Origin of the sequence: Cupriavidus sp. SIMBA_020 (assembly GCF_046535395.1) — a bacterium.
Taxonomy (GTDB): Bacteria; Pseudomonadota; Gammaproteobacteria; order Burkholderiales; family Burkholderiaceae; genus Cupriavidus; species Cupriavidus campinensis.
The window spans coordinates 1-57,029 of the sequence record NZ_JAWRWU010000022.1 but is presented as its reverse complement, the minus strand read 5'-3'; the positions used below and the strand labels follow the sequence as shown (position 1 = coordinate 57,029).

The 57,029-nt window shown below is 66.2% G+C and carries 48 protein-coding genes, 2 tRNA genes and 2 pseudogenes (1 of these 52 running past the window's edge); 31 read left to right on the top strand and 21 right to left on the bottom strand.

Annotation, left to right across the window (positions count from 1 at the left end):
- On the top strand, window positions 1–1,681 hold the 3' portion of the coding sequence (gene dnaG / locus SB751_RS27045) for a DNA primase (protein WP_144199696.1). It extends 161 nt beyond the left edge of the window; only the last 1,681 of its 1,842 coding nucleotides appear in the window; its start codon lies off the left edge, out of view; the stop codon is at window positions 1,679–1,681.
- Window positions 1,682–1,842: 161 nt separating this feature from the next.
- On the opposite strand, the gene SB751_RS27040 is transcribed toward dnaG, so the two are convergent.
- A complete protein-coding gene (locus SB751_RS27040; RefSeq protein ID WP_246119004.1) occupies window positions 1,843–2,175 on the bottom strand; it encodes a hypothetical protein in 333 nt (110 codons plus the stop codon).
- A gap of 22 nt (window positions 2,176–2,197) precedes the next feature.
- Between SB751_RS27040 and rpoD the strand changes: the two genes are divergently transcribed.
- From rpoD to SB751_RS27025, 3 genes are all read left to right on the top strand, one after another.
- Window positions 2,198–4,477, top strand: coding sequence for an RNA polymerase sigma factor RpoD (gene rpoD / locus SB751_RS27035; protein ID WP_144199694.1), 2,280 nt, complete (start codon window positions 2,198–2,200; stop codon window positions 4,475–4,477).
- 9 nt (window positions 4,478–4,486) lie between these two features.
- Window positions 4,487–4,565 (top strand) — tRNA-Ile (locus tag SB751_RS27030).
- Window positions 4,566–4,868: 303 nt separating this feature from the next.
- Window positions 4,869–5,477 carry a glutathione S-transferase family protein gene (locus SB751_RS27025; RefSeq protein ID WP_144199692.1) on the top strand — a complete coding sequence of 203 codons (609 nt, stop codon included), beginning with the start codon at window positions 4,869–4,871 and terminating at the stop codon, window positions 5,475–5,477.
- Window positions 5,478–5,660: 183 nt separating this feature from the next.
- On the opposite strand, the gene SB751_RS27020 is transcribed toward SB751_RS27025, so the two are convergent.
- On the bottom strand, window positions 5,661–6,470 hold the full coding sequence (locus SB751_RS27020) for an IclR family transcriptional regulator C-terminal domain-containing protein (protein ID WP_144199690.1): 810 nt from the start codon (window positions 6,468–6,470) through the stop codon (window positions 5,661–5,663).
- 162 nt (window positions 6,471–6,632) lie between these two features.
- Here SB751_RS27020 and SB751_RS27015 point away from each other — a divergent pair, with 162 nt between their 5' ends.
- Together SB751_RS27015 and SB751_RS27010 are read left to right on the top strand one after the other, a co-directional pair.
- Complete coding sequence (locus SB751_RS27015) at window positions 6,633–8,276, top strand: acyl CoA:acetate/3-ketoacid CoA transferase (RefSeq protein ID WP_410748739.1); 1,644 nt, start codon at window positions 6,633–6,635, stop codon at window positions 8,274–8,276.
- Window positions 8,277–8,350: 74 nt separating this feature from the next.
- A complete protein-coding gene (locus SB751_RS27010) occupies window positions 8,351–9,349 on the top strand; it encodes a Bug family tripartite tricarboxylate transporter substrate binding protein (protein WP_250024693.1) in 999 nt (332 codons plus the stop codon).
- A gap of 167 nt (window positions 9,350–9,516) precedes the next feature.
- On the opposite strand, the pseudogene SB751_RS27005 reads toward SB751_RS27010, so the two are convergent.
- Window positions 9,517–11,131 (bottom strand): annotated as a pseudogene (locus tag SB751_RS27005) (alkaline phosphatase D family protein).
- Window positions 11,132–11,391: 260 nt separating this feature from the next.
- Between SB751_RS27005 and SB751_RS27000 the strand changes: the two are divergent.
- Window positions 11,392–12,906, top strand: coding sequence for a DEAD/DEAH box helicase (locus tag SB751_RS27000; protein WP_144199681.1), 1,515 nt, complete (start codon window positions 11,392–11,394; stop codon window positions 12,904–12,906).
- A 70-nt stretch (window positions 12,907–12,976) separates the two neighbouring features.
- On the opposite strand, the gene gluQRS is transcribed toward SB751_RS27000, so the two are convergent.
- Both gluQRS and SB751_RS26990 read right to left on the bottom strand, forming a co-directional pair.
- On the bottom strand, window positions 12,977–13,846 hold the full coding sequence (gluQRS, locus tag SB751_RS26995; protein ID WP_144199679.1) for a tRNA glutamyl-Q(34) synthetase GluQRS: 870 nt from the start codon (window positions 13,844–13,846) through the stop codon (window positions 12,977–12,979).
- Window positions 13,847–13,857: 11 nt separating this feature from the next.
- Entirely contained in the window at window positions 13,858–14,784 is a 927-nt protein-coding gene (locus tag SB751_RS26990) for a LysR family transcriptional regulator (RefSeq protein ID WP_144199677.1), read from the bottom strand.
- Between the two features lie 155 nt (window positions 14,785–14,939).
- Between SB751_RS26990 and SB751_RS26985 the strand changes: the two genes are divergently transcribed.
- Complete coding sequence (locus SB751_RS26985) at window positions 14,940–15,638, top strand: pirin family protein (protein WP_211943404.1); 699 nt, start codon at window positions 14,940–14,942, stop codon at window positions 15,636–15,638.
- Between the two features lie 192 nt (window positions 15,639–15,830).
- Window positions 15,831–16,811 (top strand): CobD/CbiB family protein, encoded by a 981-nt coding sequence (locus SB751_RS26980; RefSeq protein WP_144199673.1) that lies wholly within the window; start codon window positions 15,831–15,833, stop codon window positions 16,809–16,811.
- A gap of 60 nt (window positions 16,812–16,871) precedes the next feature.
- On the opposite strand, the gene SB751_RS26975 is transcribed toward SB751_RS26980, so the two are convergent.
- Genes SB751_RS26975 through SB751_RS26965 form a run of 3 tightly spaced genes read right to left on the bottom strand, consistent with a single transcriptional unit; the run spans window position 16,872 to window position 19,413 of the window.
- Entirely contained in the window at window positions 16,872–17,177 is a 306-nt protein-coding gene (locus tag SB751_RS26975; RefSeq protein WP_144199671.1) for a putative signal transducing protein, read from the bottom strand.
- A 23-nt stretch (window positions 17,178–17,200) separates the two neighbouring features.
- Window positions 17,201–18,166 carry a ribosome small subunit-dependent GTPase A gene (rsgA, locus tag SB751_RS26970; RefSeq protein ID WP_144199669.1) on the bottom strand — a complete coding sequence of 322 codons (966 nt, stop codon included), beginning with the start codon at window positions 18,164–18,166 and terminating at the stop codon, window positions 17,201–17,203.
- The gene (locus SB751_RS26965; protein ID WP_313819133.1) at window positions 18,163–19,413 is read right to left on the bottom strand and encodes a M48 family metallopeptidase; all 1,251 of its coding nucleotides are present in this window, start codon (window positions 19,411–19,413) and stop codon (window positions 18,163–18,165) included. Before SB751_RS26965 ends, rsgA begins: the two co-directional genes overlap by 4 nt.
- A gap of 167 nt (window positions 19,414–19,580) precedes the next feature.
- Here SB751_RS26965 and orn point away from each other — a divergent pair, with 167 nt between their 5' ends.
- A complete protein-coding gene (gene orn / locus SB751_RS26960) occupies window positions 19,581–20,225 on the top strand; it encodes an oligoribonuclease (protein WP_144199665.1) in 645 nt (214 codons plus the stop codon).
- Between the two features lie 78 nt (window positions 20,226–20,303).
- Window positions 20,304–21,185: an AEC family transporter gene (locus SB751_RS26955; RefSeq protein WP_144199663.1), complete on the top strand. Its 882-nt coding sequence runs from the start codon at window positions 20,304–20,306 to the stop codon at window positions 21,183–21,185.
- Window positions 21,186–21,205: 20 nt separating this feature from the next.
- On the opposite strand, the gene mog is transcribed toward SB751_RS26955, so the two are convergent.
- Window positions 21,206–21,853, bottom strand: coding sequence for a molybdopterin adenylyltransferase (gene mog / locus SB751_RS26950; protein WP_144199661.1), 648 nt, complete (start codon window positions 21,851–21,853; stop codon window positions 21,206–21,208).
- Window positions 21,850–22,467, bottom strand: a complete 618-nt coding sequence (gene yjgA, locus SB751_RS26945) for a ribosome biogenesis factor YjgA (protein WP_280527759.1) — start codon at window positions 22,465–22,467, stop codon at window positions 21,850–21,852. Before yjgA ends, mog begins: the two co-directional genes overlap by 4 nt.
- A 69-nt stretch (window positions 22,468–22,536) precedes the next feature.
- On the opposite strand from yjgA, the gene pmbA reads away from it, so the two are divergent.
- On the top strand, window positions 22,537–23,904 hold the full coding sequence (pmbA, locus tag SB751_RS26940) for a metalloprotease PmbA (protein ID WP_144199657.1): 1,368 nt from the start codon (window positions 22,537–22,539) through the stop codon (window positions 23,902–23,904).
- 72 nt (window positions 23,905–23,976) lie between these two features.
- Here the strand turns inward: pmbA and SB751_RS26935 are convergent, their stop codons facing one another.
- From SB751_RS26935 to SB751_RS26925, 3 genes are all read right to left on the bottom strand, one after another.
- Window positions 23,977–24,477, bottom strand: a complete 501-nt coding sequence (locus tag SB751_RS26935; RefSeq protein ID WP_144199655.1) for a dihydrofolate reductase — start codon at window positions 24,475–24,477, stop codon at window positions 23,977–23,979.
- A complete protein-coding gene (locus SB751_RS26930; RefSeq protein ID WP_410748738.1) occupies window positions 24,474–25,268 on the bottom strand; it encodes a thymidylate synthase in 795 nt (264 codons plus the stop codon). The genes SB751_RS26935 and SB751_RS26930 overlap by 4 nt, the downstream gene beginning before the upstream one ends.
- A 154-nt stretch (window positions 25,269–25,422) precedes the next feature.
- Window positions 25,423–26,127 carry a TerC family protein gene (locus SB751_RS26925; protein ID WP_144199651.1) on the bottom strand — a complete coding sequence of 235 codons (705 nt, stop codon included), beginning with the start codon at window positions 26,125–26,127 and terminating at the stop codon, window positions 25,423–25,425.
- 563 nt (window positions 26,128–26,690) lie between these two features.
- Between SB751_RS26925 and egtD the strand changes: the two genes are divergently transcribed.
- Both egtD and SB751_RS26915 read left to right on the top strand, forming a co-directional pair.
- Entirely contained in the window at window positions 26,691–27,770 is a 1,080-nt protein-coding gene (egtD, locus tag SB751_RS26920) for an L-histidine N(alpha)-methyltransferase (RefSeq protein ID WP_410748737.1), read from the top strand.
- A gap of 142 nt (window positions 27,771–27,912) precedes the next feature.
- Complete coding sequence (locus tag SB751_RS26915) at window positions 27,913–29,169, top strand: SUMF1/EgtB/PvdO family nonheme iron enzyme (RefSeq protein ID WP_144199647.1); 1,257 nt, start codon at window positions 27,913–27,915, stop codon at window positions 29,167–29,169.
- A gap of 97 nt (window positions 29,170–29,266) precedes the next feature.
- Here the strand turns inward: SB751_RS26915 and SB751_RS26910 are convergent, their stop codons facing one another.
- The 4 genes from SB751_RS26910 to SB751_RS26895 form a co-directional block, all read right to left on the bottom strand.
- On the bottom strand, window positions 29,267–31,183 hold the full coding sequence (locus SB751_RS26910; protein ID WP_211943406.1) for a DEAD/DEAH box helicase: 1,917 nt from the start codon (window positions 31,181–31,183) through the stop codon (window positions 29,267–29,269).
- A gap of 843 nt (window positions 31,184–32,026) precedes the next feature.
- Window positions 32,027–32,254: a hypothetical protein gene (locus SB751_RS26905; protein WP_144199643.1), complete on the bottom strand. Its 228-nt coding sequence runs from the start codon at window positions 32,252–32,254 to the stop codon at window positions 32,027–32,029.
- 133 nt (window positions 32,255–32,387) lie between these two features.
- Window positions 32,388–32,660: a hypothetical protein gene (locus SB751_RS26900; protein WP_092290299.1), complete on the bottom strand. Its 273-nt coding sequence runs from the start codon at window positions 32,658–32,660 to the stop codon at window positions 32,388–32,390.
- A gap of 30 nt (window positions 32,661–32,690) precedes the next feature.
- Window positions 32,691–32,969, bottom strand: coding sequence for a hypothetical protein (locus SB751_RS26895; protein ID WP_144199641.1), 279 nt, complete (start codon window positions 32,967–32,969; stop codon window positions 32,691–32,693).
- A 369-nt stretch (window positions 32,970–33,338) separates the two neighbouring features.
- Between SB751_RS26895 and SB751_RS26890 the strand changes: the two genes are divergently transcribed.
- A complete protein-coding gene (locus SB751_RS26890; RefSeq protein ID WP_250024688.1) occupies window positions 33,339–35,471 on the top strand; it encodes a serine/threonine protein kinase in 2,133 nt (710 codons plus the stop codon).
- A 24-nt stretch (window positions 35,472–35,495) separates the two neighbouring features.
- On the opposite strand, the gene SB751_RS26885 is transcribed toward SB751_RS26890, so the two are convergent.
- Complete coding sequence (locus tag SB751_RS26885; RefSeq protein WP_409558943.1) at window positions 35,496–36,665, bottom strand: formylglycine-generating enzyme family protein; 1,170 nt, start codon at window positions 36,663–36,665, stop codon at window positions 35,496–35,498.
- 384 nt (window positions 36,666–37,049) lie between these two features.
- Between SB751_RS26885 and SB751_RS26880 the strand changes: the two genes are divergently transcribed.
- The 9 genes from SB751_RS26880 to SB751_RS26840 all read left to right on the top strand — a co-directional run bounded on the left by SB751_RS26880 (window position 37,050) and on the right by SB751_RS26840 (window position 49,637).
- Complete coding sequence (locus tag SB751_RS26880; protein WP_144199635.1) at window positions 37,050–37,490, top strand: DUF4399 domain-containing protein; 441 nt, start codon at window positions 37,050–37,052, stop codon at window positions 37,488–37,490.
- A 40-nt stretch (window positions 37,491–37,530) separates the two neighbouring features.
- Window positions 37,531–38,034, top strand: a complete 504-nt coding sequence (locus SB751_RS26875; protein WP_144199633.1) for a DUF4399 domain-containing protein — start codon at window positions 37,531–37,533, stop codon at window positions 38,032–38,034.
- 301 nt (window positions 38,035–38,335) lie between these two features.
- A complete protein-coding gene (locus SB751_RS26870; protein WP_144199631.1) occupies window positions 38,336–38,605 on the top strand; it encodes a hypothetical protein in 270 nt (89 codons plus the stop codon).
- A 196-nt stretch (window positions 38,606–38,801) separates the two neighbouring features.
- Complete coding sequence (locus SB751_RS26865) at window positions 38,802–40,277, top strand: efflux transporter outer membrane subunit (protein WP_144199629.1); 1,476 nt, start codon at window positions 38,802–38,804, stop codon at window positions 40,275–40,277.
- Between the two features lie 198 nt (window positions 40,278–40,475).
- Window positions 40,476–43,070, top strand: a complete 2,595-nt coding sequence (locus SB751_RS26860) for an FHA domain-containing protein (protein WP_410748736.1) — start codon at window positions 40,476–40,478, stop codon at window positions 43,068–43,070.
- Complete coding sequence (locus SB751_RS26855) at window positions 43,067–44,449, top strand: HlyD family efflux transporter periplasmic adaptor subunit (protein WP_144199625.1); 1,383 nt, start codon at window positions 43,067–43,069, stop codon at window positions 44,447–44,449. The genes SB751_RS26860 and SB751_RS26855 overlap by 4 nt, the downstream gene beginning before the upstream one ends.
- A 31-nt stretch (window positions 44,450–44,480) precedes the next feature.
- Window positions 44,481–45,233, top strand: coding sequence for a peptidylprolyl isomerase (locus tag SB751_RS26850; RefSeq protein ID WP_149135512.1), 753 nt, complete (start codon window positions 44,481–44,483; stop codon window positions 45,231–45,233).
- Window positions 45,214–48,324 carry a peptidase domain-containing ABC transporter gene (locus tag SB751_RS26845; RefSeq protein WP_410748735.1) on the top strand — a complete coding sequence of 1,037 codons (3,111 nt, stop codon included), beginning with the start codon at window positions 45,214–45,216 and terminating at the stop codon, window positions 48,322–48,324. Before SB751_RS26850 ends, SB751_RS26845 begins: the two co-directional genes overlap by 20 nt.
- Window positions 48,321–49,637 (top strand): sigma-54 interaction domain-containing protein, encoded by a 1,317-nt coding sequence (locus tag SB751_RS26840; protein WP_144199618.1) that lies wholly within the window; start codon window positions 48,321–48,323, stop codon window positions 49,635–49,637. Before SB751_RS26845 ends, SB751_RS26840 begins: the two co-directional genes overlap by 4 nt.
- 9 nt (window positions 49,638–49,646) lie before the next feature.
- On the opposite strand, the gene SB751_RS26835 is transcribed toward SB751_RS26840, so the two are convergent.
- Entirely contained in the window at window positions 49,647–50,426 is a 780-nt protein-coding gene (locus SB751_RS26835; RefSeq protein ID WP_144199616.1) for a PP2C family protein-serine/threonine phosphatase, read from the bottom strand.
- A gap of 103 nt (window positions 50,427–50,529) precedes the next feature.
- Window positions 50,530–50,820: a hypothetical protein gene (locus SB751_RS26830; RefSeq protein WP_144199614.1), complete on the bottom strand. Its 291-nt coding sequence runs from the start codon at window positions 50,818–50,820 to the stop codon at window positions 50,530–50,532.
- A gap of 408 nt (window positions 50,821–51,228) precedes the next feature.
- Here SB751_RS26830 and SB751_RS26825 point away from each other — a divergent pair, with 408 nt between their 5' ends.
- The 4 genes from SB751_RS26825 to SB751_RS26810 all read left to right on the top strand — a co-directional run bounded on the left by SB751_RS26825 (window position 51,229) and on the right by SB751_RS26810 (window position 54,050).
- A complete protein-coding gene (locus tag SB751_RS26825) occupies window positions 51,229–51,690 on the top strand; it encodes a lecithin retinol acyltransferase family protein (RefSeq protein ID WP_144199612.1) in 462 nt (153 codons plus the stop codon).
- 257 nt (window positions 51,691–51,947) lie between these two features.
- Window positions 51,948–52,022: transfer RNA gene (locus tag SB751_RS26820), tRNA-Arg, on the top strand.
- 166 nt (window positions 52,023–52,188) lie between these two features.
- A complete protein-coding gene (locus tag SB751_RS26815; RefSeq protein WP_410748734.1) occupies window positions 52,189–53,412 on the top strand; it encodes a tyrosine-type recombinase/integrase in 1,224 nt (407 codons plus the stop codon).
- Entirely contained in the window at window positions 53,409–54,050 is a 642-nt protein-coding gene (locus SB751_RS26810; protein ID WP_410748733.1) for a hypothetical protein, read from the top strand. Before SB751_RS26815 ends, SB751_RS26810 begins: the two co-directional genes overlap by 4 nt.
- 992 nt (window positions 54,051–55,042) lie before the next feature.
- On the opposite strand, the pseudogene SB751_RS26805 reads toward SB751_RS26810, so the two are convergent.
- Window positions 55,043–55,186: pseudogene (locus SB751_RS26805) on the bottom strand (Arc family DNA-binding protein); the annotation flags it as partial.
- Between the two features lie 61 nt (window positions 55,187–55,247).
- Here SB751_RS26805 and SB751_RS26800 point away from each other — a divergent pair.
- The 3 genes from SB751_RS26800 (at window position 55,248) to SB751_RS26790 (ending at window position 56,915) form a co-directional block, all read left to right on the top strand.
- A complete protein-coding gene (locus tag SB751_RS26800) occupies window positions 55,248–55,469 on the top strand; it encodes a TraY domain-containing protein (protein WP_410748732.1) in 222 nt (73 codons plus the stop codon).
- A 77-nt stretch (window positions 55,470–55,546) separates the two neighbouring features.
- Window positions 55,547–55,954 carry a hypothetical protein gene (locus tag SB751_RS26795; RefSeq protein WP_410748731.1) on the top strand — a complete coding sequence of 136 codons (408 nt, stop codon included), beginning with the start codon at window positions 55,547–55,549 and terminating at the stop codon, window positions 55,952–55,954.
- A 163-nt stretch (window positions 55,955–56,117) separates the two neighbouring features.
- The gene (locus tag SB751_RS26790; protein ID WP_410748730.1) at window positions 56,118–56,915 is read left to right on the top strand and encodes a phage antirepressor KilAC domain-containing protein; all 798 of its coding nucleotides are present in this window, start codon (window positions 56,118–56,120) and stop codon (window positions 56,913–56,915) included.
- The last annotated feature ends 114 nt before the right edge of the window (window positions 56,916–57,029 follow it).

Here is a 57,029-nt window from a genome sequence, read left to right as displayed (position 1 = left end):
GTTCTATCACTGCTTCGGCTGCGGCGCCCATGGTTCTGCCATCGGCTTCCTGATGGAATACTCTGGTCAGTCCTACCCTGACGCGGTGCGTGAGCTGGCGCAGTCCGTGGGGGTGACGGTGCCGGAGGAGCGTGACCGCCTGCCGCCGGCGCAGCGTGCCGAGCAGCAGGCCAAGTCCGTGGCGTTGTCCGACGCCATGACGCGCGCCACCGAGTTCTATCGCAAGCAGCTGCGCGGTGCGCCGCAGGCTATCCAGTACCTCAAGGGGCGCGGCCTGACCGGCGAGATCGCGGCAAACTTCGGCCTGGGCTATGCGCCGGACGACTGGCAGGGCCTGGAAGCCGTCTTTGGCAGCTATCGGGACGACAACGTGGCTGCCCCACTGGTGGAAGGCGGGTTGCTGATCGAGTCGAGCGATAAGCGGGACGCTGACGGCAAGCCGCGCCGCTATGACCGATTCCGCGACCGCATCATGTTCCCGATCCGCAACACTAAGGGGAATGTGATTGGCTTCGGTGGCCGGGTGATGGGCCAGGGCGAGCCAAAATACCTGAACTCTCCTGAAACGCCGCTCTTCAGCAAGGGAACGGAGCTGTACGGCCTGTTCGAAGCCCGGCACGCCATCCGCGAAAATGGCTACGTGTTGGTGGTGGAAGGCTATATGGACGTGGTGGCGCTGGCCCAGCTTGGCTTTGCCAATGCCGTGGCCACGCTCGGCACCGCGTGCACGACTGTGCACGTGCAGAAGCTGTTGCGCCAGACCGACGCCGTGGTGTTCTCGTTCGATGGCGATTCAGCGGGCCGCCGCGCGGCAAGACGGGCGTTGGAGGCATGTTTGCCGCACGTTGCCGACAACAAGACGATACGTTTCCTGTTTTTGCCAGCAGAACATGATCCGGACAGCTATGTGCGGGAAGAGGGCACGGACGCCTTTGCCCGCCAGGTGCAAACCGCGATGCCGCTGTCGCGCTTCCTGCTCCAGGTAGTCACCGAGGAACAGGACCTGCGCCAGCCCGAAGGCCGCGCCCGCGCCCAGTACGAGGCCAAGCCGCTGCTCCAGTCGATGCCGGCTGGCGGATTGCGACTACAGATCGTGCGCGAACTTGCCGATGCTACCGGTACGACACCTGCCGAGATCGAGGCCGTGTGTGGGTTGGGCAGCGATTCGTCGCGGGTGGGGCGTTTCGCCCAGCCGCGGCCACGCGCGCGCCGTCAGGCGCCCACCGGGCTGGAGCAGCGCGTGATTCAGTTGCTGATGAGCTATCCGTCACTCGCCAGCCGTCTCGATGCCGATACACGGGCGCTGCTGCTGGATAGCACAAGGCCAGAAGCCGAAGTGCTCGCTCACTTGGTGGAGGCTTGCGATGGCCTCCAGGGGGCGGTGAACTTCGCGGCTTTCAGCGAGCACCTGGCGCAAACGCCTTATGCCGAGGTCTACGCCGGGGCCCGGACGGCGGTGCTCAAGGAAGAAATCGAAGAGGAGCCGGCGACCATGGAATTCGACGGCGCCATCCACAAATTATTGGCAGAACCCTTGCAACGCGAGCTGGAAGTGCTTCAAAAGGCAGTTTCGGCCGGCGGGGCCAGCGAGGCGGACAAGACCCGCATGGTCTGGCTGGTGGCCGAGGTGCAGCGCCGCCGTCAGCTCGGCTTGCGGCCCGCCACGACCGATGGGGCCTGAGCCGGCAAGGGTTGGACAGGATGCGGCGGAAAGGTGAAATGGGGGCTTGAGTGCACAACGGTGGGTGCCCAGACGGGGATATCTGGCGCTTGTCCGGTGCTTAAGCCTTGATTTTTCAGGTGAAAACCTTACCTGAGTGGAAGCCGGGTGTTGGCAACGTGCTACAATGCCCGGTTTGGATTGCGAAATCTCTCTCCAGTACTGGCGAAAGTGAGCGTGCCAATGGCAAAGGCCAAAGCAACCGAAAGGGTAGCCGATAAGGCGCCCTCCAAAGCTCCCCAATCAGGGAGCGGCAAGGCGTCCGTGAAAACAACGGCGGCGAAGACTTCGACCGCGACAGTCAGGACGACAACAGCCCGGTCTGCGCCAGCAAAGCCCGCGCACGGTGCAACTGCACCGGCAGGGACCACTTCCGCCAGGAATCGCACATCCGAAAAGACAAAGCCCTCGACTTCGGCACGCGAGAGCGGCGAGAGCGCCAATACGAGCGGCAAGCATCATGCCGCTTCTGCACCCGTGAAAGGCAAGAGTATCACCGTGGCGAAACAGCAGAATACCGAAGTCGAGAGCAAGCGTGCGGCAACGACGGCCAGCACCCGGAACGGAGCCGCCAAGACTGGCGCTGCCGCCGTGGCGCCCAAGGCCCGTGCCGCGACTCCCGCACCCGTTGCATCCGAGCGTCCCGCTGCCCCGGCCGTCAAGCCGGAGCCCAAGAAGCGTGGCCGCAAGCCCAAGGCCGAGATGCAGCAAGACGACAGCACCCCAGAAGACGTGACTGAAGAGTTTTACGAAAACGACGCGCCAGCGGCCGCCGCACCCGCCGCTGCGCCCAAGACCGAAAAGCAGAAGGCCAAGGACCGCAAGGCCAAGGAAAAGGCGCTGCTCAAGGAGTTCGCCTCGACCCAGCAGGGCACCGAGGAGGAACTCGAGGTCCGCCGCCAGAAGCTCAAGGCGCTGATCAAGCTCGGCAAGTCGCGCGGCTACCTGACCTACGCGGAAATCAACGATCACCTGCCGGACGACATGGTCGATTCGGAAACGATCGACACGCTGGTCGCCACGCTGAACGACATCGGCATCGCCGTCTACGAGCAGGCGCCGGACGCCGAAACGCTGCTGCTCAACGACAACGCGCCGTCCGCCACGAGCGAGGAAGAGGCTGAGGAAGAGGCGGAAGCCGCACTTTCTACCGTCGATTCCGAATTCGGCCGCACCACCGACCCGGTCCGCATGTACATGCGCGAAATGGGCACGGTGGAGCTGCTGACGCGCGAGGGTGAAATCGAGATCGCCAAGCGGATCGAAGCCGGCCTGAAGGACATGGTCATGGCCATCTCGGCCTGCCCGGTCACGATTTCCGAGATCCTGGCGCACGCCGAGCGCGTGGCGAACGACGAGATCAAGATCGACGAGTTCGTCGATGGCCTGATCGATCCGAACGCCGACGAAGTGGCGGAAGCCCCGGCTGCGGCCGCGGCGGCAGCCGATGAGGAAGATGTCGAGGCCGACGAGGAAAGCGATGGCGACGAGGAAGACGAGGACGACAGCGCTGCTGGCGGCGCGGCTTCCGCACGCCAGCTGGAAGAACTGAAGCAGAACGCGCTGGAGAAATTCCGCGTGATCGCCGAGCAGTTCGACAAGATGCGCCGTGCCTTCGAGAAGGAAGGCTACAAGTCCAAGCCGTACGTGAAGGCTCAGGAAGCGATCCAGGCCGAACTGATGGGCATCCGCTTCACCGCGCGTAACGTGGAGCGCCTGTGCGACACGCTGCGCGGCCAGGTGGACGAGGTGCGCAAGCTCGAGCGGGCGATCCTGAACATCGTCGTGGACAAGTGCGGCATGCCGCGCTCGGACTTCGTCGCCCGCTTCCCGGGCAACGAGACGAACCTGGACTGGATCGAGACCGTGGTGGCCGACAGCAAGGGCTACAGCACGATCGTCGAGCGTAACGTGCCGGCCGTGCACGAACTGCAGCAGAAGCTGATCGACCTGCAGGCGCGCGTGGTGCTGCCGCTGAAGGAGCTGAAGGACGTCAACCGCAAGATGTCCGAGGGCGAGAAGCGCGCCCGCGAGGCCAAGCGCGAGATGACCGAGGCCAACCTGCGTCTGGTGATCTCGATCGCCAAGAAGTACACGAACCGTGGCCTGCAGTTCCTGGATCTGATCCAGGAGGGCAACATCGGCCTGATGAAGGCGGTGGACAAGTTCGAATATCGTCGCGGCTACAAGTTCTCCACGTACGCCACGTGGTGGATCCGCCAGGCCATCACGCGTTCGATCGCGGACCAGGCGCGCACGATCCGGATTCCGGTGCACATGATCGAAACGATCAACAAGATGAACCGGATTTCGCGTCAGATCCTGCAGGAAACGGGCAACGAGCCCGATCCGGCAACGCTGGCCGAAAAGATGGAGATGCCGGAGGACAAGATCCGCAAGATCATGAAGATCGCGAAGGAGCCGATCTCCATGGAAACGCCGATCGGTGACGACGACGACTCGCATCTGGGCGACTTCATCGAAGACACGAACACGCTGGCGCCGGCCGAGGCCGCGCTGCATGGTTCGATGCGCGACGTGGTGAAGGACGTGCTGGACAGCCTGACGCCGCGCGAGGCCAAGGTGCTGCGGATGCGTTTCGGCATCGAAATGAGCACGGACCACACGCTCGAAGAAGTGGGCAAGCAGTTCGACGTGACGCGTGAACGGATTCGCCAGATCGAGGCCAAGGCACTGCGCAAGCTGCGCCACCCGAGCCGCTCCGACAAGCTGAAGAGCTTCCTGGAAGGCAACTAAGCCCTCCAAGGGCCTCTAGCTCATGCCTGGTTAGAGCAGCGGACTCATAATCCGTTGGTGCCGTGTTCGACTCACGGGAGGCCCACCAACTTACGTGGTAGTAAAAAGGGGTTACGGTTATGCCGTAACCCCTTTTTTTTGTACGTCTTAGCCCACGACCGCTGGCAGCCGGAACGATGCCACCGTCGTTGAACATGGCGCAGCTTGGTTGGTGTCGATGACGCCTTTAACGGTCGCCAACCTGATCCGCTGAAGTCCCGATTGACGATGTCGACAAAGGTCGACAGGAATTCAGTGGCGTCCTACAAAACCGTTGGCATCCGCACATGCCCAACGCATCATATGGGGATAGCCATCTCCCTATTGATGTCCTTCCTCGGAGCGCAGAAACATGAGACTGATCGGCATGCTCGATTCCCCCTACGTGCGGCGCGCGGCCATCTCGCTGGCGTTGCTCGACATGCCGTTCCGGCATGAATCGGTATCGGTGTTCAGCACTTTCGAGCAGTTCCGCGCGATCAATCCCGTGGTCAAGGCGCCCTCGCTGGTCTGCGACGACGGCATCGTGCTGATGGATTCCTCGCTGATCATCGACTACGCGGAAGCCGTGGCGGGGCGCAGTCTCATGCCGTCTGAGCTTGGCGCGCGCCAGCGGGCGCTGCGCATCATCGGCCTGGCGCTGGCCGCATGCGAAAAGGCCGTGCAGGATGTCTACGAACACAACCTGCGCCCAGCCGAGAAGCAGCATCAGCCCTGGCTGGACCGCGTGGACGGGCAACTCGCCCGCGCCTATGCGCTGCTGGAACAGGAAATTGCGACGCGCGCCGTGCCGGCCGATGCCAGCACGCTGACTCAGGCAGACGTGACAACCGCCGTGGTCTGGACCTTCACGCAGGCGCTGCTGCCGGGCAAGGTGGCGCCAGCGCAACATCCGTCGCTCGCGGCATTCACCGCCGCGGTAGAGCAATTCGACGTTTTCCGCAATTGGCCACACGCCTGAAGGCGCACCCGTCCGGAGGTGCGATACCCCACTAATTTCCCCACAAATGGGTGATGTCGGCGGAGGGGCCTTCGCGCAAGATAGTCCCGGGGCAACAGGATCCTTGCCCCGCTACCACTTCAGCCCCGCGACCTCCCCGGCCTGCGGGGCTCTTTCATTCTGGGGCCTGCTTTCGGAGTCTTCCTACCGCGCGCGCAGGATCGCTTCGATCTTCTCCGCCGCCGCGCGCAGTGGGGGCAGGTAGTGCGATTCCAGATAGGCCTGGTTGCGGCTGCCCAGCACCATGCTGAGCCCCAGGCCGGCCACGGTCTTGCCGGTCTGGTCGCGCAGCGGCACGGAAATCCCGGCGAAGCCATCGACGAGTTCGCTGACCAGTGTGCAGAAGCCATCGGCTCGAACTTGTTCGAGCTTGCGCGCCAGCGCCGCCCGCGAGTCGATCGTGAACGGCGTCAGCTTGCGCAGTTCGGCGGCATCCAGATAGGTCACCAGCGCGGCGTCGTCCAGCCCCGCCAGCAGCACGCGGCCCAGCGAGTGGGCATACGCGGGCATGCGGCGGCCGATGGCCATGTCCACGCGCAGCATCTGGCTCGGCTCTTCGCGCGCCACCAGCACCACCGAGTCGCGGTCGAACATGCCGATCGAGCAGCTTTCGCCCACCTCGGCGCAGAGCGCCTGGAGATAGGGGCGGGCCAGCTGTGGCAGGTTCATCGAGGCAAAGTAGGCATAGCCGAGGTCCATCACCTTGGGCGTCAGCGCAAAGTAACGGCCGTCCTGCGCCAGGTAGCCGTTGTGCTCGAGCGTCAGCAGCAGCCGGCGCGCAGCGGCGCGGGTGACGTCGAGGTGCTCGGCCACTTCCTGCATAGTCAGCCGCTCCACGCCGCTCGCATACAGGCGCAGCAGCGCCAGCCCCTTGGTGAGCGAGTCGAGCAGCTCGTCCTTCTTCGGGGCGTCGTGGGGGACGTCGTTGGCGGCGGTGGCGTCGGAGCGCGTCATGCGAGGGTGGAAAAGGGGGATAAAGGGAAAGTAGGGGTTTGTCGGGATGCGGCGCAGACTTGCGTCCGGGCGTCCGATCCGTATGATAGGCGTTTTGCGAACATTTGTTCGGGAATCGTGGCTCGGTAGAAACCACGACACAAGAAGACCCAGGAGACAGCAATGAAGGTGATCACCACCCGGCAGGCGGCCGAGCTTGTCCAGAGCGGCTGGACCGTGGCCAGCGCAGGCTTCGTGGGCGCTGGGCATGCCGAGGGCGTGACCGAGGCGCTGGAGTCGCGCTTCCTGCAGGACGGCCTGCCGCGAGACCTGACGCTGGTCTATTCGGCCGGCCAGGGCGACCGCGGCGCGCGTGGGGTGAATCACTTCGGCAATGCCGGCATGACCCGGGCCATCGTCGGCGGCCACTGGCGCTCGGCCACGCGGCTGGCCACGCTCGCCATGAACGAGGACTGCGAGGGCTTCAACCTGCCACAGGGCGTGCTGACCCACCTGTACCGCGCCATCGCCGGCGGCAAGCCGGGTGTCATGACGAAGATCGGCCTCCATACGTTTGTCGATCCCCGCACGGCGCAGGACGCCCGCTACCACGGCGGCGCCATCAACCAGCGCGCGCGCGACGCCATCGCGGCAGGCCGCGCCAACTGGGTCGAGGCCGTGGATTTCCGGGGCGACGAATACCTCTTCTATCCGAGTTTTCCGATTGACTGCGCGCTGATCCGCTGCACCGCCTCGGACACGCGCGGCAACCTGAGCACGCACCGCGAGGCGTTCCACCACGAGTTGCTGGCGATGGCGCAGGCCGCGCACAACTCGGGCGGCATCGTGATCGCGCAGGTGGAGTCCATCGTCGACTATCACGAGAACCTCCAGGCGATTCACGTGCCGGGCATCCTTGTCGATTACGTGGTGGTCAGCGAGGAGCCGGCGCACCATCAGATGACGTTCGCCGAGACCTATAACGCGGCTTACGTCACGCCGTGGCGCGGGGAAGCTGCTGCCGCAGCCGAAGCGGCCCGTGAGGCCGAGGCGCTGCCAGCCACCGCCGCGCCGCTCGACGCCCGCACCATCGTCCAGCGCCGCGCCGCCATGGAGATCGCGCGCCGCCAGCCGCGCGTAGTCAACCTCGGCGTGGGCATGCCCGCCGCCGTGGGCGCGCTGGCGCACCAGGCCGGGCTCGGCGGCTTCACGCTGACCGTGGAGGCGGGCCCCATCGGTGGCACGCCGGCGGATGGCCTGAGCTTCGGCGCCTCCGCCTACCCCGAGGCCGTGGTGGATCAGCCGGCCCAGTTCGATTTCTACGAGGGCGGCGGCATCGACCTGGCCATCCTCGGTCTGGCCGAACTCGACGGCCACGGCAACGTCAACGTGAGCAAGTTTGGCGAAGGCGAGGGCGCGCTGATCGCGGGCGTGGGCGGCTTCATCAACATCACCCAGAGCGCCCGCGCGCTGGTCTTCATGGGCACGCTGACGGCGGGCGGGCTGGAAATTCGCGCCGAGGACGATCAACTACGCATCGTGCGCGAAGGCCGCGTCAAGAAGATCGTGCCCGAGGTCTCGCACCTGAGCTTCAACGGCCCGTACGTGGCGTCGCTCGGCGTGCCGGTGCTGTACGTGACCGAGCGCGCGGTCTTCGAGATGCGCGCCGATGCGCATGGCGAAGCACGCCTGACGCTGGTGGAGATCGCCCCGGGCATGGACCTGCAGCGCGACGTGCTCGACCAGTGCGCCACCCCCGTGGCCGTGGCCGACGACCTGCGCCAGATGGACCCGCGCCTGTTCCGCCCCGGCGTGATGACGCTCTGAATCTCGCGCGGTATCTATTAGTTAGTCAGTCGAAGAAGCAGGCCGGCCATGACCGGCCCATTGGAGGAAACACCGTGCATTACCAACGTCGTCGTTTTACGATTTCCGCGCTCACGCTGTCCGTCGCGGCCACGCTGCCGCTGGCCGCCGCGCCCGCGCTGGCCCAGCAGGGCTACCCGGACAAGCCGATCCGGCTCGTCGTGCCGTTCCCGGCCGGCGGCCCGACCGACACCGCTGCGCGCATCATCGGCCAGAAAATGGGCGAGAACCTGAAGCAGACCGTGGTGATCGACAACCGCCCCGGCGCCTCGGGCACCATCGGCGCTGAAGCCGTGGCCAAGTCCGCGCCCGATGGTTACACGCTGCTGATGCTGGCCACGCCGACGCTGCTGGCCCCGCATTTGATCCCGCGCAAGAGCTACGACCTGTTCAAGGACCTGGCGCCCGTGGGTGCGGCCTATGAGCTGCCGATCGTGATGGTGGTCAATCCGCAGTCGATGCCCGATGTGACGGACCTCCAGCAGTACATCGCCAAGGTCAAGGCCAAGCCGGGCGAAACCAACTACACCAGCGCCGGCAACGGCAGCTTCGGCCATCTGTCGACGGAACTGCTGAAGAACCTCGGCCATTTCGACGTCCAGCACGTGCCGTACAAGGGCAGCGCCCCGGCGATTTCCGATCTGCTGGCCGGCCAGGTGCCGATGATGTTCGCGGACATGATCGCCGCGCTGCCGCACATCAAGGCCGGCAAGCTGCGGCCGATCGCGGTGGGGTCGGCCAAGCGCGTGAGCTTCACGCCCGATGTGAAGACCGTAGCGGAGCAGGGCTTCCCGGGCTTCGATGCGTCGTCGTGGGGCGGGCTGCTGGTGCCGGCCGGCACGCCGAAGGAGATCGTCGCCAAGTTGTCTGCCGAACTGAAGGCTGCGCTGGCCGATCCGACCGTCCAGCAGAAGATGCTGGGCGCCGGCACGGTGGCGTCCTATATGCCGCCCGATCAGCTCGCCACGCGCATGCGCAACGACTATGCGAAGTGGGGCAAGGTCATCAAGGACAACAACATCAAGAGCGACTGAGGCTGGCTGACGATTCAGACAGCCGTTTGGCGGTTCCTCGCCTATACCGGAGCGGAGCGGGGCGGGGGATAGGGCGGACCTTTGCCGATCAACATGTCGTACTTCGTTGATATTCCGGCCCTATCCTCCAACCCCTCTCCCTCCGGGATCGGGGAGCCACCAGCCGCTCAGCCCTGCGCCTGCAAGGTCTGCGCGTACTGCGACACGCCGTTCAGGTCGCGCAGGTCCACGGTCAGCGCGCGCGAGGCCGGATCGATGTTGATCTCGCCGAAAAACTGGAAACCGGCCAGCGGCGACAGGTTCTGCGCGGGCGGCGCCTTCTGGAACACCACGCGCGGCCCGAAGGTGTTGTCGAGCGGATTGGGGCCGAAGCTGCCCGCGTTGAGCGGCCCCGCCACGAACTCCCAGAACGGATCGAAATCCTGGTAGACCGCCCGCTCGGGCGCGTAATGGTGCGCGGCGCAGTAGTGCACGTCGGCGGTGATCCACACCACGTTCTTCAGCCCGGCCTGGCGCATCCGCGTCAGCAGCCGCGCGGTTTCCAGTTCGCGGCCCAGCGCCGGGCCGTCGCCATTGGCAATGGCTTCCCAGCGCGCGCGGCCCTGTGCATCCTTGCCATCGGGCACGCGGAGGCCGATCGGCATGTCCGCCGCAATCACCTTCCATGTGGCGCGCGACGCCACCAGCTCCGCCATCAGCCACTCCAACTGCGTGTTGCCGAGGAAGGGCGTGTCCGCGCCTTCCACGGTTTCGCGGTTGTAGCCGTTCGGGCCGCGGAAGCTGCGCATGTCGAGCACGAACACATCGAGCAGCGGGCCCTGGGCGATGCGGCGATGCACGCGCTCGTCCAGCCCCTGGCGGTGCCAGCGCATCGGTGCGTTTTCGAGGAAGGCGCGCCGGCCGCGTGCCACCAGCACGCTGACGTCCTTCTCGGTGTAGCGCGCATCGCCGGACAGATCCTTCGACGCGGACCAGTTGTTGGTCACCTCGTGGTCATCCCACTGCCAGATCTGCGGCACCTGCCGGGCGAAGGCGCGCACGTTCTCATCGAGCATGTTGTAGCGATGGCGGCCTCGGAATTCCTTCAGGGTCTCGGCCACCTTGCTGACTTCCTCGGTGACGACGTTCTTCCAGATCCGGCCGTCCTCCGCCTTCTGCTCGGCCCGGATGGGGCTGTCGGCGTAGATCGTGTCGCCGCTGTGGATGAAGAAGTCCGGGTTGCGCTGGCGCATGGCGTCGTAGATGCGCATGCCACCCAGTTCCGGGTTGATGCCCCAGCCCTGGCCGACCGTATCGCCGGACCAGACGAAGCGCACCGGGCGGTCGGCGGCCAGCGAGGGCGTGCGGAAGCTGCCGTCCAGCCACGGGCCCAGGCCGCGCCGCTCGCCCGGATTCTCGAACGCCACCCGCACGAAGTACGGCTGGCCCGGCATCAGGCCGGTCAGCATGCGTGCGGGCGGTGAGATCGGTCTCGGCGCTGGCCAGCGGGCCGGAGAGGCGGGCGGCGTTGCGGAACGACGGATCGGTGCCGTATTCGATGGCCATCCGCGCCGGGCGGTCGGCGCGGGCCCAGACCACGAGGCCGTCATCCGAAGGATCGCCCAGCTGGAGGCCAGCCGGCGCACCGGGCCGGGCCGAGGACACCACGGCCGGCGCTGCGATCAATGTGCCGCTAAAGGTACTCAGACCGACGCCGAGACCCAGAAAGCGGCTTGACGTGCGCAGGAAGCGCCGGCGGGCCAGATCGGTCGGAGAAGGCACAAGTTGTGGCGTATTCGGCATGGATGGGTCTGGAATCGGGGTCCGGTGGGCCGCTGCCGGCACATCGTCGGGCCAGTATCGTCGCCGCGCCATGTGACACGGCGTTGACATGACATCTGGCGATACTCACGAAGCACCGGGCACTGATGGTAGAATCCAAGTCTTTGATTTTCTGGGCAATTGCCGATCGTGACCCAACGCCCCGCGTTGGCGCAGCCCGGCGTGCCTTTCTCGAGACGCGTGTCAGTTGGCGCGGGCCTCGCCCGCCAGACACCGAAACCATGACGATGACGACCACCCCAGACCAGACCCCAGCCGCAGAGCAAACGTTCGAAAGCTTCGGGCTGGATTCGCGCATCCTGCGCGCCTTGACCGAACAGGGCTACACCACGCCGACGCCGATCCAGGCGCAGGCCATTCCGGTGGTCCTCCTCGGCAAGGACGTGATGGGCGCCGCGCAGACCGGTACCGGCAAGACGGCAGGCTTCGCGCTGCCGATCATCCAGCGCCTGCTGCCGATGTCGAACGCGAGTGCCTCGCCCGCGCGCCACCCGGTGCGTGCGCTGATGCTGACGCCGACGCGCGAACTGGCCGACCAGGTCTACGACAACGTGGCGCGCTACGCCAAGCATACCGACCTGCGCAGCACGGTGGTGTTCGGCGGCGTGGACATGAACCCGCAGACCGATGCGCTGCGCCGTGGCGTGGAAATCCTCGTCGCCACGCCGGGCCGCCTGCTGGACCACGTGCAGCAGAAGTCGGTGAACCTGTCACAGGTGCAGATGCTGGTGCTGGACGAAGCCGACCGCATGCTCGACATGGGCTTCCTGCCGGACCTGCAGCGCATCATCAACCTGCTGCCGGCACAGCGCCAGACGCTACTGTTCTCGGCCACGTTCTCGCCGGAAATCAAGCGGCTGGCCTCGAGCTACCTGAAGCAGCCGGTGACGATCGAAGTGGCACGCAGCAACTCGACCAACGAGAACGTGCGCCAGATGGCCTACCGCGTGGAAGACGGCCACAAGCAGGCCGCCGTGGTGCACCTGCTCAAGCAGCGCGCGTCGGAAACCGATTCGCGCCAGTGCATCGTGTTCGTCAACAGCAAGATCGGCTGCTCGCGCCTGGCGCGTCACCTGGAGCGCGAGGGCATCAACGCCGCCGCCATTCACGGCGACAAGACCCAGACCGAGCGCATGCAGACGCTGGAAGGCTTCAAGACCGGCACGATCGACGCCCTGGTGGCCACCGACGTGGCTGCCCGTGGCCTGGACATCCCGGCCATGCCGTGCGTGATCAACTTCGACCTGCCGTACAGCGCGGAAGACTATGTGCACCGCATCGGCCGCACGGGCCGGGCTGGCGCCAGCGGCGATGCGCTGTCGATCTACGTGCCGGGCGGCGATGACCGCCTGCTGGCCGATATCGAGAAGCTGATCAAGCGCAGCATTCCGCGCGGGGAGTTGAATGGCTTCGACCCGACCGGCGAGCGCGCGCGCAGCGAGGAATCGGACCGTCGCCGCCAGCGTGGCGATGTGCGCCGCGCCCGTGACAACGGTGGCGAAGCGGCGGCGGAGGCGGAAGCCGCGCCGGGTCGTCGTCGTCGCACCGAAAGCGGTGGCCGTCAGGCGTTCCGTCCGTCGGACGATCCGTTCTTCTCGCGCCCCTACGAGCCGTCGAACCATCACGCCAACGCGCAGCCGGCCGACGAGCAGTTGGCCGCCGCGCTGAGCCGTGGCCGCCCGGCGCCGAAGCGCCCCGTGGCAGCGCTGCTGGGCGGCGCGCCGCGCAAGTCGTAACAGACGGCTCGGGCAACAAAAAAATGGCACCTTCGGGTGCCATTTTTGTTTGGTCTGGCGGAAAGCCTGGTCAGCGCTGCATCGCCGCCCACTGCGCGGTTGCCGCCGCCAGCCAGGCCGGCACGCTGGTCTCGCCATTGGCGATGCCGAGGTGCGCCCCGGCCATGCGCAGCGCATCCAGCGGGGCGGCCGTGTCGATGGCCTGCGCGCCGCTCTGCTTGCTCAGCTTCTCGCCATCGGCGTTCACCACCACGGGCACGTGCAGGTAGGACGGCGTGGGCAGGCCCAGCAGGTGTTGCAGGTGGATCTGGCGCGGCGTGGAGTCGAGCAGATCGGACCCGCGCACGATATGGGTGATGCCCTGCGCGGCGTCATCCACCACCACGGCGAGCTGATAGGCCCACAGGCCGTCCGCGCGGCGCAGGACGAAGTCGCCGAGTTCCGTTTCCAGGTCCTGGCACTGGCGGCCCTGCCAGCGGTCGTCGAAGCAGATCGTCGCGGCCGGGCCGTCCGGCACGCGCACCCGCCACGCGCGCGGCAGCTTGCCGTGCAGGCCGTTGCGGCAAGTGCCGGGGTAGCCGAGCGTCTGGTGGCGTTCGCGCACGTGGACCAGCGAGTCGGCAATTTCCTTGCGTGAGCAGCCGCAGGGGTAGAGCTGGCCGCTGGCGTCGAGGCGGCGCAGCGCATCGGCGTAGCGGGACTCGCGGCGGCTCTGCCACTCCGGCGCCTCGTCGGGGCGCAGCCCGAGCCGTTCCAGGGTCTGCAGGATGTCGAAATCGGCGCCTTTCACACAGCGCGGATAGTCGATGTCCTCGATGCGGACCAGCCAGTCACCGCCATGGGCGCGGGCGTCGAGCCAGCTGGCCAGCGCCGTGACCAGCGAGCCCAGGTGCAACGGGCCGGTGGGCGAGGGCGCAAAGCGCCCGCGATAGCGGGGCATCGGCAATTCCCTCAGGCCGGCTGGCTGGCTAGCGGCTGCTGCATCAGTGCCTGCGCAAGGCGGGGGTCTTCAAGCTTGCTGGTCCACCATTGCAGCGCCTTGCCGCGCGAGCTGGTGCGCCATGCCACCTTGAAATTGCCCGGCGCGCGCACTTCCACGGTCTCGCGGGCCAGCAGCACGCCGCTCTCGATATGGGGCGCAGCCATCGGGGCCGGCAGCCAGCCGCAGCCCAGGCCACGGATCTGCGCCTCCAGCTTGTCGCGCATGGTTGGCACCACCAGGACGTCCTGCCCTGCCAGCACGCCGTGCGTACGCGCCGGCAGGTTGCGCGAGGTATCGCCTACCGCCACGATGCGGTGCTTGGCGATCTGCATCGTCGTCAGCGGCCCTTCCTCGGTGGCCAGCGGATGGTGCGAGGCCACCGCGAACACGAACGGCACCGACCCGAGCGGCCGCACCTGGAAACCCTGCGTGCTGGGCGCCTCATAGGCCCCGCCAATGACCAGATCGACCCGATTGCTGACCAGCGCATCCCAGGCGCCGCCTAGCACTTCCTTCGAAAAGCGCAGCCGCGTGGCGGTGTTCTCGGCATAGAAATCCTGGATCACCGGCAGCAGCGCGCGAAAGTTGACGAGGTCGTCCAGGGCGATGCTGAGGTTGGCTTCCCAGCCCGTGGCGAGGCGCTTGACGCGCCGCGCGAGGTCATCGGCGGCATGGAGCAGGTGGCGGCCTTCGTCCAGCAGGGCGCGGCCGGCCGGGGTCAGCTCGGCGCGGTGACGGCGGCGGTCGAACAGCAGGACGTCCAGATCCTCCTCCAGCTTGCGGACCACATAGGTCAGTGCGGAGGGCACCTTGCCCATTTCGTGGGCGGCAGCGGCAAAGCTGCCCTTGCGCTCGATGGCGTCCAGGACTTCGAGGGATTCGAGGGAGAGGGGCATGTTCAGAAAATCTGAATGAATTCTTCTAACCGGGTGCCCGCCAATATACGCCGACTCCCCTAAACTGCCTAGCATCGAAACGCCGCTGACCCAAGCCAGTCCGATAGTGACAGGCGATTTTGGGAATCTCGGAGGCCACAAGGAGGGCCATCAAAATGATTGAAATCCGTAAGTCAGACGAACGCGGTTATGCGGACCATGGCTGGCTCAAGTCTTATCACAGCTTCTCCTTCGCAGATTACTACGACCCGCGCCATGTTCAGTTCGGGCCGCTGCGTGTGATCAATGAGGATCGCGTGGCGCCGGGCATGGGCTTTGGCACGCACGGCCACCGGGACATGGAAATCATCAGCTATGTGCTTGATGGTGAACTTGCGCACAAGGACAGCATCGGCAATGGCAGCGTGATCCGTCCGGGCGATGTGCAGCGGATGAGCGCCGGTACCGGCGTGCGGCACTCGGAATACAACCATGCCGCGCACGACACCACGCACTTCCTGCAGATCTGGATCATCCCCGCCCAGAACGGCATCGAGCCGGGCTACGAGGAACGCAATTTCCCGGCCGAGGAAAAGCGCGGCAAGCTGCGCCTCGTCGTCAGCCCGGATGGTGCTGAAGGCTCGGTGGTGATCCATCAGGACGCGCGGCTCTACGCCGGGTTGTTCGATGGGGACGAGGCCGCCACGCTGGCCATCGCCCCGGGTCGCCGTGCCTATGTACATGTGGCGCGTGGTGCGATCTCGGTCAACGGGCAGGTGCTCGGGGCCGGCGATGCCGCGAAGCTCGAAGCGGTCGAGGCCATCACGCTGGCCCAAGGCAGTGGGGCCGAAGTGCTGGTCTTCGACCTGCCCTGAACGCGACATTAGTCCGTAGCCATCCGCCCGCCGGTGCCCCCGGCGGGCGTTTTCCATCTGGCCTTTAACACCTGCTTACAGGTCTTTCCCATTGACGGTGCGGCGTGACGCTATGCTATCGTCTGGCTATACCGCAATGCGACCGGACCGGCACTTCGCCGTCGCGCCAACGTCCGTCGCCACCGTCACGCGATGACCTTTGTTTCCATTCTTCTGGCGCTGATCGCCGAACAGTTCCGAGCCTTGGGCCGGAATAACCCCATTTACGACATCGTGCGCGTATTGGGCGAGCGGGCCGAACACGCCTTCGACACGGGCCGCCCACGCGACGCCGCGCTGGCCTGGCTGACCGTGGTGCTGCCGCTCACGGTAGCCGCCGTGCTGGTTCACTACCTGCTGGCGTCGATCAGCGTGGCGCTGACGCTGGCCTGGAACGTCCTGCTGCTGTATCTGACCCTGGGCTTCCGCCAGTTCAGCCATTTCTTCACCGATATCCACGAGGCGCTGAACCGCGACGACCCGCACACCGCGCGCACGCTGCTGCACGAGTGGACCGGGCTGGATACCGTCGACATGCCGGTCAGCGAGATCGTGCGTCACACGCTGGAGGCGGCCATCATCGCTGTCCATCGTCATGTATTTGGGGTGTTCTTCTGGTTCCTGGTGCCGATTGGCCCGGGCGGCGTCGTGCTGTACCGCACCGCCGAGTTCCTGAGCCGGCAGTGGAACCTGCCGTCGAACGAGCGCAGCCCGGCACTGGGGCGCTTTGCCTCGCAGGCGTTCTATGTGCTGGACTGGGTGCCTTCGCGCCTGACGGCGATCGGGTTTGCCATCGTCGGCAATTTCGAGGATGCCGTGTACGCGTGGCGCAACCACGCGCGCAAATGGAATGATGCGATCAACGGCATCCTGCTCGCCAGCGGCGGCGGGGCGCTTGGCGTGCGGCTTGGCGCGCCGCTGGCCGAGGACGACTCCAGCGTGATGCTGCGCACGAGCCTGGCTGGCGTGGACTACGCGCCGGGCATGGAAGACACCGCCGAGCCGGTGCCGCCCGAGTACGGCGCCGACCCCGGCGTGCGCACGCTGCAGTCGGCGGTGGGACTGGTCTGGCGCGCGGTCATCCTGTGGATGCTGCTGCTGGCGATGGTGTCGCTGGCGCTCTGGGTGGGCTGACCCCGCCGGCTTCCCCCAACAAAAAACGCCACGACCGTGGCGTTTTTTCATTCCCCTTGCTCAATCCCGATGGGCCCCGCAGCGCCAGCACGATGCGAACTGCGCCTCGTGCCATTCCGCGCAGCCCGCGCATTGCCAGCGTGGCCCCGGCGGCGGGTTGGCGGCGGCGTTGAGCACCGCCCAGGCGTCGGCTTCGGCCGCATCGTCGAGAATCCACACCTGCGGCGCGCTCTCCTGGAACGGGATGTCCCCGGCCGCACCGCCCAGCCATGTGTTGCGGACCTCGGCGCGAATGCCCGCCGCCCGCAGCACGTTCTCGCAGTGCGCGGCATGAACCAGCGATGTGGACCGCAATAGCAGCTTCATCAGGCTATTCCACTATTCCACGGTTACCACGGCTTCTGCTGCCGGGACTCGTGCAGCAGCTGCGTGTAGAGCTGATGGCGGCGCTCGGAGATCTCACCGCCGTCGATGGCCGACAGCACGCCGCAGCCGGGCTCGTTGATGTGATGGCAGTTATAGAACCGGCATTCGGTCAGCTTGGGCCGGAACTCGCGGAACGCGCGCTCCAGCATGCCTTCGCTGAGGTGGTGGAGGCCGAATTCCTGGAAGCCCGGGGAGTCGATCAGGTAGCCGGGTCGGCCCTCGACCGTGCCCCAGTCCGCCGGCAGGTGATAGAGCCGGGTGAACGTGGTGGTGTGCTTGCCGGAATCGAGCTTGGCCGAGATTTCGCGCGTCTGCGCCTCCACGCCCGGGATCAGCAGGTTCAGCAGCGACGATTTGCCCATGCCAGACTGGCCGATCAGGATGCTCGACACCCCGGCTGTGCGCGGCTGGAGTGCGGCCAACGCCTCTTCCGGGCGACCGTGGACGGATAGCTCCAGCGTGTCGTAGCCCAGGTCCTGATAGAGCTTCAGGCGACGCCGCGCATCGTCGAGCCGCGCGGTCAGGTCGGTCTTGTTCAGGATGACGAGGGGACGAATCTCCAGCGCCTCCGCCGACACCAGCGCGCGGCCAAGCAGATCCTCGGAAAAGCTCGGCTCCGTGGCCAGCACGATGACCACCTGGTCGATATTGGCGGCCAGCAGCTTGGATTTGAACTGGTCCGAGCGATGCAGCAGGTTCTTGCGCGGCGAGACGGCGGTGATCACGCACTGGTCCGCCGCCGCCATGTCCACGGCCACGTGGTCGCCCACGGCGCAATCGCTCTTCTTGCCGCGCGGGAAGGCATGGAGCCGCGATCCGTCGCCCAGCTCCACCACATAGTGGCGGCCATGGGCGGCGATGATCAGTGCGGTCTGGGAGGCTTCGCCGGTGCCCTTGCCGGCGTTGTGATGGCGCGCGTGACGGTTCATGCGTGCGCCAGCAGGCGGTCGATCCGCTGCGCCGCGGGCGGGTGCGAATAGTAGAACGCGCTATAGATGGGGTCGGGCGTCAGCGTGGATGCGTTGTCCTTGTACAGCTTGACCAGCGCGGAGACCAGGTGGCCGGCATCGGTCTGATGGGCGGCGAACTCGTCAGCCTCGAACTCGTGCTTGCGCGACGACTGGCTGGCCAGCGGCCCCAGCACGAAGGTGAACACTGGCAGCGTCAGGAAGAACAGCACCAGCGCCAGGGCGTGGTTGCTGGTGCCGAAGTTCGGCAGCACGCCCAGCCCCGTGTAGAACCACGCCCGTGTGGACAGCCAGCCCAGCAGCGCCAGGAACACCAGCGAGAGCGCAAAGGTGACCGCGATCATCTTGGCCACGTGGCGGCGCTTGAAGTGCCCCAGCTCGTGCGCCAGCACGGCTTCCACTTCCTCGCTGTCCAGGCGGGAGAGCAGCGTGTCGAAGAAGACGATGCGCTTGGCCGCGCCGAAGCCGGTGAAGTAGGCGTTGCCGTGCGCGCTGCGCTTGCTGCCATCCATCACGAACAGGCCCTTGCTGGCGAAGCCGCACTTGCGCAGCAGCGCCTCGATGCGCTGGCGCAGGCCCTCGTCGGCCAGCGGTTCGAACTTGTTGAAGAGCGGGGCGATGAAGGTGGGCACGATCACCTGGAGCAGCAGGCTGAAGGCCATCCACAGCAGCCAGGTCCAGACCCACCAGTAGGTGCCGGCGCGCTCCATCAGCCACAGCACGGCCAGCAGCAGCGGCAGGCCCAGCACGCAGGCAACCAGCGTCATCTTGGCGAGGTCGAGCAGCCACAGGCCGAAGGTCATCTTGTTGAAGCCGAAGCGCTGCTCGATGCCGAACTGGCCATATAGCGAAAACGGCAGGTCCACCAGGCCGCCGATCAGCGCCACGCTGGCAATCAGCGCCACGCCGTACAGGTAGCCGCCGCCGTCGAACACGCCGAGCCAGAAGTGATTCAGCGCATGCAGCCCGCCCAGCATGGTGAAGCCGATCAGCACGGCGGCGCCGGCCAGCACCTCAAGCATCGACAGGCGCGTGCGGGCGATGGTGTAGTCAGCGGCCTTCTGGTGGGCGGAGAGCGTGATGGTGTCGGCGAAGCGGGCCGGCACGGCGCCGCGATGGCGGCCCACATGGCGCACCTGGCGCGCGGCCAGCCAGAGCTTGGTCAGCACCATGACGACCAGCGCGGCCAGGAAAATCAACGTGAACATCGGCAAGGCCATAGTAGTTTCGCGAAAGTCGCTCGGTGAGACTGCCGACCGGCGGCGAGGGTGCGCAACCGGGCAATTGTGGCGGATATGCGAGAATTATAAATTGTTCGCGCCGGGCGCCTGTCCGGCCGGTTTTCTTCCTGTCCCCAATATCGAGCCGTACCCAGATGACAAGCCCAGCCGCCACCTCCGTCAAAAGTGAAAACAACCTCATCTGGTTGGATATGGAAATGACCGGCCTGCAGCCGGATTCCGACCGGATTATCGAGGTTGCCGTGGTGGTGACCGACTCCGAACTCAATATCCTGGCCGAAGGCCCGGTGCTGGTGATCCATCAGGCCGACGCCGTGCTCGACGGCATGGACAACTGGAACAAGGGCACGCACGGCCGCTCGGGCCTGATCGACAAGGTCAAGGCGTCCACGCTCACCGAGGCCCAGGCCGAAGCCGAGTTGCTGGCCTTCCTGAAGCGCTGGGTGCCGGCTGGCAAGTCGCCGATGTGCGGCAATTCGATCTGCCAGGACCGTCGCTTCATGGCCCGCTACATGCCGAAGCTGGAATCGTTCTTCCACTACCGGAACCTCGATGTCTCCACGCTGAAGGAACTCTGCAAGCGCTGGGAGCCGGCCATCCACAAGGGTTTTGCCAAGCGCCAGCTGCACACGGCGCTGGCCGATATCCTCGAGTCGGTGGAGGAGCTGCGCTACTACCGCACGCACTTTATCAAGGCGTCCACGCCGGCCCCCACGGACACCCCGGCGACGCCCGCTGCTCCGGCGGCCCCTGCCGCCCCTGCCGCCCCTGCCGCCTAAGGCAAAACAAGAACCCAGCGGGCCGGTCCGTCCTTCCGCCTGGCGGGAGGGGCCCCCGGCCACGCCGCCCCCTCCGCCATGTTCACCCGTATCGTTTCGATCATCACGCCGGTCATCCTGATCATCCTGGTCGGATGGCTCTACGGCCGGCGCGCCCACCCCGACATGACCGGCATCAACCGCGCCACGCTCGACGTGATCGCGCCGCTGCTGGTGGTCTCGGCCTTCGTCAGCAAGGATTTCGTGCTGGCGGACCAGTTGTCGCTGCTCGGTTGCGCGGTGGCGGTGGTGATCGGCTCCGGCATCCTGGCGTGGATCGTGGCCCGGCTGATCAAGGCCGATCCGCGTACCTTCGTGCCGCCGATGATGTTCAACAATAGCGGCAACATGGGTTTGCCGCTGTCGGTCTTCGCGTTTGGCCCGGCCGGGCTGGCGCCGGCGGTGGCGCTGTTCGCGGCGTCGAACCTGATGCACTTCACGCTGGGGCTCAAGATCGTCAACCGGCATGCCTCGCTGACGCAGATCGCCCGTAACCCGATGGTGCTGGCGACCGTGGCCGGGGTGGCGCTGTCGCTGGCGCGGCCGTGGTTCACGCTGCCGGAGCCGGTCTTCGAGTCGATCAAGCTGCTGGGCGATGCCACCGTGCCGCTGATGCTGTTCGCGCTCGGCGTGCGGATGAAGGACGTCAGCCTGCGGAACTGGGGGATGGGCTTGCTCGGCGCGGCGGTATGCCCGCTGGCGGGCATTGCGGTGGCGCTGCCGCTGGCGCTGTGGGTGCCGCTGACGGACCTCCAGCGCGGGCTGCTGTTTGTCTTCGCGGCCCTGCCGCCAGCGGTGCTCAATTTCCTGGTGGCCGACCATTTCCGGCAGGAGCCGGATCAGGTGGCCTCCATCGTGCTGCTGGGCAACATCGCGGCCGTGGTGTTCGTGCCCATCGGGCTCTACCTCGGCCTGAAGTAGCCCTCCCTCTATATATCTAGTCAGGACTTCGCGCGGATGGCGTGCTTCGGGCGCCACGCCTTGACCACGGCTTCGTCGGTCTCCACGTAGGGGCCGCCGATCAGGTCGATGCAGTACGGCACCGCCGCGAACACGCCCTGGACCACGGACTTGCCGTCGGCATCGCGCAGACCCTCCAGCGTCTCCCGGATGGCGCGCGGCTGGCCCGGCAGGTTGATGATCAGCGCGGCACGGCTCGGCGTCTCGCGGATCACCGCCACCTGGCGCGACAGGATCGCCGTCGGCACAAAATGCAGGCTGACCTGCCGCATCTGCTCCCCAAATCCCGGCATTTCCTTGGTACCGACCGCCAGAGTTGCCTCCGGCGTCACATCACGCCGGGCCGGACCGGTGCCGCCCGTGGTCAGCACGAGGTCGCAGCCGGCCACGTCCACCAGATCGACCAGCGTGCGCGAGATCAGCGCCTGCTCGTCCGGAATCAGCCGTTCCACGCCTTGCCACGGTGACGTGAGGGTGCGGCCGAACCAGTCGCGCAGGGCCGGGATGCCCTCGTCCTGGTAGGTGCCGGACGACGCCCGGTCAGAAATCGACACGAAACCGACGATCAGTTCGTCCGGATGCTTGCGCAATACGGGGGAACCGAGGGGGGTGGTCAGGGGAGGGGTCATGCCTCGGGCTCCTGTGCGGGCGGGGTGGTGGCGTCGGCTGCGGCGCCCGTGGCGGCATCCTTGTCTTCCAGCGCGGTCTTCACGGCCTGGAACAGCTCGCGGAAGTACTTGGGCGGCTTGCCCATTTCGCGTTCCTTGCGGGCATTGCGGATGATGTTGCGCACGGCCTGCACGTCCACGCTGGGGTGCTCGCCAAGGAACTTGGTCAGCATCGCGTCGTCGGCCAGCAGCAGCTCGCGCCAGCGTTCGATCAGGTGCAGCCGGGCCGTCTCGGCCTTGCTGGTGCCCTTGAAGCCTTCCAGCGCGGCGCGGATGGCGTCGACTTCGTCGTCGTCCAGCCCGCGCATGACCTTGCCGACGAACTGCATCTGGCGGCGCTTGCCTTCGTGGCTGTTGATCTTGCGCGCGGCGTGGATGGCATCGGCCAGCGACTCGGGCATCGGCACGCGCGCCAGGCGGTCCTTGGCCAGGGCTTCGAGCTCGACGCCCAGGTCTTGCAGCGCGGTCATGTCGCGCTTGCGCTGCGACTTGCTCTTGGGCAGGTCGTCGTCCGGCTCGGGGGCAAAGCCGCCGGGGAAACGGGAATTGGAGGGGCTACGGGTATTTCGCGTCATAGCCGGCATTTTATCTTGCTATGATTCCCGTTTGGACTTTTGATCACGCTTGCCCACATGGACCACCGCATGGACCAGATTGCCGACAAAACCTCGCATTTCACCTATTCCCAGGACCAGCTCAAGGCCATGGCGGCCGATGTGCTGCGCGTGGCACGCGAGCTTGGGGCGACCGACGCCGCCACCGAGATCTCGGAGGGCAGCGGCCTGTCGGTGACGGTGCGCAAGGGCCAGGTGGAGACGATCGAGCAGAACCGCGACAAGGTGGTTGGCGTGACGGTGATGATCGGCCAGCGGCGCGGCAACGCCAGCACGTCCGATTTCTCGCCGGCGGCGCTGCGCGCCACGGCCGAGGCCGCCTACAACATCGCCCGCTTCACTGCCGAGGACGACTGCGCCGGGCTGGCCGAGGAAGACCTGCTCGAGAAGAACCCGCAGGACCTGGACCTGTTCCATCCGTGGACGGTGGACGCCGAGGGCGCCATCGACATCGCCCGTCGCGCCGAAGCGGCCGCGTTCGCGGTCTCGCCGAAAATCCGCAACAGCGACGGCGCGAGCGTTTCCGCGCAGCATTCGCAATTCGTGCTGGCCACCTCGCGCGGTTTCTCGGGCGGCTACCCGTATTCCCGCCATTTCATCTCGTGCGCGCCCATCGCCGGCTCGGGTGGGGGCATGCAGCGCGACGACTGGTATTCGTCCAAGCGCTCCCCGCTGACGCTGGCCGCGCCCGAGGACATCGGCCGCTACGCCGCCGAGCGCGCGCTGGCCCGCCTGAACGCCCGCAAGCTGACCACGCGCAAGTGCCCGGTGCTGTTTGAGGCGCCGCTGGCCGCCGGCCTGCTCGGCGCGTTCGTCCAGGCCGTGTCCGGTGGCGCGCTGTATCGTAAATCGACGTTTTTGTACGACACGCTCGGCAAGGCCGTGTTCGGCCCGGACATCCAGATCCATGAAAGGCCGCACGTGCCGGGCGCGATGGGCAGCGCCCCGTTCGACGAGGAAGGCGTGCGCACGCGCGAGCGCGACGTGGTGCGCGATGGCGTGGTGGAAGGCTATTTCCTCTCCACCTACTCGGCGCGCAAGCTGGGCATGAAGACCACCGGCAACGCCGGCGGCTCGCACAACCTGACGCTGACCAGCACCCAGACCCAGCCGGGCGACGACTTCGCCGGCATGCTCAAGAAGATGGGTACCGGCCTGCTGGTGACGGAGCTGATGGGGCAGGGCGTGAACTACGTGACGGGCGATTACTCGCGCGGCGCGTCGGGCTACTGGGTGGAAAACGGCGTAATCCAGTATCCGGTGGAAGAAATCACGATTGCCGGCAGCATGGTCGAGATGTTCAAGCAGATCGTGGCCATCGGTTCGGATGCGCTGGTGCGCGGCACCAAGGAAACCGGCTCGATCCTGATCGAACAGATGACGATCGCCGGGAACTGACAGGCTGGGGCGCCATCGCCCAATGAAAAACGGCAGGGTTTGAACCCTGCCGTTTTTTTATGCCGCCTCGGCTTACTCTTCGCCGGAAGGTGGCCGCTCGTATGTCACGAACGCGTAGTCGAACTGGTTGGCCTCGGAATGATGCGTCTCGCGGGCCAGTTCGATCCAGCGGGTGCGGTCCACGGCCGGGAAGAAGGCGTCGCCCGGCACATCGGCGTCGATCTCGGTGACGATCAGCCGGTCCGCGCTGGGCAGCGCCTCGGCGTAGAGCTGCGCGCCGCCAATCAGGAAGACCTGCTCCACGCCCACGCAGAGCCGCTGGGCGTCTTCGAGCGATGCCACCACCTCGGCGCCTTCCAGCTTCAGGTCCCGGTTGCGGCTCACCACGATATTACGGCGCCCCGGCAGCGGCCGGCCGATGGAATCCCACGTCTTGCGGCCCATGACGACCGGCGCGCCCATCGTCGTGCGCTTGAAATGCTGGAGGTCTTCCGGCAGGCGCCACGGCAGCGTGTTGTCACGGCCGATGGTGCCGTTGCGCGCCCGGGCGACGATCAGGGTCAGCAGCGTCATACGGCCACCGGCGCCTTGATCGCGGGGTGCGATTCGTAACCCACCAGCGCGAAATCCTCGTACTTGTAGTCGAAGATGCTGTCCGGCTTGCGCAGGATCTGGAGCGTCGGCAGCGTCATCGGCGCGCGCGCGAGCTGGGTTTCCACCTGCTCGAAATGATTGTTATAGATATGGCAGTCGCCGCCGGTCCAGACGAAGTCGCCCACGGCCAGGCCGGCCTGCTGCGCGATCATGTGCGTCAGCAGCGCGTAGCTGGCGATGTTGAACGGCACGCCGAGGAAAATGTCGGCGCTGCGCTGGTAGAGCTGGCAGGACAGCTTGCCATCGGCCACGTAGAACTGGAAGAACGCGTGGCAGGGCGGCAGCTTCATCTGCGGGATTTCGCCCACGTTCCAGGCCGAGACGATCAGGCGGCGCGAGTCCGGGTTGTTGCGGATCTGCTGCATCAGGTCGGCAATCTGGTCCACGTGGCGGCCGTCCGGTGTCGGCCAGGCGCGCCACTGGTAGCCGTAGATCGGGCCGAGTTCGCCATTCTGGTCAGCCCACTCGTCCCAGATCGACACGCCGTGTTCCTTCAGGTAGGCGATGTTGGTCGAGCCCTGGAGGAACCACAGCAGTTCGTGGATGATGGACTTCAGGTGCAGCTTCTTGGTGGTGACCACCGGGAAGCCCTCGTTCAGGTCGAAGCGCATCTGGTAGCCGAACACCGAACGGGTGCCCGTGCCGGTGCGGTCGGCCTTGTCGGTGCCATGCTCGTAAACATGGCGCATGAAGTCGAGATACTGTTTCATCGGCTTGGAAGCGAGGGCGGGGAGAAAGTGATGTCGGCGCCTTGGGGCGCCAAGCGGGGATTTTACCCGCAATCCGAAAAGCAGAAGACCGCCCGGAGGCGGTCTTCTGCTGCGCCGCGGCAGGGGGCTGCCGCGGGCCGGGGTCTGACTGATGTCAGTGGCTTTCGGCCGGAGTCGTGCGCACGCGACGCTTCTGCGTCAGGTAGCCCGCGCCGAGCACGCCGCCGATGATCAGCACATAGAGGCCAAGCTGCACGACCGAATGCGTCTCGAAGAACGTCTTGATCAGCGGCTCCTTGACGATCATGTGCACGGCCGTGAAGGCCAGCACGCCGGCGCCCACGTAGATGATGACCGGGAAGCGCGACATCAGCTTCAGCACCAGCGTCGAGCCCCAGACCACGATCGGGATGCTGATCAGCAGGCCCAGCACCACCAGCAGGAAGCTGCCGTGCGCGGCGCCGGCCACAGCCAGCACGTTGTCCACGCCCATCACCGCATCCGCGATGATGATGGTCTTCATCGCACCCATCAGCGTGGTCGCGCCGCCGCCGTGCTCGTCGCCATCTTCCTCGGCGGCCAGCAGCTTGTAGGCAATCCAGACCAGCGCCAGGCCACCTACCAGCATCAGGCCAGGGATCTTGAGCAGCCAGACCACGCCGATGGTCATGGCCGAACGGACCACCACGGCGCCGACGGTACCCCAGACAATGGCCTTCTTCTGCAGATGCGGCGGCAGGTTGCGCGCCGCCAGGGCGATCACGATGGCATTGTCCCCGGCCAGCACCAGGTCAATGACGACGATGGACAGCAGCGCCGTCAGGAACTGCATCGTGAACAAATCGGTAAACCACTCCATGAACTCTCCTCGGGTACGAACGAATAGCTGCAGGCCAATTTGGCCCGCAAGGGTTTTTGTTCACCTGAGATCACGGAGCATGGGAGTTGAAAACGCCTTTGCAACGTGAAACCAGGTTGCAAAGGTCTTGCTCGACACACAGGCGCGGAATGCGCGCCAGGGTCAGCACAACCGGAGACGGGTCGCGTCTCGGAATGACGATTGTGCTAAGGGCAATGGCCCCCAAGCTACTCCCCTTTGAAGGGGCGCGTCCGCAGATTCTGCGCAGCGGTCGCGCTGGGCGGGATTATAAGCGAAATGCGAGAAAAAATGTTGCGCAGCCTACATGCCATTTGAATGTATCTAACATGAGGCGTTTGGGTGGAGATGTAGACATTGTCAGCGGATGTAAGTCGATGCAAAGCATCCTGCACGCATATCGATATGCACCTATCCTATTGGGATCGGCTTCGGCCGGTGCGCGCCGGACTGCACAGGCGCGGACTCCGAAGGCGGTCGCCTGGCGCCAGCCATTGCGGTTTTGAGGGATTCACGTAGTGCCCCATCGACAACAAGGAAGCGTCATGCCGGCTGTTACGACACCACTGAACCCAACCCGACCTCTCTCCAAAGCCAATCACAACCACCACGCCCCCACCTTCGCCCCCGAGCCGTCCCCGGCCATCGTCAATGGCCATGGCCATGCCGCGGCGCTCCAGCCCGAATTCGTCCAGCAGTACCACGAGGACAGCGGCGCACTGCGCGCCGAGATCGTCGCTGGCCTGACCCGGCATCCGGCCAGCATCAGTCCGAAGTTCTTCTACGATGTGCTCGGTTCCCGGTTGTTCGAGGCGATTACCGACCTCCCCGAGTACTACCCCACGCGCACCGAGGCATCGATCTTTGCCAGCGCGGCGCCCGCCATTGCGGCGCGCGCCGGCAGCGGCTGCGTGCTGATCGACCTGGGCGCCGGCAACTGCGAAAAGGCCGCGCGGCTGTTCCCCAGCCTCCAGCCGTCGCAGTACGTGGCGCTCGATATTTCCGTGGAGTTCCTGCGCGGCACGCTGACCGGCCTGCAACAGCAGAATCCGCAGATTCCGATGCTGGGGCTGGGCGCGGACCTCTGCGGCCCGCTCGACCTGCCCAGCGGCGTCCGGCGTGGCCGGCGGCTGTTCTTCTACCCGGGCTCCAGCATCGGCAACTTCGCCCCGATCGAGGCGCTCGCGCTGCTCCAGCGCCTGCGTGCGGCGGCCGGGCGCGGCGACGGCGTGCTGATCGGCGTGGATCTGTTCAAGGATTCTGCGACGCTGGTGTCGGCCTATGACGATGCCCTGGGCGTGACCGCCGCGTTCAACCGCAACGTGCTGCGCAACCTGAACCGTATCGTCGGCAGCGACTTCGCGCTCGATGACTGGCGCCATGCGGCCAGCTTCGACGCCCGGTCCTCGCGCGTGCAGATGCATCTGCAAGCCACGCGCGACGTGACCGTGCGCTGGGCCGATGGAGAGCGGCGCTTCGCGGCCGGGGAGCAGATCCATACGGAGGATTCCTATAAGTATCGTCCGGAGGACTTCTCGATCCTGCTCGAGTCGGCCGGCTTCACCGATCCGGTTTGCTGGACTGATCCGAACGGCTGGTTCGCGGTGTTCCACGCGCGCGGCTGACCGTCGCGGCGGCGGTTGCCGAAGAAGCCGCAGACCAAGCAGGGGATTGAATGCCCGGGGAGGGGCCATCGACGCGCCAGTGTCATAATGCGCGCAGCCGGTGGCCCCGGCATCCCTTTCACCTTCTGTCACGGATCTGTCGATGAGCGGCTTCTCCATGCTTCCCGATCTTCACTTCACTGGCGGCAAGGCGACGTGGGCTGACGCGCGCCGGCTGCCGCGCGAAGGGCTGGCGCAGGCGCTGGTGGAGTCGCGCAACCGCACGCTGGCGTGGCTGGCGGCGTTCGGCCAGACCCGCAAGGGTTGGATGGTCACGCGTCAATACGACTGCAATCCGCCATTGTGGACACTCGGTCACATTGCCTGGCATGCCGAATGGTGGTGCCTGCGTGGCGTGCGCCACCTCGAGCGGGGTGGGGTGCGGCTGCCGGTGGCTAGCGAGCCGTCGCTGCTCGATGGCGCCGACGAATGGTTCGACCCGGACCGCATCGGCCCGGACGAGCGCTGGGAAATCGTGCTGCCCGATGTCGCGCGCGTGAAGCAGTACGCCACGCAGGTACTGGACGGCCTGCTGCGCCGCATCGCGCTGCTGCCCGACGACGAAGATGCCACGCTCTATCCGTTTCGCCGGGCGCTGTTCCATGAGGATGCGCAGGGCGAGACCATCGCCGCGCTGCTCCAGGCGCTGGGCATGGCGCCGGCCGAGCCGGCTGCCGTGGGCCCGTCGATCTCGGTCTCGCATAACGGCACGCTGCACTTCCCGGGCGGCCGCTTCACGCAGGGCTGGCATGACGCGGACGGCCTCGCACTCCCAGACGAGCTGCCGGCCCAGCAGACCTATGTGCCTGCATTCGACATGGACGCCGCGCTGGTCACCAATGCGCAATTCCTGGAATTTGTCGAAGACCACGGCTACGAGCACCCTTCGTGGTGGTCGGCGGCGGGGCGGCAGTGGCTGATGACGCAGGAACGCTCGGCGCCGCGTTACTGGTCGCGCCACGCGGTGACGCGGGCGTGGATGGTGTCGCGCTTCGGCGCGGAGCGCACGCTCAACCCCGACGAACCAGTGCGTCACGTCACGCTGTTCGAGGCGCAGGCGTGGTGCGTCTGGGCCGGCCGGCGTCTGCCGCAGGAAGTGGAGTGGGAGCTGGCGGCCACGCAGAATCGCGGCCTGCAATGGGGGGCGCTGCGCGAGTGGACGGCCACGCCCTACGAGCCCTACGCGGGCTTCGTGGCGCAGCCGGCCGATCTGGAACTGGTGGGCCGCTTCGGCACGCACCAGGCCGTGCGCGGCGTCTCGTTCGCGAGCCCGGCGCGCCAGCGCCATACCCGGGCGCGCATGGCGCTGCTGCCCGAGGACGACGTCTCGTTCGTCGGCTTCCGGTCCTGCGCGGTCTAGGCCCCGACGTCGATTTCATCGCACGCAGGCAATAAAAAACGGCACCCTGGGGTGCCGTTCTTCATGGATCGCAGCGACCGGTCATCCGGTCACCCGATCAACGCTCGTAACGCGAGCGGCTGTTGCCGTTGCTGTTGCCGCTGCGCTGGCCGCCGAAGCCGCCACGATCGCCGAAGCTGCGGTTGCCGTCGCGCTGGCCGCCTTCGCGATTGCCGCCGAAGCCGCCACGGTTGCCGCCTTCGCGGTTGCCGAAGCCTTCACGGTTACCGAAGCCGCGCTGCTCGCCACCGAACGAGCGCTCGCCGCCGAAGCTGCGTTGCTGCTCGCCGCCGAACGGACGCTGTTGCGGCTGGCCACGGTCGCCGAAGCCACGGTTGCCGTCGCGCGGGGCAGCGCCTTCGCGGTTGCCAAAGCCTTCACGGTTGCCGAAGCCGCCGCGATCGCCAAAGCCACGGCTCTCGCCGCCGCCGAACTTGCGGTCGCCGAAGCTGCGCTCGCCGCCGGTGCCGCCATTGCCACGGTAGCCGCCGCCGCTGCCGCTGTTGCCGCCGCGATAACCGCCGCCGGTGCCACCGTTACCACGGTAGCCGCCGCCGCTGCCGCCCGGCTTGCCGCCGAAGTTCGAACGCGGCTTGGGTTGGCGACGCGGCTCGAGGCCTTCGATCACCGACGCGTCGATGCGGTGGTTGGTGAAGCGCTCGATGCGCTTCCACTGGAACATGTCGCCATGGTTCACGAGGTTGATCGCGATACCCGAGCGACCCGCACGGCCGGTACGGCCGATACGGTGCACGTAGTCTTCCGCCTGCTTGGGCAGGTCGAAGTTCACCACGTGGGTGATGTCGGGTACGTCGATGCCGCGCGCGGCCACGTCGGTCGCCACCAGCACGCGGATGTTGCCGCGGCGCAGGGCGGTCAGCGTGCGGTTACGCGCACCCTGGGTCATGTCGCCGTGCAGCGCGCCAGCCGAGAAGCCGGTATCCGAAAGCCGTTCGGCCAGCGAGTCGGCATCGCGCTTGGTCGCCGTGAAGACGATGGCTTGCTTGAGCGAGGTATCGCGCAGCAGGTGATCCAGCAGGCGCTCCTTGTGCGACATGTCGTCGGTGAAGTGCAGGCGCTGCTCGATGTTGCTCTGGTCGGCGCGCACGGCAGCGATCTCGATGCGCTGCGGGTCGCGCAGCTGGCGCGAGGCCAGTTGGGCGATGCGGGCGTCGAGCGTGGCCGAGAACATCAGCGTCTGGCGCGTGGCCGGCGTGGCCGCGACGATGGCGTCGATGTCATCGGCAAAGCCCATGTCCAGCATGCGGTCGGCTTCGTCGAACACGAGCATGTCGAGTGCGGACAGGTCGATCCGGCCGGCGTCGATGTGATCGAGCAGGCGGCCCGGCGTGGCCACGAGGATGTCCGGCATCTTCGACAGCATGGCCAGCTGCTTCGGGTAGGGCATGCCGCCCAGGATGCTGGCGCAGACGATGCGGCGCAGATGGCGGCCGTACTTGGCGGCGGCCTCGGTCACCTGCAGGGCCAGTTCACGCGTCGGCGTGAGCACCAGCAGCGACGGCTGGGCCGGCGACGGACGGGGGCGCTTGCCCTTCATGCGCTTGACGGGTTCGTCGCTGCGCGGACGGTTCGTCGGGGCCGGCTTCTCGCTGATGCGCTGGATAGCGGGCAGCATGAACGCGGCGGTCTTGCCCGAGCCGGTCTGGCTCGAGACCAGCAGGTCACGGCCGGCCAGGAACTGGGGAATGGCCTGCGCCTGCACCGGCGTCGGCGTGAGGTAGTTCAGTTCGGAGAGGGCGCGCAGGATGGCGGCGTCCAGGCCGAGCTTGGCAAAGCCGTTGTCGGCGATGTCGATGGCCGGGGCTGCCTGGGCGGGTGCTGCGGACGCCTCCGGAGCGTCACCGGCGGTCAGCATGGCGTCGAGCTTGTCGAGCGGGCTGATGTCGGCGGGCGTGGCGGATGCGTCGGTGGCGGAGGCAAAAGATTGCTCCGCACGGAAATCGTGCTGGGTCATGTCGTGCTTATTAAATATGCATGGCACCCCCGCGGTCATGCGCAAAGGGGTGGGCGCAGTGCAAAGTCTTAAAAAAGGCTTCGGCGCCAATCGGTAGGCCGTTCGACAGACTCAGCTGGCAACACGGCGGCAGGCAGGGCGGGCGGCTGGTTCTAAATAAACCGGCTACTAATCCCTGGCAGGCAAACAGCGCAGGCAAACAGGCTGTTCATCAGGATCGGAGACGAGGCGACGTCTGGTGAGCGGTGCGTTCTGGCCAACACCTGTCACGGAACATCTGGAGGACAGAGGCGGGGTGCAGAGCTTGGGAGGTAGCGGGTACGCCATGGCCGGATTGCCGGGCGTGTTGCGAAACTCACAGTGCGAAACTCACGGCGCGGAGTATAGCAGAACAATTAAATTTTTGTTGCAGTGCGAAACGTAACGAGATGTGTCGCGCACATCGGCATCGTCGCAATCCTCCTGCGCCACTTGCGAATGCTTCTCGCTTGAAAGCGGGGGCGTCCTGCCTATACTCAGAGCGCGAGCAATCCATGCCCGCATGGGGCGGACACCCATCGTTCCCGATGACTCGCCTTCGGCAAGGTTAGCTTGCCGCTCGCCCCCGGCATTGCGGTCATTGATGCCACTGCCAGGTTTTCTTCGACTATCCGGGTGGTCCGGATGGACGTCCGCGTCATGGGCGGAACCATGGGAAAACATGCTTGGCACAGGAATGACCGGAATTCGCCGGCGACGTTGACCCAGGTGGTCCGGGCCCGTCCGCAACCAAAGCCCGCCAGTTGTCTGGCGGGCTTTTCTTTGCTGCGACGGTACTGCTTTGTTTGCCGGGGCGTATCGCGCCTATTTGCGCGGCAGCTTGCCGGTCACCCGTTCCTGCCCTGCATGCTGTCCGGATGCCTCGGGCTTGCCCGGGAAGCCTTCCGGATACTGGATCAGGCGCGCCTGCGCACGGCGGTGGGCCTGCCAGTGGCGGCCGCCTCCGGTGCGGGCACCGCCCGTGATGGCGCTCATGGCCTCGCGGTCGAGGTCCATGTTCTCCGTCAAATCCTTGATGACGATCACTGCCATGGCGTTCTCCAGCTTTTGGGCCTGGCCATGGCCGGTCTGTTTGGGGCCGGCCGGGCGGCGCCGGGGCAGGCGCGGGCCCGATTCAGTATAGGCCAGCGGTGCCGCCGTGGCGGCACCGCCACTGGGGGGGCGGTCAGGCCGCCGCCCAGTTGCCGCCCCACTGCGACGGGTTGACGCCGAGCTTGATGTTGCCCAGGTCCACGCCGACCAGCGTGTTGTTGTTGAACGCAGCCACGTTCACCTGCTGCAGCTGCTGCACGCTTTGGTTGATGTTGATGTTGACGTTGGCCAGCGGGCCCATGTTGCCGGCCTTGGCGAGCCAGCTGTTGCCGCCACGGATGGCGCACAGTGATTTGCGGTCGAGTTCCTTGCTGGCGGCAAGGTCGCGCACGATGATCGAAGACATGATGGACTCCTTGATCCGGAACCGTTGGGTTCAGACCGCGCCGTACACGTTGTTGCTGGCCGTCTGCGAGGTCGTCACGGTGTTCTTCATGTGTTCCTGGAAGGCCGAGCCGTTGCCGAACGCGCTCGTCACGCTTTGCATCTGCTGGTTCTGCTGGTTGATCTCGGTGTGCTTGTCGATGGACAGCTTGAACGGGCTGTAGACCGAGGTGTACGGGGCGAAGAGGCCGAGGCCGCCGGAAACGGCGCTCATCTTCTTGGCGTCGAGGGTTGCGGTCGAGGACAGGTCTTGGATGGTCAGCGTGGTCATTTCAGTTCTCCTAGAGAGGAAGGGTGAAGCTTGGTGGTGGTTGAGCATCGGGTTGGTGTCGCGCTCGGTTGTCATATCGCAGCAAGCGTGCCAGCGCAGGCCCGGAACATCGAAAAAACCTGAAAAGCCGCGTAGGGCAAGGCGTTGCGGGATGGTCGGCGCCGGCACGGCGCCAGCGCGCGGTGCCGCAGGGGGAGGCGAGTGGTGGATTGCCGCCAACACATCGGCCGCGCCTGTCGGCGCAGGGCCAACGACCCGGGCAGTACCGGGTTTGCGATTGGACAGAGTGCGCACTAGTATCCATCGTGGGCGATAGTTCGTGACGTAGCGGCATCGCCGGTCCGCAACCACTCGTCGGGATCGCATCTGATGTCTAGCCTGACCGACCTGATACGCAACTTCCAGCGCGGTGGCCTCTCGCGTGACGAGTTCCTTGCGTCAGTCGACCTGGCCCTCCAGGACGACCAGACCCAGCCGACCCAGCTCGCCCGCGTGCTCAGTGAAGAACACACGCGCGCGCCGCTGCCGCCTGGCGTCTATGCCGAGGTGATGCGCCGCATCGAGTCGCGCGTGGCCACGCAGTTCGACCCGATCATCGGGGATGCCATGCGCGAGCCGCTGGGCGAGGAAACCCGCATGGCGCCCGAGCCGCCTTCGCCATCGTCGCCATCGTCATTCTCTTCAGCCACGTCGCCGTCCACTCCCTCCGGCGGGCAAAGCGGCAACACTGGCAGTACGGGCAACACTGGCGGCTATGTCACCGCCGGGGCCAGCAAGGGCGTGGGCGATACCCTCAACGGCCGCTTCGTGCTCGAGGAGTGCCTGGGCATCGGCGGCATGGGCACGGTCTACAAGGCGCTCGACCTGCGCAAGCTAGAAGCCTCCGACCGCAAGCCCTATATCGCCATCAAGGTGCTGAACCTCCAGTTCAGCGGGCACCCCAAGTCCCTGATGGCATTGCAGCGCGAGGCGCGCAAGGCGCAGACGCTGGCGCACCGGAATATCGTCACCGTCTACGACTTCGACCGGGACGGCCCGACGGTCTTCCTGACCATGGAATATCTGTCCGGGAAGTCCCTCAACCGCGTGCTGCGCGCGCCGGACTTCGCGGGCCTGCCGTATGCCAAGGCGCTGCCGATCATTGTCGGCATGGGCCGGGCGCTGGCCTATGCGCACGAGCGCGGCTTCGTGCATTGCGATTTCAAGCCGGCCAATGTGTTCCTGACCGATCGTGGCGAGGTCAAGGTGATCGACTTCGGCATCGCCCGCGGATTCCAGCAGCCGACTGACGACGCGGACCAGACCGTGTTCGATCCCGGCTCGCTGGGCGGCATGACGCCGGCCTACGCCAGCCCGGAGATGTTCGAGCACCGCGAGCCCGATCCGCGTGACGATATCTACGCGCTGGCCTGTGTGACGTATGAACTGCTGACCGGCAAGCATCCGTACGAGCGGATGTCGGCCAACCAGGCGCGGGCCTCGCATATGAAGCCGACGCCGCCGAAGGTGCTCAGCCGCAACCAGTGGAAGACGCTGCGCCAGGCGCTCTCGCTCGACCGTGCCACGCGCACGCCCACCGTGAAGCGTTTCCTGGAAGGGCTGGGCGCCGAGCCGGCGCGCGCAACGTCGAGCGTGCCGATGGCGATTGGCGGCGTGCTGGCGGGCGCCGCGCTCGTGGCGGGACTGGGCTACTACGTGTGGCGCATGGGCGCCCCGCCGAAGGCATCGACGGAGACCACCCAGGCCGGCACCACCGAGCCGGCCGCTGCCGAGCCGCCAGCCCCGGCCGCAGAGCCGCCGAAAGCGGCCGAGGCGCCGGTAGCTCCGAAGGCCCCCGACCCCAGGCTCACGTTGCAGGCCGTCACGCCCGTGCTGGCCGCCGCGCCGTGCTCGCTGCTCACGGCTGCCGTCGATGGCGGCACGCTGCACGTGGAGGGCTACGTGGCGGAGACCGCCACGCGCAAGCTGCGCGACCAGTTGAACGCCATCCCCGGTGTGAAATCGCTGAAATTCGACGCCCAGCCGCTTGCCGCCGACAAGTGCGATGTAGTGCGCCTGGTGGCGCCGTACTGGTCCGGACACAAGCCTGGCGGTGCCGTGGTGCGCACCCGGGGCGGCAGCAAGCTGGCCGAGGGCACGCCGCTGATCATGGACCTGACCACGCCGGGGCAGGAGACCTATGTCTATGTCGATTACTTCGTCGTCGACGGCAAGGTGGCCCACCTCGTGCCCAGCAAGCGCATTCCGGGGCACCAGGCGCCGGCCAGCTACAGCGCCACGATCGGGGAGGCGGGGGAGTGGGTGGTCTCGCGGCCGTTCGGCACGGAACTGGTGGTGCTGCTGACCACGCCGGCGCCGCTGTTCGAGTCGCGCCGGCCCGAGTTCGAGACCCGCCAGGAATACCTGCGCGCGCTCGACAAGCCCCTCGCGCAGATGGCCGGCAAGTACGGCCGGGACCGCATCAGCGCGGACCTCGTGCAGATCTCGACCAGCCCCCGCTAGTTCGAGCTAGTCTTCGCCAGTCCGCTACTTCATGTCGCGCGCCACGCGGAAGCCGTTCTGTGACTGGCGCACGCTGGTGCTGTACTTGAAGCGCGTGGAAGACACCATGTAGGTCGCCCCCTCCCGCCAGGAGCCGCCGCGGATCACGCGCGCAGTGCAGGCCGCTTCGTCCCAGGCCCGGCCATCGACGGGTGCGTTCTTGTAAGAGCTGTGCCAGCAGTCGGCCACCCATTCCCAGACGCTGCCGTTCATGTCGTGCAGGCCGTACGGATTGGCCGGGAACGAGCCGACGTTGGCCGGCGCGGCATCGCTCCAAGGCTCGCCGCAGTCCTTGCAGTTGGCGTTGCCCTTGCGCATCTGGTCGCCCCACCAGTAGGCGGAGCTGGTGCCGCCGCGCGCCGCGTACTCCCATTCGGCCTCGGAGGGCAGCCGGTAGGTCTTGCCGGTGGTCTTGGTGAGCCAGGCGAGGTATTGCTGGGTGTCATCCCAGCTGACGTCGCGTACCGGGGCGGCCTTCGCCTCGGCAGGATTGGTGGTAATGCGCGGGCAGGCGTTGGCATCGGCGCAGGCATTCCATTGTTCGACGGTCACCTCGAACTTGCCGATGGCGAACGGCTGGCTGATGGTCACGCGGTGCGGCGGGCGCTCGGCGGGGTCGCTGGTGCTGCTGCCCATGGTGAAGCCGCCCGGGCTCACGCTGACGAGTACCGGGCAGGCCGGGCAGTCGCGGATCTCGCCGCCCTTGGCTTCGGCCGGCCTGGCCGGCGCAGAGGCTGGGGCGGGGGCGCCTTCCTTGCCTTCGTTCGCATAGGTCACGGTGCCCTGCGCGATGGGCCCGCCACTGCGCGAGCGCGGCTGGTTGGCGGCGGGTGGCGGGGTGGGTGTGGCGGGTGTGGCGGGCGTGGGGGGCGTGGTCGGGGTGCGGGCAGCAGGCGGTGGGGCGGGTGTCGGCGCCGGGGCCGGCTTGGCTTCCACCTTCGGCTCGGGCTTGGCGGGCTGGGCCGGAGCGGTGGCCTTGATGCGCTCGATGCGTGACTTGGCGAGCGCCGCGAATCGCCCGTTCGGGTATTGCTTCAGGTACGCCTCGTAGTCGCTCGCGTAGTTGCTGTTCTTGATGGAGTCCCAGAACGACAGTTCGTACTGCTCGTCACTGTTCTTCGGCAGGATGCCGGCACTGGCCGACGTGGCGAACATCGCACCCGCCACGCCGAGGGCGACGGAGGTCGCGCCGCAGAGCGCGCCACCACCCAACAACGCACTGCCAATCCATGACACGACAAGAGTTTTCCGCCACATATCCAGGCCCCGTGGGTGCTGCGCAGCGCGCGGTGTGAAGTTGCCGTGACGCAATTCCGGCTCGTTTCAAGATAGCACAGCAGGTGTGGCGCGAAAGGTCGCCGTGCCGGGCCGCCCGGTTCGCTTCCGTTCGCTTTTTCCGATCTTCCGACCTACGCTTGAGGACACATCGCCGAGCGCACTGCCGCCACAACACCAATCAAGATCCGCTGCCCGCTCGCCTCGCCGGTGTTCCCGTGAGGGCACCGTGTGAAGCGGACAGATCTCCGGGAGGAGCCGCGTATGTCCAGTCGATCCCCGCTCCGCGTGCTCGCGGCCACCGTGCTTGCCACGGGACTGGCCGTCTACGCCACCCTCGCCACGCCGCTCACCCCCGCCCCGAAGAACGCAGAGACGTACATCATCTGGCCAAGCGACGGCACCGTTATCGAAGGCGGCAAGCTCTGGGTCCGCATGGGCCTGAAAGGCATGGGCGTCTGCCCGAAGGGCATCGAGCGCCCCAACTGCGGCCACCATCACCTGCTGATCGACACCGAGCTGCCGCCGATGGACAAGGAAATTCCCAACGACCGCAACCACCTGCACTTCGGCGCGGGCGAGACCGACGCGCGCATCGAACTGCCGCCGGGCAAGCACACGCTGCAGCTGCTGCTGGGCGACAGCAAGCATGTGCCGTTCGATCCGCCGATTTATTCGAAGAAGATCACGATCACCGTGCGGTAGCGCACATTCGCCGATGATCGCCGTGCAGGGGAGGGAAGCCATGACGAAGCCAGTCGCCGCAGTGATCGTTCTTGCCGCCGGCTGTCTGTGGGCAGGCAGCGCCCTGGCCGCAGACGCCTCGGCGCCCGCCGCCACGGCCGGGCGTGCCGCGCATGGTGGGGCCACGGCCGCCCCGGCCAGCGGCCCCACGCCGGCGCCGAAGAACGCCTATCTCTATATCGGCTATCCCAACAACAACCAGACCCTGCCGGCCGGCAAGCCGGTCAAGGTCTGGTTCGGGCTGCGCAACATGGGCGTGGCGCCCAAGGATGTCAGGTTCCCGAACACCGGGCACCACCATCTGCTGATCGATGTGGACCTGCCGCCGATGGACAAGGAAATTCCCAACGACCGCAACCACCTGCACTTCGGCGCGGGCGAGACCGAGACCACGGTGGAACTGGCGCCTGGCAAGCACACGCTGCAACTGCTGATGGGCGACGAAAAGCACATCCCGACCAATCCGCCGGTGTACTCGAAGAAGATCACGATCTATGTGAAGTAGGCGGGCGGAACGCCTGCTCCACGCGGCGCGCAGCGATGCGCGCCTTTTTTATCGGCGATGTTGGCAGCGGCCAGACAGTTTGCCCGCAGGCGTTGTGCCGCCACCAACAGGCCGGGGCCCGGCCGCACCCCATCCCATGTGACGCGATGCTCCGCCAACCCTTGACCCGCCAGCCCTGGCGGGTTTTTTTCTGCCTTCTGGCACGGGCTGGCACGCTTGCTGCGATATGACAACCGAGCGCGACACCAACCCGATGCTCAACCCAACCAAGCCTTACCCCTTCCTCTCTAGGAGAACTGAAATGACCACGCTGACCATCCAAGACCTGTCCTCGACCGAAACCCTCGACGCCAAGAAGATGAGCGCCGTATCCGGTGGCCTGGGCCTCTTCGCCCCGTACACCTCGATCTATCACCCGGTGAAGATCGACTTCGACAAGACCACGACGATCAACCAGAGCAACCAGCAAATGCAGGAAGTCAACAACCTGTTCGGCAACGGCTCGGCCTTCCAGGACCATCTGAAGAACACGGTCACGACGTCGCAGACCGCCTCCAACAACGTGTTCTGATTCATCGCCGGTTCAGATCGGCAGGGCACCGCGAACGACGGTGCCCCGAGCCGCACGGGGAGCATTGCGCCGGGGACCCCTCCGTCCCGGCGCCTTTTTTTTCGCCCCGCACGCATGTCGAGGTTGGAGCTGGCTCCGCTTCGCACCACAATACAGTCGAGCGCCACGGCAGGCAGCACGCGTCCGAGGGCGTTCCATGCAGGATGTCATCGTGTTCGCTTTCGCCCCGGCCCCCGCCGCACTGGCCAGACCTGTTGCCGCCGCGCTCTGCGCGCTGCTGATGGCCGGCTGCGCCGATTTTCGCCCCCCAGAGTACAAGCGCCCGGAAACGCCGGCCAAGACGGACTGGTCGCGCACGGAGTCGATCACCGTATCGCCGGCCGAGACCATCGTGCCGAACTGGTGGCAAGGCTTCGGCGACTCCTATCTCGATGAACTGGTGGCCAAGGCACTGACCGGCAACTACGACATCCGCGTGCTGGCCGCCCGCATCCGCGTGGCGAGCGCGCAGATTGGCGAGGCACGTGCCGGCGCGCTGCCCGTGTTCGACATCGGCGCCGGCGCGAGCTTCGACAAGACCACCGGCCAGGCCATGACGCGCACCTTCAACCTGGGCGCCACGGTCAACTGGGATATCGATATCTGGGGCAAGGTGGAAAAGGGCGTGCAGGCCCAGACCGCCGAGTACCGCGCCTCCGAGGCGGACTGGCGCGCAGGCTACCTCGCGCTGGTATCCGATGTGTCGATCACGTACTTCACGCTGCTCCAGCTCGACGAGCAGATCGCCCAGCAGCGGCTCACAGTGTCCCGCAACAACGACATCCTGACCACCTACAAGGCGATGTTCGCCAACGGGCTGCTGCCGCAGATCCGCGTGATGCAGCAGCAGGCGGAAATCAACCGCCTCAACAAGGACCTGATCGAGCTGCGCCGTTCGCGCGACGTGGCCGAGAATGCACTGGGCACGCTGGTCGGCGTGCCTGCCGGCGACTTCAAGGTGCCGGCGGGGCGGCTGCAGGACCGGGTCAAGCTGCCGGTGGTGCCGGCCGGGCTGCCGTCGCAGTTGCTGGCGCGTCGCCCGGACATCGTCGCCGCCGAGTACCGGGTGCTGTCCGCGTACAACATCGTCGGCCAGGCCCGGCTCGCCCAGCTGCCCAGCATCAGCCTCACGGCGCGCGGCGGCACGGCCAGCTTCGCGCTGTCCGACCTGCTCAAGTCCTTCACTTTCGGCTTCATGCCGAGCATCAACCTGCCGATGCTCGACCCCAATGTGCGCGCCCGCGTGAAGACCACCGAGGCCAATATCGGCGTGGTGGAGAACGAGTACGGCCGCACGGTGATGACGGCGTTCGAGGAAGTGGAGAGTGCGCTGGTCAATGTGGATGCCCACAAGCGGCAGCGCATTGAACTCCAGCAGCAGGTGGATCAGCTGCGCGTCGTCTCCACCCAGATCGAGGCGCAGGCCAAGGAAGGCATTGCGTCACAGCTGGAGGTCTTCGAGACCGAGCGTTCGCTGCTCCAGGCCCAGCTGGCGTTGTTGGCGGCCCACCAACAAATCCTGGCCGATACCGTCACGCTGTACAAGGCGCTCGGTGGCGGCTGGCCGAGCGCCACCGTCAGCAATGCCGCGCCAGCCAACGGCGTGAATACGACAGCGAACGTAGCGCCTTAGCCGCACGCGCGCACAAAGCGTTTCAACCTTGAAACCCGCCTGCCGCGTGCCTTCGCGCAACGCTGCACCGCAGCGGATTGACTCCCGAAAAGCGTGGCCTACTATGTTCATACGCGTGACCTCCCGTACCCCCGTGGCCAGGAAAACCGGCCATGTGCGGCACAGCGCCACCGGCCCGACTGTTGGTTCCGTTGAAACATGACGCGCGACGATGCCCTGATCATGGAAATGCCGGTGAGAACGGGGCAGGCGTTCGACGTCCTGCTGATGCCCGTGTCCCGGCCCGAACTCGGCGAGATCCGGATCGGGGAGGATTTGTTCGCCATCGGCCGTGGCGAGGCGCCGTTCGTCGCCTATCCGGCGGAGACGGTCTCGGTACTTTCGCGCCGCCACGCGCGCATTTTTGCCGAGGACGGCGCCGTCTACGTGGCGGACCTCGGCAGCAAGAACGGCACGCGCGTGAATGGCGATGCCGTGGCCAAGCAGCCGGCGCTGCTGCGCGATGGCGACGAGGTGAGCTTTGGCGCGGCGCTGTCGTACCGCGTGCGCGTCTATCCGCGGCCCCCGGCGCCGGAGCCGCCACGTCTGGCCGTCACGCTCGCGCCGATCCGCCCGGAAATCGGCTTGCAGCCGGTGGTCGTCTCGGGCTTCCCGTTCCTCGTCAGCAAGGCCGATGACACCTTCGCGCGCTATCGCGACGACTATCCGCATCAGGTCAACTACCTTTCGCGCCGCCATGCGCACCTGTTCCTGAAGGCGGGGTCGCCGTGGCTGGAGGACCTGGGCAGCACCAACGGCACCTTCGTCAACGGCGTGCGGCTCGAGGACCAGGCCGTGCGCCTGGAGCCCGGCGATGTGATTGCGTTCGGCGGCAGCCATTTCGTCTACCGCGTGGATATCGAGCGTGAAGACGATGCCGACGCCACCGCCACGCGCTCCGTGCTGTACGAGGCACCGCCGCCTGCGTCTGCGCCAGAGGCAGCGTCCGCGCCTGCCGCCCCCGATTCGCTGGGCGCCGACCCCGACAAGACCACCTTCGTCGGCGCCGCCGATTCCTTCCTCGACATCTTCTGCGTGGACTATGCCGCCGCGCAGGAGGACGAGGTGAACCCCGAGCCAATGCCAGATGGCGGCCACGCCCAGGCCCACAAGCCGGCGTCGCGCGGCAAGGTGGCCATGCTGCTCGCCGAGGCGGCGCGCACCTTCGGCATCGATGACCGGCGCAAGCAGGCGCGCGTGGCACGCTGGGGCGCCGTGGCGCTGCTGCTGGCGGCCATCGGCGGCGGCTACCTGTACTGGCGCGGTGCGCCGGACCGCTCGCTGACCGCGCTGATGGACAAGGGCGACTACGCGCGCGCCGCCGCGCTGGCGGACGACTATCTGACGCGGCATCCCGACAACACCCAGTACCAGGCAACCGGCACCGAGGCGCTGATGCGCGCCTGGGTGCCGCCGTGGACCGCGCGGGTGCGTGCGAAGGACTTCAGCGGCGCCGACGCCGTGCTGGCCGAGATGCGCGCCCACAGCCGCCATAACCCCGATGGCCGCGCATTGATCGACGAACTGGAATGGGTGGCCAGCGTGGCGCGGCTGATGGCGGCGCGCGGTGACCCCGACGCCCCGATCCGCATGTATGCCGACGAAGCGCGCATCCGCGCCCTGGTGGCCCGCTGGGGTACGGACACGGTGGCACACCAGCGCGCGTTGGGCCGCATCGCCAACCAGGTGCCGGTGTTCCGCGACGCCTATGCGGAGGGCCTGAGCAACCTGCGCAGGCTCCAGAACGAAGATTCGGTGTACCTCGCCGCGATCGACCGCTTCAATGCCGCCATCGCCACCGAACTCGCGCGCGAGCAGCCCGAGGCGCTGCAGGCGATGCTGTCCGACTACAAGGACAAGTACCCGCGCCTGGCCGGGCTGGACCGCGTGGAGAGCGACCTCAAGCAGTACACCGCGCTGATCGAGTCGCTGCGCCAGCGCGCCACCGGGCCGCTCGTCGCCCAGATGCGCCAGGTCAGCTTCGCCACGCCGCCGTTCAAGGCGCAGTACGAGGCGCTGCTGGCGGCAAAGCTGCCGCCGGCCGACGTGCAGCGCCAGTACGCGCTGGCCGACGATGCATGGCGGCGCGGCGACAGCACGGCGGCCATCGACGCGCTGCGCCAGATCAACAGCGGCCCGTGGGCGGCCGATGTGGCCAAGGACGTGGCGCACAAGCAGCAGGTCGCCGCGCAATTCGCCAAGGTGAAGGAGGGCAGGGCGGGCAATAGCGGCTACGAGGACGCCTTGCTGGCCTTCTATGCCGCGCTCGACCCGGACGCCGATGCCTATTACGTGAAGGCCATCGACGCCGACGTCAACACGATCCGCGAGGCGGCGCTGCGCCGCGCCAACCAGTTGCTCAACCGCGCCGCCACGCAGTGGCGCCAGTACCGCAACAACGGGCTGATTGCGGGCGAGCAGCGGCTGGAGGCGGGTATCTCGCCGAAGTTCCGCGCGCAGGCCCGTCTGCTGGCCGAGGCGCAGGGCGACGCCCGCCAGGGCTTGCGCATCTACAGCCAGCTCAAGGCCGGCGACATGGCGGAGTGGACCAAGGTGCGCGACGAGATCCAGGCCGAGGTAGACCTCCAGCGGCGCTCGCTCAACGACCTGCGCATGGTGCTGGACCCGGCCGTGCTGCGCGCCAAGCTCGAACTGGTGGGCGAAGGCAGCAAGGGCGCCGCACCCGACGCCGCACCCGAGGGCGCCACCCCCGCCACCCCTGCCAGCACTACCGCATCCGGAGGCGCGCGATGAGCGAGGATCCCCGCGACAGCAAGCTGCGCCCGCTCAACGAGGCGCTGGAGGACCACAGCGCCGAAGGCATCGCCATCTTGAGTTCCGAGCCCTGGCGGCTGTCGATGCTGACCGTGGTCATCACCGGCGCGCTGGTGATCTGCGCGCTGATCTGGTCATTCTTCGGGCATGCCGATGTCATCGTGACGGCGCACGGCACGCTGGCGCCGGAGTCGGAGGTGCGCCGCTTCTACGCGCCCGTCGATGGCGAACTGGCCGACCTCTACGTGGCCGAGGGCCAGCCGGTGTCGAAGGATGACGTGCTGGCGCGGCTCAACGCGCGCGGCGCGATCGAGGCGGCGGCCAGCGCGCTGGAGGCGCAGCTGAAGCTGGAGGACTCCGAGCGCGAGTGGAAGCAGTTTCCCGAGCGCAAGGTGCTGATGGAGCGCCGCGCGCAGGCGCTCAAGCAGCAGATCGAACTGGCCACGCGCCAGCACGAGAACCGCATGGCCGAGGGCACGACGCGGTTGGCCGAGCAGCAGCGCGCGCAGTTGCAGGAGGCGCGCAGCAACCTCGAGAACGCCCGCCGTGCGCGCGACTTCGCCCGGCAGGAGCAGGACCGCTACGCGCGGCTGTTCGCGCTGCCGGCGGGCGGCGGGGTGTCGCAGTCGCAGGTGGAAGGCAAGCGCGCCATTACCCAGGACGCCGAGAACAACCTGCGCGTGGCGCAGTCGCGGCTGACCGAGCTGGACGCGCGGCTCTCGCAGCAATACACGCAGGCCAGCGCCCAGCTGGAGGGCAGCGGCCAGGAGCTGGCCAACCTGCGCATCCAGTACGACGCCGCGATGCGCGAGATCAGCAACACCGAGGACAAGCTGCGCCTGCAGGTGCAGACCGCCCGGCTGGTGGCGGAGGCCGCCGCGCGCATCAAGTTCGAGAACATCGACAAGGACAACTTCCTGCTGATCGTGGCGCCGGTGTCGGGCGTGATTACGGACGTCACCTCCACCCAGCGCGGCGACAAGGTGCAGGCCAACGCGCCGCTCGGCGGCATCGCCCCAAAGGATGCCCGGCCGATGCTGCGCATCGAGATTGCCGAGCGCGACCGCGCCTTCCTGCGCGAGGGCCTGCCGGTGAAGCTCAAGTTCAACGCGTTTCCGTACCAGCGCTACGGGCTGATCGCGGGCACGCTGGAGTACATCTCGCCGGCCACCAAGCCGTCGGGGCCGGACAAGCAGCCCGTGTACGAGGGGCGCGTGCGGCTGGCGCAGGACTACTACGCCGTGGCCAGCAACCGCTACCCGCTGCGTTACGGCATGACCGCCACGGCGGAGATCGTGGTGCGTGAGCGCCGCCTGATCGACCTCGGGCTTGACCCGTTCCGGCAGGTGGCGGGCTGAACAGATTCCAGCAATAAAAAAGGAGAGGGCGATGACAGCCATCGTGCGGATCGACGAGGAAGTGATCGGCGTCGACGAATTCGTGAGGGTACTCAAGCTCACCGGCCAGTTCGAGGGGCTGGTGGAGCAGCTCGTGCGTGACAAGCTGACCGCCCACGCGGCGCGGCGGCACGGCATCAAGCTGGCGCCGGCGGAGATCCAGGAGCGCGCCGACCAGTTCCGCCGCGTGCAGGGGCTGCATCGCGCGGCGGACATGAACCATTATCTCGACGCGCTCGGCATCACCCTGGACGAGTTCGAGGCGTTCATCACCGACAGCCTCTACCAGGAGAAGATGCTGGCCGAGGTCTGCAATGACGCAGCCATGGAGACCTACTTCCAGCTCAACTCGCCCAAGTTCGACAGCATCGAGGTGAGCCATATCGTCGTGGATACCGAGGGCAAGGCGCGCGAGCTGGTCTCCTACCTCCAGGACGACCCGGACAGCTTCGCCGAGATGGCGCGCGAGCACTCCATAGCCGATACGCGCGAGCAGGGCGGCGACATCGGCAAGGTGCTGCGCGGCTCGCTCAAGAGCGACATCGAGGCCAAGGTCTTCAATGCCGAGCCGGGCGCCCTGCTGGGGCCGTTCCCGGCGGCGGACCGCTCGTTCTTCGAGGTGTTCCTGGTGCGGGCCAAGCATCCGGCGCGGCTCGATGCTGACGTGGCCGTGGAGGTGCGCCGGCTGCTGCGCGAGGAATGGCTGATGGCCAGGGCTCAGGAACATGTCATCCAAGCCCGCTAGCGATGCCGCCGCCGAGGCGCTCCCGCCAGGGGCCGCCCCCACGCTGGCCGCCCCGACGCTAGCCGATTTCCTCGCCACGGTGGAGATCCTCTCGCCACTCTCGCGCGAGGAACTCGAACGGCTGGCTGCCAGCGCGCGCACGCTGACCTTCGGCTTCGGCGACACGGTCTGCAATGCCGGCGACCCGGCCGAGGGTATTTTCATCGTCCGGGCCGGCTCGGTGCGCGTGTTCAACGAGGAGCACGGCAAGGAAATCAGCATGGGCGTGCGCAAGGCCGGCGAGGTCTTTGCCGATATCGCCTTGCTGCGCGAGTACCGGCACGAGTCCTCCGTGCGGGCGTCGGGCAAGACCGAGCTGATCACGATTCCGCGCAGCGTGTCGGAGCCGGTGGTTGGCGGCAACCCGGCCGCGCTGGCCTTCATCACCAGCTACGTGGCGATCAGCTCGGCTGGCGGCTTCGTCGCGCGGCTGTTCGATTTGCGCGGCAAGCTGGACAAGAGCGAACTCGAAGACGCCGTGCGCAGCGTGGGCGTGAAGCGTGTGGCGGCCGGCAAGCCCATCCTCCAGCAGGACGGCCGCGACGACCGCCGCCTCTACGTGGTGCGGCAGGGCACGGTGCGGATCGTGCGCGAGGAGGACGGCGACACCTTCCCGCTCGCCACGCTCGGCCAGGGCGAGATCTTCGGCGAACGGGCCTGTGTGATGCGGCAGGAGCAGATCGCCTCGGCCATCGCCGAAACCGATACGCGGCTGCTGGTGATTCCCGAGAAGACGGTCCAGCTGATCCTGGAGCGCAACGTGCGGCTGCGCGAGGTGCTGGAGGAACGCATCCGCGCGGTAGACCGCGAGCTGCACCGCCAGAAGAAGCTGGCCGAGCGGCGCAAGCGGCCGGTGCTGCTCGATCTCCATTCCAAGCCGGAGTTCGGCGAGCGCGTGATCCGGCGCTTCGCACTGGTGGAGCAGGCCGAGGAGATGGATTGCGGCGCCGCCTGCCTGGCGATGATCTGCCGGCACCACGGCATACCGATGACGCTGGGCAAGCTGCGCGAGCTGGCCAACGTGACCACCTCCGGCGCCACGCTGGACAGCCTGGCGCGCGCGAGCGAGTCGCTCGGCTTCACCACGCGCGGTGTGCAATGCACGCGCGACGCGCTGCAGGGCTTTGAGCTGCCGTTCATCGTGCACTGGGAGGGCTACCACTACGTGGTGGTGTACGGCATCTCGGCGCGCCATGTCTGGGTGGCCGACCCCGCCATCGGCTTCCGCAAGATGAGCACGGAGGAGTTCGAGCGCGGCTGGAGCGGCACCTGCCTGCTCTTCACGGCCGGCGAGAGCATGGCCGAGCTGGCCGTGGCGCGCTCGCCCTGGCTGCGCTTCATCGGCTATCTGGCGCCGTACAAGCGCATCCTCGCGCACCTGTTCCTGGCCACCTTCGTGATCCAGATGCTCGGGGTGGTGCCGCCGCTGATCATCCAGAACATCCTCGACGGCGTGGTGGTGCACCAGAACGTCGGCCTGCTGCACCTGCTGATCCTGGGGCTGGTGATCTCCAGCGTGTTCACCCAGCTGATGGCGACCGTCCGTGCGTACCTGGCCAACTTCATGGTGCGCAATATGGACTTCGCGATGATGTCGCACTTCTTCAAGCACACGCTGTCTTTGCCGCTGTCGTTCTTCGCCAAGCGCAAGACCGGCGACATCTTCGCGCGCTTCCAGGAGAACCAGACGATCCGGGCCTTCCTGACCGAATCCACGGTGACCACGGCGCTGAACCTGCTGATGGTGTTCATCTACTTCACCATCATGTTCTTCTACAACGTCAAGCTGACGCTGTTGCTGATCGCCTTCATCATCCCGATTGCCGCGCTGACCGTTATCGTCACGCCGAAGGTGAAGACCTACGCGCGCGACGTGTTCGCGGCCTCGACCGACGCCAAGTCGTACCTGATGGAGACGCTGGGCGGGGCGGAGACGGTGAAGGGCATGGGCATCGAGCGGCCGGTGCGGCTGCGCTGGGAGCGCAAGTACGCCAAGGCGCTGGAAAAGCAGTACCAGGCCCAGTCCTTCCACATCCTGGTCGGGCTGGTCAGCCAGGTCCTGAACGCGGCCACGACCATCGCCGTGCTGTGGGTGGGCGCCACGCTGGTGCTGGAGCGCGAGCTGACCATCGGCCAGCTGATCGCCTTCAACGCCTTCATGGGCAGCGTGCTGGCCCCGGTGATGGGGCTGGTGGCGCTGTGGAGCCAGCTCAACGACGCCGGCGTGGCAATGGAGCGGCTGGGCGACGTGCTGGACCTGGAGCCGGAGCAGAAGCCGCAGGACGTGCTGTCGCGCGTGATGCTGCCGGACCTCCAGGGCGATATCCGCTTCGAGGGCGTGTACTTCCGCTACGGCGGCGAGGACACCCCCTACGTGCTCGAGAACATCAGCTTCCATATGCGGCCCGGCGAGATGGTGGCCATCGTGGGCCGCAGCGGCTCCGGCAAGACCACGCTGGCCAAGCTGCTGGTGGGCTTCTACAAGCCGTGCGAGGGGTCGATGTCGGTGGATGGCTATGACCTCAACGTGATCGACGCCGGCTTCTATCGCGCCCAGGTGGGCTATGTGATGCAGACCAACCTGCTGTTCTCGGGCACCATCGCCGAGAACGTCGCCTGCGGCGAAGACAGCCCCGACCGCCGCCGCATCGAGGAAGTGGCGAAGATGGCGGACGCGCACGCCTTCATCTCCAAGCTGCCGCTCGGCTACGAGCAGGTGGTGGGCGAGCGCGGCATCGGGCTGTCGGGCGGGCAGATCCAGCGGCTGTGCATCGCGCGGGCGCTGTACCACGACCCGCGCCTGCTGGTGTTCGACGAGGCCACCTCGGCGCTGGACACGCAGTCGGAGAGCAACATCCTCGCCAACATGCAGGAGATCCTGCGCGGGCGCACGGCGGTGATCATCGCGCACCGGCTCAGTACGATCATGCAGGCGGACAAGATCCTCGTGCTGTACGAAGGCGGCATCGTGGAGCAGGGGCGGCACGAGGAACTGCTCGCGCGCCGCGGCATGTACTACCAGTTGGTTCAGAAACAGTTGAGCGCGGCATGAAGCTATTCAACCAGGGCACGCCTGTTACCTCCGCGGTGTCGTTTGCCGGGCTGATCGAGAAGATCGAGATCCTGCGCTCCACGCTGCGCTGGTCGTCGCGGCTGGAGCGGCCCGAGATCGAGAAGCTGCTCAAGCAGGCCACCACGCTGCGCGACGAGGTGATGGGGCTGTCGCACAAGGAGCGCTTCGTGGCGGCAGCGTCGGCCGAGCCCGAGGCGGTGACCGAGGTGGAGCCGGTGGACCTGTCCTCGCGCGAGCGGCGCCAGGCGCTGATGGAGCGCAGCTTCATCTTCGAGGGCACCTTCGGCGACAACCCCAAGCTGCTGGAGGCGCTGGAGATTGCCGAAAAAGCCTCCCCGACCGACCTCCCGGTGCTGATCGACGGCGAAAGCGGCACCGGCAAGGAGCTGATGGCGAAGGTGATCCACGCCAACGGCTCGCGCACGGACAAGCCGTTCATCTCGGTCAACTGCGGGGCGATTCCGGACAGCCTGCTCGAATCGGAACTGTTCGGCCACAAGAAGGGCGCGTTCACGGGCGCCGCCAACGACCGGCGCGGCAAGTTCGAGAGCGCCCACACCGGCACGATCTTCCTCGACGAGATCGGCGAACTGCCCCTGGTCGGGCAGGTCAAGCTGCTGCGCGTGCTGGAGGCGCACGAGATCCAGCGCGTGGGCTCCGACGAGGTGATCTCCGTGGACGCCCGCATCGTGGCCGCCACCAACAAGGACCTACGGCGGATGAGCCAGGAAGGCACTTTCCGCGAAGACCTCTTCTACCGGCTCAGCGTGATTCATGTGACGTTACCGGCACTGCGCGAGCGGCGCGACGAGATCGCGCTGCTGGTGGCCTATTTCGGCGATGAGTCCGCTGGGCAGCTCAAGCGCCGTCCGGTCAAGCTGACGCCCCGCCTGCGCGACTTCCTGATGCACTACGACTACCCCGGCAATATCCGCGAACTGCGCAACCTGATGTACCGGATTTCCTGCCTGGCCGGCGATACGGCCGATCTGGCCCACCTGCCGCAGGACATCCGTCCCCGGCCGGCGGGGCTGTCCGTGGTGGCGGGGGCAGGGCGCGCCGGCGTGGCGGACGTGACCACGGCCACCTCGCTGGCCGAGGCCAAGCGCGCCGCCAGCGACGAGGCCGAACGGGCCTTCCTCGAACGGGGCCTGCAGGAGGTGGGCGGCACGGTGGCGGAGCTGGCGCGGCGCTTCGAGATGAATCGCTCGCACGTGCAGATGCTGCTCAAGAAGCACGGCATCCATTCGAAGGATTTCCGGGGCAGCCGGACGGCGGAGGGTGGGAAGTAGGCTCGCGGCTCAGACTTCCGGATTGAGCAGGGTCATGTCGGAGCCGCCGCCGATGTCCTCGGCGCGCAGCACGACGACGGAGACGTTGTCGTGCCCGCCATTCACCAGCGCTTGCTGCACCAGTTCGTTGGCTGCCGCCGCGCAGTCCCCCGCGCTGGCCGCCAGCACCGCCGCGATGCCGGCATCCTCCACCTCGTTGCTCAGGCCGTCGCTGCAGAGCAGGAACATGTCGCCGTCGCCCACTTCGAGCGTCAGTACGTCGAGGTCTAGCCGGGTGGCGGCGCCCACGGCGCGCGTGATGGTGTTGTGGGCGGGATGGTGCTTGGCCTCCTCGGCCGTAATCAGCCCCCGGGCGCGCAGCCGCTCCACCTGGCTGTGGTCGCGCGTGAGCTGTTTCAGGTGGCCGGCCCGGAAAAGATAGAGCCGGCTGTCGCCGGCCCAGAGGCACCCGCAACGCCGCTCACAGGCCAGCATCGCCACGACGGTGCTGCCGATCACCCGCACCTTCATCCGCGCGGCTTCGTCGATCAGCGCCTGGTTCACGGCAAGGAGCGCTGTGCGGGCGTCGTCCAGCGCGCCATCCAGGCTGCCGGGCGGCCCCAGGCCGGAGAGGGCCTGGACGATGGCGCGGCTGGCGAAGTCGCCGACGGCATGGCCGCCCATGCCGTCGGCCACCGCCCAGATGCCGCGTTCGGGCAGGTCCAGGCAGGCGTCCTCGTTGCGTCCCCGCACCCGGCCGACGTCCGTGGCGGCGGCCGAGCTCCAGCGGAATTCCGTTGCGCAGGTCACGGTGTGCTCCGGCGCGGAAGAAAGCGGCTCCGCGCAAGCGCCGCCCCCCGGGGCAGCATCAAAGGGTGGCCGGTGGGAGTGCTCCCCGGCCACCGGGCAGGACTCAGATCAACCGACCCTTGTTCCGGGCGTCCAGCGCGGCGTCCACGGTAATCGTCGAATTGGGCGCGTTGTTCTGGACGTCGATGTTCTGGAACTGGTTGTTCATCTGATCAGCATAGAAGCTGTAGTTGATCTCGTAAAAGTTCACGACAGGAGACGCGCTGGGGCGGGCGGCCACGTAGGGCTGGATCCAGCCGAACACCCACGGGGCGCCGCCGCCGCGAATGCAGGACATGGCGCGGAAATCCAGCTCGTGACGGGTGTCGAGGTCCTTGACGATGAGGGTGGCCATGATGGTCTCCAGAGTCGGGGGCGGCGTGTGGCGCCATGCCTGAATAGAGCAATCGGTGTGCCATTGCGGATTTGTGATGCACGCGGCGCATGCCGGGCGCGGCGTGGCGTCCGGACGGCTTGCGGCGTTGGCACCAGCCCAACACCGGGCCATACGGGTGTCGGCTGCCACCCGCCACCGCGCTGCGTCGCCGGGCGGGCAAGCAAAAAGCCCGGCTGATGGCCACCAGCCAACACATCGCCCGGAAAACTGTTGGATGGCCGCGCACGGTTGCCGGCGGGCAAGGGGTGCCGATCGCCCGCAACCCCTTGTCTCGCCGTGGTTCGATGGCATTGGCACGCTTGATGCGGTTGGTTGGCATCGACACAGCACTGGCTGCCTCCCACCGACACCGAACCGAGAACTGCCATGAACACCCAAGACCAACAACAAGACGACTACCTGCCCGGCGCCCACCTGGTCACCGAACGCAACGGCTACGTCCACCATGGCATCTACGCCGGCAACGGCCGCGTCATCCACTACGCCGGCTTCTGCCACGCCCTGCACGCCGCCCCGGTCGAGGAAACCTCGCTGGCCCAGTTCGCCCACGGCCATTCGGTGGCGGTGAAGGCCGAACCCTGCGCCTGCTACCTCGGCATGGAAGCCGTCGCCCGCGCCCGTACCCGCCTCGGCGAAGACCACTACCACCTGCTGACCAACAACTGCGAGCACTTCTGCACCTGGTGCCTGCTCGGCCAGGCCCGCAGCGAACAGGTGGATGCCTGCCTGCGCCAGCCCCGCGCCGCCGTCCAAACCGTCATGGCGATGGTGCGGGCCCTGCTGGCCTCGATCGGCACCGGTACCGGCACCGGCCTGACCGCCGCCTGATCGGATCAACAAACCAAACAGGGAGCAAACCATGAGCGGACTGATCGATTGGGTAGGCTGCGAAAGCCGCCAGGCAAGGGCCTGCCACCGGCGGGCCGCCCGGGCCACAGCCAGTGGGCGAGGTGACCAGCAAGGCGCGCGCCGCCGAACCAGCGCCCGCCGCCGGCCATGGGCCGAACTTGCCGAGTTTGCTATACTCCGCCCCGTCTTCCGGCTCGGCCGGCCCATGGCGGCTGGCACACCGTGCAGACGGTCCGCTCGCCGTAGTTCAATGGATAGAACGAGCGCCTCCTAAGCGCTAGATACAGGTTCGATTCCTGTCGGCGGGACCATAATCAAGTCCGCAGCAGTTCTCCAAAGTCCTCCGCTCCGCGATAAATCAAGGATTCCCGGCCTTTCGACGTTCGTCAAAGTTCGTGACGAATCGTTGGCATCCAGCATTTTTCGAGGCATCATTCGTGGCACCAGTAATGCCACGATTTTCGGTGCCACGAAAAAATGCCTATCCGCGTCGAGCCCCTCTCCGACACCAAACTCCGTAACGCCAAAGCAAAAGAGAAGCCGTACAAGCTGGCGGACGGTGGTGGCCTGTTTCTAGAGGTAATGCCCGACGGCCGTAAGCTGTGGCGTTTTCGTTATTTCAGGCCATCGGGTAGCGAGAATCGGCTCGGGTTCGGCGTGTACCCCGAAGTCACCCTGGCCCAGGCGCGCGCGCAGCGCGATTCGGCCCGCACCCTGCTGGCCGCCGGCACCGACCCCGGCACTGCCAAACAGGATCAGCGCCTCGCGGCCAAGATCGCCGCCGGCAATTCCTTCGAGGCGGTCGCTCGTGACTGGCATGCCACCCAGAAGGAAAGCTGGAACGAGGTCTATGCCGGCAAAGTCCTCGCCTCGCTCGAGAACGACGTCTTCCCCGTCTTGGGCAGCACGCCCATCTCCGACATCCGCGCGCCGGCCATCCTGGCGCTGCTGAAGAAGGTCGAGGCGCGCGGCGTCCGCGACACCACAAAGCGCGTGCTGCAGCGCATGCGCGCTGTGTTCCAGTACGGCATCGTCTATGGCTTGTGCGACCGCAACCCGGCCACCGACATCGATAGCGAGGTCGTGCTCAAGGCGGCGCCGGTCCAGCACCAGGCCAGGGTGCCGTTGGCCGAACTGCCGCAGCTGCTGCGCGACATCGATGGCTACGAGGGCGACAAGGTGACGCGCCTGGCGTTGCAGTTCATGACGCTGACGTTCGTGCGCACCACCGAAATGATCCAGGCGAAGTGGGACGAGATCGACGAGGACAAGGCCGAGTGGCTGGTGCCGGCCGAGCGCATGAAGATGCGCGACCCACACGTGGTGCCGCTATCCACGCAGGCGCTGGCCGTGCTGAAGGAACTGCGCGAAATCAATGGCCACCGTGGCTATGTTTTCTACAGTCCGCGCGGCAAGACTGGCCACATCAGCAATAACACGATGCTCTACGCGCTGTACCGGCTGGGGTACCACTCGCGGATGACCGGCCACGGGTTTCGGGGCCTGGCATCGACAGCGCTGAACGAGTTGGGATTCCGACCGGACGTGATTGAGCGCCAACTAGCGCACGTTGAACGCAACAAGGTGCGGGCGGCATACAACCACGCGCAGTACTTGCCCGAGCGCCGGCAGATGATGCAGGCGTGGGCTGACCACGTAGGCGCACTACGTTCCACGAGCCCAATGGGAGGTGAACAATGAAACGCGCGATGGAACTTGCGCGGAAGCATGTGCACGGCATCGTTCTTTTCTTGATCGCAGGGGGCTTTGCCTATCTCGCCTACGGGTTCTACCTTGCCCCTCCAAATGCCAGTCAGGACTGGGCAGCTTGGGCGCAGGCTTTCGGCGCAACTGTGGCTCTTGGAATTGCGATCTACGTTCCGTATCGCCAGCGTGTAGATGATCGGGCCGACCGCGTAGCAAAGGAGACTGAGCAGAGAGGCCTGACTCTCTTGTGCCTTCAAGAGATATCAGCTGAGATCGCTCAGATGTGCCTACTTAGTGGATTCCAAAAGGACAATCCGGAGCACAGGACAATTTATCCGAACATCGCTGACGATTTCAATGCGATCGCCGAATGCCTTGACCGCTTTCCCATTGAGCGCTTTATCGAGGCTGGCAGGGCTGAGGAGCTGAGAGCCCTACGGCGCATCTCGTTGCAGATGGCTCTATTGCACACCGCAGACAAGAAGATGTACGGACCGCAATTCAACGTCAGGCATCGCGAGCAGATCGGTGAACTCGAGAACACTGTTCGAAAAATTTCACTTCGATTAAAGGACGAGATCGAGGAGATATGCCCGGGAAAATTCACCACGCGGCTGCGCACCCGCCTGTAAGCTGCACCTCTATATACGCATGAATAGTTACTGCTCAGATTGCCAGGCTCTCGTGGACAAGCTGCGGGACCACCGCCCCCATGGCAACCTCGTCTTTCGGAATCCCACTAGGCACGAACTGGGGGAGTGGGCGAAATATTTCGAGGGCGATCTATACACGTGTCGTGCCTGTTGCCGGGTGCTTCTTAGGGAGTCGACTAAAGCCCCGGAGCCTCAAGTTTGGCGCGCGCCACCAGTGGTGTAAATGCGGCGATTCCACGCTGCAGCGGCACTGGCCTCGCTCTGGTGAGTCGGCGCGATCTGGTGCCCGCAGCAAGCGACGTCGGTGCAGCTGGCGGCCGACCAACCCTGTGACGTCTTCATCTGGCCTGGTAGCCCGAAGAATAGGCAGGGAGTTGGCTTCATGGGTTGGTCGGCACTAAGCATGGTGCCACTCCCGTCAATGGCGGAAGTCTCGAACGACGGCCCCGAAACTAAAGCCCCGCTTCGGCGGGGCTTTCCTGTTTGGAGGCGGATTAGCTCTTGGGAGGGCGAGTGCGGCGGATACGTTTGACTGGAGACCTGGATGGTTCGCGGCCTGTCTCCAACACCTCTTTGGCGTAGTTAGCGTAGGAGCGCTTTTCTGCTGGCGGTTGGCTTGATGGATGGTTTGGTCCGGGTGTGCCATCGGGCTCAAACACCTTCGTGGCAACACCCAATTCAATCATGCGGGTAATTGCTGGGACTGCAGCCTCAAGGTCACCTGACGAGAATGACCCCCCCACCGTTTGCATGATAGACATCAACTCATTGGAAACTGGGTTGGCGGACTTCGGAACACGTTCTGCCGTCGTGCGTAGATACATCCCCGCGATTTTTAGAAGCGCCTTGTACGACTCAGCCAACTCTCTTGCTCTGTCCAACTCTCCGCTCATGGCTTCGATAACAGCCTTGTGCTGTTGAGCCATAGCTTCAAGTTCCGCTACGCGCTGTGAGGGAGCAGAGAGAGCAAAGGACGCTTCCAAGCGCCCGACGATCTCCGCATTCATTGAGCGGTTGTTGGCCTTCGCCTCTTCGGCGATGCGGTCGCGCATGCCGTCAGGGAGACGGACGATGAATCGATCTTGGGATTCGCTGGGGTAGGGTTTCGTGGCCATGGCCGGATGGTAATGCCAACTCGGAATGTTTTCGATGATTCCAACTTGACATGATTCCGAGTTGGCATTACTGTTTCAATATGCCAACTCGGCATCATTGGAGATCGAGATGAAAGGATACCAACCGACCCCGTTTGGGCTGCGAATGGACCCGGAACTGAAGGAATGGCTTACGGAGCAGGCGCAGCGAAGCTTCCGCAGTCTCAACGCGGAGATCGTCTTCAGGCTGAAGGAAAGTAGAACGAAGCAAGCGGGAGCCGCCGATGAACGCTTGGCAGCCTGAAAAGAGAAACGCCCCAACGGCGGCAACCGTTGAGGCGTTCGGAATTGAAGTGACCCTCGGAAAAGGAACACATCGGAATGGATACTAGCACACGCACCGAAGGGCGGGGCTTCGACCTCAGCCTCATCATCGGACCGGCCAAGCGTCCCGAAGTCACGCTGGCTGGCGTCATCCGGAACGTCAAGGCGGACATCGACGGCATGCTGGTTGCCTTGCTGGGCCGGCTGGAAGCACTGGTGGAGGAAGCTGCTGCCCAGCAGCCGGTTGAGCAGTCGGCCAACACCGTTATTTACGTCGAGTACGGCCGGGACGGGAAGCCTGACGCCGATCTGCAAATTCTGGACCCGCGCCGGATACTGGCGAACCTGACGCGCTGGGAAAACTGGCTCATGACGGCGCTAGTGAAGCTGTGGCAGGCGTTCGACGCCAGCGACGGCAAGTCGGCGCTCTGTCTGGCTGGCAAGACGGGCGGGGTGGCAGCATGAGGCCGACACCCGTCAACTTCGCCCTGGACTTCCAGGTCAAGCAGAGGCATCCGGGCTGGTTCAATGCCTCAGCAGTATCTGTGCTGTTGCCTCAGAGCAACGTGCGCGTCGGTCAATCTATCAACCGGCGCGAGCGTCGTGCCGCGATGAAGGGAGTGCAACGATGAACGAACTGATCAAAGCAGGCGACGCCATGAGGATGACCAGCCAGGAAATCGCCGAACTGGTCGAGAAGCGTCACGACAACGTGAAGCGCACCATCGAAGCCCTTGCGAATCAAGGCGTTATAGCACGTCCTCAAATTGAGGATATGCGAGAAGCCGGCGGCAACAACCGGACCTACACCACGCAGCAGTACGTGTTCACGGGCGAACGCGGCAAGCGCGACAGCATCGTCGTAGTCGCTCAGCTCTCCCCGGAGTTCACTGCCCGCCTGGTTGACCGCTGGCAGGAACTGGAGGATGGCACAGCAGCACTGCCGAAGACGCTACCTGAGGCGCTTCGCCTTGCCGCCGATCTGGCCGACCAGAAGGCGAAGGCCGAAGCCGCGCTGGCTCTAGCTGCACCCAAGGCGGATGCGCTGGACCGCCTGGCGAAATCCAATGGAAACGCGGTGTGTCTGAGGGTGGCGGCGAAGCTGCTGCAGGTTCCTGAGAAGCAGTTTCTTCAGTTCGCGCAGCAGGAGAACTTCATCTTCCGCCACCACCACAGTCGGGTATGGCAGGGCTACAGCGACAAGGAAAAGGCAGGACTGCTGGAACTGAAGCTCACCGAGGTAACGCGCGACGATGGTTCGACGAAAACGGTCGAGCAGGTCCTTATTACGCGCGCTGGGCTCGCCAAGTTGGCGGAATGCATTGAGAGGAAGGTGCCATGGTTGAAGAAGGTAGAGTCCAAACCGACAATGCACCCTCGGTTGATGCGGTCGAGCGGGCCGCCGTCATCGTCTTTGGCCTGGTAGGCCAACAAGAGCCAAATTAAGGCAAGAGGCCCACTTTTGTGAACTGCACCCCAAAAGTTGGACACCCGTTCAACCTTTGGGGTGTTTTTCATGGCGAAGTACAACGAGGCGTTC

Excerpts from the sequence above, each read along its gene's own strand:
- SB751_RS26925 (WP_144199651.1), bottom strand. The coding sequence starts at position 26,127 with ATGGAGTGGTTTACCGATTTGTTCACGATGCAGTTCCTGACGGCGCTG.
- egtD (WP_410748737.1), top strand. The coding sequence starts at position 26,691 with ATGCCGGCTGTTACGACACCACTGAACCCAACCCGACCTCTCTCCAAA.
- SB751_RS26810 (WP_410748733.1), top strand. The coding sequence starts at position 53,409 with ATGAAACGCGCGATGGAACTTGCGCGGAAGCATGTGCACGGCATCGTT.
- pmbA (WP_144199657.1), top strand. The coding sequence starts at position 22,537 with ATGGACCAGATTGCCGACAAAACCTCGCATTTCACCTATTCCCAGGAC.
- SB751_RS26870 (WP_144199631.1), top strand. The coding sequence starts at position 38,336 with ATGACCACGCTGACCATCCAAGACCTGTCCTCGACCGAAACCCTCGAC.
- SB751_RS27015 (WP_410748739.1), top strand. The coding sequence starts at position 6,633 with ATGAAGGTGATCACCACCCGGCAGGCGGCCGAGCTTGTCCAGAGCGGC.
- SB751_RS26905 (WP_144199643.1), bottom strand. The coding sequence starts at position 32,254 with ATGGCAGTGATCGTCATCAAGGATTTGACGGAGAACATGGACCTCGAC.
- SB751_RS26790 (WP_410748730.1), top strand. The coding sequence starts at position 56,118 with ATGAACGAACTGATCAAAGCAGGCGACGCCATGAGGATGACCAGCCAG.
- SB751_RS26895 (WP_144199641.1), bottom strand. The coding sequence starts at position 32,969 with ATGACCACGCTGACCATCCAAGACCTGTCCTCGACCGCAACCCTCGAC.
- SB751_RS26875 (WP_144199633.1), top strand. The coding sequence starts at position 37,531 with ATGACGAAGCCAGTCGCCGCAGTGATCGTTCTTGCCGCCGGCTGTCTG.
- SB751_RS26825 (WP_144199612.1), top strand. The coding sequence starts at position 51,229 with ATGAACACCCAAGACCAACAACAAGACGACTACCTGCCCGGCGCCCAC.
- SB751_RS26830 (WP_144199614.1), bottom strand. The coding sequence starts at position 50,820 with ATGGCCACCCTCATCGTCAAGGACCTCGACACCCGTCACGAGCTGGAT.
- SB751_RS26910 (WP_211943406.1), bottom strand. The coding sequence starts at position 31,183 with ATGACCCAGCACGATTTCCGTGCGGAGCAATCTTTTGCCTCCGCCACC.
- SB751_RS26980 (WP_144199673.1), top strand. The coding sequence starts at position 15,831 with ATGACCTTTGTTTCCATTCTTCTGGCGCTGATCGCCGAACAGTTCCGA.
- SB751_RS26795 (WP_410748731.1), top strand. The coding sequence starts at position 55,547 with ATGGATACTAGCACACGCACCGAAGGGCGGGGCTTCGACCTCAGCCTC.
- SB751_RS26990 (WP_144199677.1), bottom strand. The coding sequence starts at position 14,784 with ATGCCCCTCTCCCTCGAATCCCTCGAAGTCCTGGACGCCATCGAGCGC.
- SB751_RS26930 (WP_410748738.1), bottom strand. The coding sequence starts at position 25,268 with ATGAAACAGTATCTCGACTTCATGCGCCATGTTTACGAGCATGGCACC.
- SB751_RS27025 (WP_144199692.1), top strand. The coding sequence starts at position 4,869 with ATGAGACTGATCGGCATGCTCGATTCCCCCTACGTGCGGCGCGCGGCC.
- SB751_RS26955 (WP_144199663.1), top strand. The coding sequence starts at position 20,304 with ATGTTCACCCGTATCGTTTCGATCATCACGCCGGTCATCCTGATCATC.
- SB751_RS26985 (WP_211943404.1), top strand. The coding sequence starts at position 14,940 with ATGATTGAAATCCGTAAGTCAGACGAACGCGGTTATGCGGACCATGGC.
- SB751_RS27000 (WP_144199681.1), top strand. The coding sequence starts at position 11,392 with ATGACGATGACGACCACCCCAGACCAGACCCCAGCCGCAGAGCAAACG.
- rsgA (WP_144199669.1), bottom strand. The coding sequence starts at position 18,166 with ATGAACCGTCACGCGCGCCATCACAACGCCGGCAAGGGCACCGGCGAA.
- gluQRS (WP_144199679.1), bottom strand. The coding sequence starts at position 13,846 with ATGCCCCGCTATCGCGGGCGCTTTGCGCCCTCGCCCACCGGCCCGTTG.
- SB751_RS26815 (WP_410748734.1), top strand. The coding sequence starts at position 52,189 with ATGCCTATCCGCGTCGAGCCCCTCTCCGACACCAAACTCCGTAACGCC.
- SB751_RS26900 (WP_092290299.1), bottom strand. The coding sequence starts at position 32,660 with ATGTCTTCGATCATCGTGCGCGACCTTGCCGCCAGCAAGGAACTCGAC.
- orn (WP_144199665.1), top strand. The coding sequence starts at position 19,581 with ATGACAAGCCCAGCCGCCACCTCCGTCAAAAGTGAAAACAACCTCATC.
- SB751_RS27020 (WP_144199690.1), bottom strand. The coding sequence starts at position 6,470 with ATGACGCGCTCCGACGCCACCGCCGCCAACGACGTCCCCCACGACGCC.
- SB751_RS26880 (WP_144199635.1), top strand. The coding sequence starts at position 37,050 with ATGTCCAGTCGATCCCCGCTCCGCGTGCTCGCGGCCACCGTGCTTGCC.
- SB751_RS26885 (WP_409558943.1), bottom strand. The coding sequence starts at position 36,665 with ATGTTCGCCACGTCGGCCAGTGCCGGCATCCTGCCGAAGAACAGTGAC.
- SB751_RS26935 (WP_144199655.1), bottom strand. The coding sequence starts at position 24,477 with ATGACGCTGCTGACCCTGATCGTCGCCCGGGCGCGCAACGGCACCATC.
- SB751_RS26855 (WP_144199625.1), top strand. The coding sequence starts at position 43,067 with ATGAGCGAGGATCCCCGCGACAGCAAGCTGCGCCCGCTCAACGAGGCG.
- SB751_RS26860 (WP_410748736.1), top strand. The coding sequence starts at position 40,476 with ATGACGCGCGACGATGCCCTGATCATGGAAATGCCGGTGAGAACGGGG.
- SB751_RS26915 (WP_144199647.1), top strand. The coding sequence starts at position 27,913 with ATGAGCGGCTTCTCCATGCTTCCCGATCTTCACTTCACTGGCGGCAAG.
- mog (WP_144199661.1), bottom strand. The coding sequence starts at position 21,853 with ATGACCCCTCCCCTGACCACCCCCCTCGGTTCCCCCGTATTGCGCAAG.
- yjgA (WP_280527759.1), bottom strand. The coding sequence starts at position 22,467 with ATGACGCGAAATACCCGTAGCCCCTCCAATTCCCGTTTCCCCGGCGGC.
- SB751_RS26840 (WP_144199618.1), top strand. The coding sequence starts at position 48,321 with ATGAAGCTATTCAACCAGGGCACGCCTGTTACCTCCGCGGTGTCGTTT.
- SB751_RS26965 (WP_313819133.1), bottom strand. The coding sequence starts at position 19,413 with ATGTTCACGTTGATTTTCCTGGCCGCGCTGGTCGTCATGGTGCTGACC.
- SB751_RS26865 (WP_144199629.1), top strand. The coding sequence starts at position 38,802 with ATGCAGGATGTCATCGTGTTCGCTTTCGCCCCGGCCCCCGCCGCACTG.
- SB751_RS26850 (WP_149135512.1), top strand. The coding sequence starts at position 44,481 with ATGACAGCCATCGTGCGGATCGACGAGGAAGTGATCGGCGTCGACGAA.
- SB751_RS26975 (WP_144199671.1), bottom strand. The coding sequence starts at position 17,177 with ATGAAGCTGCTATTGCGGTCCACATCGCTGGTTCATGCCGCGCACTGC.
- SB751_RS26845 (WP_410748735.1), top strand. The coding sequence starts at position 45,214 with ATGTCATCCAAGCCCGCTAGCGATGCCGCCGCCGAGGCGCTCCCGCCA.
- SB751_RS26890 (WP_250024688.1), top strand. The coding sequence starts at position 33,339 with ATGTCTAGCCTGACCGACCTGATACGCAACTTCCAGCGCGGTGGCCTC.